Origin of the sequence: Leekyejoonella antrihumi (assembly GCF_007845645.1) — a bacterium.
Taxonomy (GTDB): domain Bacteria; phylum Actinomycetota; class Actinomycetes; order Actinomycetales; family Dermatophilaceae; genus Leekyejoonella; species Leekyejoonella antrihumi.
On the sequence record NZ_VCQV01000039.1, the window covers coordinates 1 to 45161 of the forward strand.

Sequence of the window (45161 nt, forward strand, 5' to 3'; positions counted from 1 at the left end):
ACCGTCGAGGTCCTTGGTGATCAGTGAGCTTGGTCGCTTCTGATCCTGAGGACCTCGACCCTCACCTCACCGCATCACCAACCCCCGGCGTGTCGCCGTGCCCCACCTCAGGTACGGAGAGCCCGTTATGGCTCCATGTACCGACGTACCGGCCTGGCGGCGTCTGGTCAGTACTTTGCGGCCGCCTCGGCGACCAGCTGCGAGACCGGGAGCAGCTTGCTGTCGACCCGGCCGCAGGCCCGGTCGTGGTCTCCGCCGCCTGCGCACGAGGTGAAGGCCTGGAGCCGCGAACTGGATTGCTTGGAATGAGCGGAACTACACCGAGCACGGCTTCGGACTGTGGGTCATCGAGCTCGCCGACGGTACGTTCGTCGGGGGCTGCGGTCTGATGATGCAAGACGTCGAAGGTGAGGGTTTGGTCGAGGTCGGCTACCACGTGGGCACGGCCTGGCAGGGCCGTGGCCTCGCGACGGAGGCAGCCGGCGCCGGACGCGACGCCGCCAGGGATGCCGGGATACCTCACCTGGTGGCGATCATCCGACCAAGCAACCGGCCGTCCCAGCGAGTCGCTGAAAAGATCGGCCTCCGGCTGGAACGTCGCATCGTCAAAAGCGGCGATGCCCTCGTGTTCAGCGCCGACCTCCAGACGGTTCCATAACCCGATCGCGCTACCCGACGCGAAGAGGCGACCGGGTGGCCATCGCCAGCGGTAACGACGAAACGTAACGACCCTCTCAATCGAGCGGATGACGTACCGGAAACTCCCAGCTCGACGCCGAACTTCGCTGCATCTCGACAGCGCACGACGGTGCGACAATTGAGTATCGACGAATCGAGGTGCCATGATCGTTCATCCCCTGACGTCACTGCTCGGTTCGCGAGGCGTGCCACGAACGGTCGCGGTTATCGTCGTGGTCGTCGTGGTGGTGGGCCTTCGCGTGCTCAGGATCGTCCTCGGGCACAGGAGAGGTCGGGGCGGTCGCGGCCGTCGGCCGTAGGAGGTCGAGCCCGATCCGTCAGTCCGGACGAACGGCGCTGAGACAGAACGGGTGGCCAACGGGATCGAGCATCACCCGCCACTGGGCCGGTGCGGGCTGGTGCTCCGCCTGCGTCGCACCCAGTGCGACGCTGGCTGCCACGTCGGCGTCCAGGTCGGCGGCCGCAAGGTCGAGATGCAGCTGTTGGCGTTGCGGTCCGTTCGGCCACCCGGGCGGGGTGTAGTCATCAACCCGCATGAGGGTCACCAGCGGCCCGGCTCCCGACAGCGCGATCACTCCTCGGTCCGGGGTCGCGAAGGCCTCTTCGAGACCCAGCAGGCGTTGGTAGAACGGCGCGAGCACGTCAGGGTCGGGACAGTCGATGGAGATGGAGGCAAGTGGGGCCACGCGTTCGGTCATAGTGCGGACTGTAGACGGCCCGACCGACACCGAAGCGGTCCCAGGTCTCGAACGACTCCACAACACCGATCTCGGTCAGGGCAGCACTACTCAGTGGGCGGCGTCGTGCCAGGAATGTCCCACGCCGACACTGACGTCGAGGGGCACATCGAGCTCGGCGGCGGCGCCCATCTCCCGGCGAACCACTGCCTCCACGTCCGCACGCTCCCCCGGCGCAACTTCCAGCACCAGCTCGTCGTGCACCTGCAGCAGCATCCGGGACTTCGCGCCGTCGGCGGCCAGCGCCGCGGCACATCGCAGCATCGCCACCTTCATCAGGTCAGCGGCCGAGCCCTGGATGGGTGCGTTCAGCGCCATCCGCTCGGCCATCTCCCGACGCTGCCGGTTGTCCGAGGTCAGATCCGGCAGATAGCGCCGCCGCCCCAGCATGGTCTCGGTGTAGCCGGTCTTGCGCGCGTCATCCACCACATCGCGCAGATAGTCACGCACACCACCGAACCTGGCGAAATACTCGTCCATCAGGGCCCGTGCCTCCTCGGTGCTGATCGTCAGCTGCTTGGACAGCCCGAAAGCCGACAGACCGTAGGCCAGTCCGTAGGACATGGCCTTGACCTTGGCGCGCATCTCGGGGCTCACCTGTGCCGGTTCTACCGCGAACACCTTCGATCCGACGAATCGGTGCAGATCCTCCCCCGTGCGATAGGCCTCGATCAGCCCCGCATCCCCGGACAGGTGCGCCATGATGCGCATCTCGATCTGGCTGTAGTCCGCGGACATCAGCGACTCGTAGCCGTCCCCGACGATGAAGACCTCCCGAATCCGCCGGCCTGCGTCGGTGCGGATCGGGATGTTCTGCAGGTTCGGCTCGGTCGACGACAACCGCCCGGTGGCGGCGATGGTCTGCTGGTAGGTCGTGTGGATCCGTGCATCGTCGGCCACCGACTTCATCAGGCCCTCGACGGTGACGCGCAGCCTTGCGCTGTCCCGGTGGCGCAACAGGGCCTCCAGGAACGGGTGCTCGGTCTTCGCATAGAGCGTGCTGAGTGCGTCGGCGTCGGTCGTGTAGCCCGTCTTGGTCCGCTTCGTCTTGGGCATCTTCAGCTTGTCGAAGAGCACGGTTTGCAGCTGTTTCGGCGAACCGAGGTTGATCTGCTCACCGTCGATGGCTTCGTATGCGTCGGCGGCGGCCTGGTTCATGCCGTCGGCGTAGTCGCTCTCCAGGCCGGTCATCGCATCCGCATCCACGAAGATCCCGACGCTCTCCATCTCCACCAGAACGTCGACCAGCGGCAGCTCGATGTCGCGCAGCAGTGCCGTCCCGCCGGTCTGCTCCAGGTCCGCCTCGAGCGCACCCGCGAGCTCCGCGACGGCGGCGGCGTGCAGCATCGTCTCCTGGCCACGGCCGTCACCGTCGCCGAGATCGAGCACCCCCTGCGCCGGGTTGTCCTGCCCGGTCCGCAGCTCACGCTGCAGGTGGCGCAGGACCAGGTCCGCCAGGTCGTAGGACCGCTGGTCCGGGCGGACCAGGTATGCCGCCAGGGCCGTGTCGCAGGTGATGCCCGCCATGGGCAGCCCCGCCGAGACAAGTTGGTGCAGCTGGGGTTTCGCCTCGTGCAACACCTTTGGCCGCGACGGGTCCGCCAACCAGGCGCGCAACGCCTTCTCCCCCTCGGGGTCGAGCTCGGTGAGGTCGATGTAGGCCGCCCGGTCCACCGTGGCTGCGGGGCCCGCGTGCGAGCTGGAGGGGTCTTCGCCCACCACGGCGACCGCGAGCGCCTGCGCGTCGCCACTTCCCCGCGCCCACGAACCGACCACCTGCACACCGGCCCGCACTCCCGCCGTCAGGTGCTCCCGCACCCACCCGGCCACCTGGTCGGCCGCGAGCACCGCACCGTCGATCTCGACCTCGCCGGTGGCCTCGGGCTCCGTGGCGTCCAAGGTGGCGAACAACCGGTCCCGCAGGACCCGGAACTCGAGCCCGTCGAAGACCGTGTGGACCTCATCGCGGGCCCAGGAGGTCCGCTCGAGGTCGTCGATGCCGATCGGGAGGTCGACGTCGAGCAGCAGCTGGTTGAGCCGGCGGTTGCGCAGGACACCGTCCAGGTGGTCGCGCAGCGACTGGCCCGCCTTGCCCTTGATCTCGCCGACGTGATCCACGATGCCGGACAGGTCGCCGTAGGCGCCGATCCACTTGGCGGCGGTCTTCGGGCCGACGCCGGGCACCCCCGGCAGGTTGTCCGCGTGCTCGCCGACGAGCGCGGCCAGGTCGCTATAGCGCTCTGGCGGCACGGCATACTTCTCCTCGACCGCGGCCGGCGTCATGCGTGCCAGGTCCGACACGCCCTTGCGTGGATAGAGGACCGTCGTGCGAGCGGACACCAGCTGCAGCGCGTCACGGTCTCCCGAACACACCAGCACCTCGTCGAACCCGGCCGTCTCGGCCTGGCTGGTGAGTGTGGCGAGGATGTCGTCCGCCTCATAGCCCGGCAGCTCGACATAGCGAATCCGTAGGGCGTCGAGCACCTCCTTGACCAGCGAGACCTGGCCCTTGAACTCCGAAGGCGTCGCCGAGCGCCCGGCCTTGTACTCGGCGTACTCCTTCGTGCGAAAGGTCTCGCGGGAGACGTCGAACGCCACACCGATGTGCGTCGGGTCCTCGTCTCGCAGCACATTGATGAGCATCGAGGTGAAGCCGTACACGGCGTTGGTCGGCTGTCCGGTGCTTGTCGAGAAGTTCTCGACGGGCAGCGCGAAGAACGCCCGGTAGGCGAGAGAATGTCCATCCAGCAGCAGCAGTCGCTTCACGCGTGGCAGCCTATGCCGTATGACCGACAACATCACAGCCAGGACTTCGGGCATGACGCCCGATTCCCCCGACCTCAACGATCCCGCCGTCCTCGAGCAGTTCAACCAGATGAACAAGGGCTCACTGCCAGAACGCATGGGGATCGAGTACCTCGAGATCTCACCCCAACGCGTCGTTGCGCGGATGCCGGTCGAGGGCAACACGCAGCCCTACGGTCTGCTGCACGGTGGGGCGAGCGTCGTGCTCGCCGAGACGGTGGGCTCTGTCGGTGCGGCGCTGCACGCCGGCCCGGACCGGGCCGCAGTCGGGCTGGACATCAACGCCACTCATCACCGCGGAGTGCGCAGCGGCTACGTGACGGCCACCGCTGACGCGCTGTCCCTCGGACGGACGCTGGCGTCGTATGACGTGACCATCACCGACGACGAGGGCCGGCGGGTCTGCACCAGCCGCATCACGTGCCTGCTGCGCGACGCACCCACAAAGGCGAGCTGAGCGCAGCATCGACGGACGCCGGACCTGGCCGGTTCAGGTTCCGGTGTGAGCGACCTCGACGCGGGCGCGCGCCCTGGCACGCAACGACCGTCTCCGGCGGACGATGGCCATGGCCTGCGGCTCCGCCTCCTCACCCGAGGCAAGATGTCGCAGGAGCTGGGCCGGGCTGATCGTGCGCTCGGTGATCGCCGGTGCAAAGCCCAGGCGCGCGAAGTATCGGTTGAGCTCCTTCGCCTGCGTCGGCACGCAGGAGACGATCTGGCCGGCCCCCATGGCCTCGCCGTCGTGGGCGATCCTCGCCAGCAGCGACTTCGAGACGCCGCCGCGGCGGCACTCGGTGCGCACATACACCTGGTCGATCCACACCACCGGCTCATCGGCGAGCCCGGACAGCGGGCCGTCCATGACGACCGCGTATCCCACCGGCCGGCCACCACTGGCAGCGAGATAGACCCGTACGTCGTCACGAGCCAGTGCGCCGCGGATCAGGCCTTCGCGAACGGCCCGTTCGGCCCATTCCACACTCTGCCCGGTGTCAACCCTCGACTGCGTCCACAGCGCGGCGAACTGCTCCGATGCGTCGGCGTCCTCCGCCGTCACCCGACTGACTCGAACGGCCGACTTCGCCACGTCAGTGCCACCTGCCTGTTGATGAGATAACCCCGAAAGGATAGCCCCCGGGCCGCTACCTGCGCAGCGCCCTCCACCAACCAGTGGTGACACCTGCTCCTGAGGTCACTTGCCCATCTGGTCGATCACAGCGTCCGCCACTTCACGCATGCCGAGTCGTCGATCCATCGCGGCCTTCTGGATCCACCGGAAGGCCGCGGCTTCATCCAGCTCCAACTGCTTCATGAGGATGCCCTTGGCCTGGTCCAGCCGCTTGCGTGTCTCCAGCCGCTCCCCGAGATCGGCGATGTCCCGCTCCAGGGCACGCCGTTCGGCCCACCGCGAGCGCGCCACGCTGATCGCGGGGCGAAGGTCCTGGATCGTGAACGGTTTCAAGACGTAGGCCATCACACCGGCGTCGGAGGCACGCTCGACCAGGTCCTTGTCGGAGAACGCCGTCAGCATGATGACCGGCGCAATGGTCTCCCGGCCGATCTCTTCGGCCGCACTGATGCCATCGAGCACCGGCATCTTGACGTCCATCACCACCAGGTCCGGTTTCAGCGCCTTCACCAGCTCGACGGCCTCACGCCCGTCGCCGACCTCGGCAACCACGTCGTAGCCGTCCTCGCGGAGCATCTCGGCGAGGTCGAGTCGGATGAGCGCCTCATCCTCGGCGACGATCACCCTGATGGCGGCGGTTTCGTTCTCCACCTGGTCAGAGTAGACGAGTGGCTTCAATCATCGAGCCCATCGTGGCCTCGGCCCGGCATGACGTACTTCACAACCGCGCCGCCCGAATCAACCCCGCAGGTGCTGCACCTGCGCCCAGCCGGGGTCGTTCTCGGCACGCACGCGCACTCGACCTTCGTCCCAGGCCTGCACCGCAGCCTTCACCTGCTCCGCCGCGGGGGTGCCCCTGCTGACGTAGAGGTGCAGCAGCCGGACTCCCCTGGTCGTCTCGTGGGCGACCAGACGCCCCTGCCCCTCCAACCGGGCGACCACGTGGTCCTCCAGAGCGCGCAGGTTGCCCAGAGATTTCGGGCCGGGCTGACCACTCGCGTCCTGGTCCGCATACGGGATGCTCACTCCGATGTGCGTGTCCAGCTCGGGCGCCCAGGCAGCGGCCAACGGCACCTGCGTCGAGGCCACCAGCGGCCCGTATGGCGTGTCGCCCTGCAGCACCAGCCAGGTCGGCTCGCCCGCCTCGTCGATGAACTCCTCCCGCAGCTCGCGAACCGTCGCCCGCAGTCCGGACAGGCCGAACCCGTCAAGTGGCGCGTCCTGCGCCGGGGCCAGCTCTCCGATCCAGGTCTCGGTGGCCTCCTCCCCAAGTGCCGCATCCAGCGCGAGGAACGCCAGCCGCATCTGCTCGTGGTCGTTCAGGTCGGCCATCAGCGGGTGGTACACCGACACGTCGAGGCGCGAGGCACGCCGCCGGACTCCGACCACGACGTCTCGAACGGCGACGTCCCGACCCGCGATCTGCAGCCCATACCCGGCGAGGTCGGACACCGGCTGGCGCGAGTCGGCATACGACCACACGAGGTTCGCCTCCGGAGCGGCCTTCAGCCAGCGTCGGGCGATCGACCGCAGCTCTGGGTCGCCGTCCGGCGAGACGACCAGGACGTGGGCCGAGCTGCTGCCTCCGGCGATCTCCCAGGCCAGCCCGTCGCTGATGGCGTCGACCCGGATTGCAAGGGCCTCCGCCATCGCCGCCGTGTCATCGGTGCCGACCGCCGCGCACTGGGCCGCGCCCGTGTTGTTCCACCACGCCCAGAACTCGCGAAGGGCGGTGGCCGAGCGCAGTGAGTCCTCCCGCTTGCCGAAGATTCCCATGGCCGTATCGAAACATAGCCGGCTGCATGACACAGCAATATCGCGCGACCTGGAACGGGCCACAGCCGTGCGCCGTGCCGCCTCGAACGCAGCACGCTGACTTCGCGCCGAGCGCCCTTGACTCCCATACGCCTCATAATTTAGGTTACTCATTATTCAAGCAATCGAGAAAATGAGATACATGCCATGAGCAAGGCTCCGTCCACGACCATTCCCGCGCCTACCCGATCGAAGGCCCCGTGGGCCGCCCTGTTCGTCATGGTTGCCGGTGCCTTCGTGGATCTGCTGGACGGCACGATTGTCCAGGTCGCACTCCCCTCGATTCAGCACAACCTGGACGCCTCGGACGCCGACCTGCAATGGATCTCTGCCTCCTACCTGCTCGCGTTCGCCCTCATGCTGATCACCAGCGCTCGACTCGGTGACATGTTCGGGCGCAAACGAGCGTTCCTGACCGGCCTGGCGGCCTTCATGCTCGCGTCGTTCGCGGTCGCCCTGTCGGCGAGCACGGGGATGCTGATCGGCTTCCGCGCTCTGCAGGGCGCTGCGTCGGCGCTGATGCTGCCCCAGGTGCTGACCTTCATCCAGGTCCAGTTCGACGAGCGGGACAAACCGAAGGCCTTCGCCACCTACGGAATGATGCTGGCGGTGGCCAGCGCCGGCGGACCACTGGTCGGTGGGTTGCTGATCGAAGCCAACATCGCCGGATGGGACTGGCGCACAATATTCCTCGTCAATGTCCCGATCGGGCTGGTCGCACTCACGGTCGGCGCACGCATCATCCCGGAATCGAGACCGGCCATCCGCCCTCGTGTCGACCCGGTCGGACTTGCTCTCGTCGGGCTGGCGCTCGTGGCGGTCTTCTACCCCCTGATCCAGGGACGGTATCTCGGCTGGCCAGCCTGGTCGTTCTGCATGCTCGCCTGCGCCGTCCCGCTGCTTGCCGCGTTCCTCGTGGTCCAGGTCCGGGAGACGCACAGACACGGCGCTCCGCTGATCGACCTGCCTCTCTTCACGACTCGCGCCAGCGGCGTAGGGCTCCTGATCGCCCTGCTGTTCTTCGGCACCACGTCCTACTTCTTTGTTTTGACCCTGCATCTGCAAGAAGGACTCGGATACACCCCGCTGCACGCAGGGATCACGTTCCTACCCTTCTCGATCGGCACCATTGTGGGATCGATGGTCGCCTCCCCGATCGGGGCCAGACTCGGGCGCGGCGCCGTGATGATCGCCGCGGCGGTCATGGCGCTCTCCCTGGCAGGCATGCTCCTGGTCATCGACCGGGCAGGCGCCGACCTGAGCGGCTGGGCACTCGCCCTACCCCAGGGCGGGGCCGGCGTCGGCTTCGGAATCACGTCGGGAACGCTCGCCACCATCATCCTCATCCGCGTTGCGCCCGAGCGTGCCGCCGCGGCCTCCGGCGTGGTCAACACGGTGATCCAGCTCGGATCCGTCACCGCGATCGCGATCGTCGGCGCCATCTTCTTCGATACCTTGACCGGCCGACCGACGACGGCCCAATTCGTGGCGGCGACGTCCCACAGCATCTGGTACCTGGTCGCGGCCAGCACCGCCTGCGTCCTGCTCGCAGCCGCCCTGCCGCATGACCCCGTTGCTCCGGACTAGGTTGGGGCGTATGACGTCCGCCAAGACCCGGGGGAAGGGCACCGACTCGCCCACGACCATCCCCTCCAGTGCGCCATCGGGCACCACGCGACATGAGCTCGTCGACGCCCTCAGCTGGGAGAGCCGCCGTGCCGCAGCGCTCCTCGGGATGCTCAACCGGGCCGTCGCCAGCAAGGCAAAGCTCAACGCAACCGACGTCGAAACCCTCGGTGTTCTTGCCGTGCTCGGCGTCGCGACTCCCACGCGCCTTGCCTCGTTGCTGGCGATGGGGACCGGCAGTATGACGCTGGTGCTCGACCGGCTGGAACGGGGCGGCTTCGTGCGGCGAGTTCGCGATGCCAAGGATCGTCGCAGCGTCACGATCGAGGTCATCGAACAGCGAAGGGCAGAGGTCGGTGCGTTCTTCGCACCGCTCGAGGGGCAGGCATCCGAGACCACCGAACGCTACAGCGAGAAGGAGCTCGCCGTGATCGTCGACTACCTCACCCGTTCCAATGACATGCTCAACGAGCTGACCACGACCCTGACCCAGGGGCCGACGACAGCTGACACAGGAAGGTAGGCGAGCCGCTCGCGAAGGGTGGTGGCCGAGCGCACGGCCCTGCAGCGAAATTCCGCTGCCGATCGGTCCACAACCTGGCCTGGTTCCAGGCCGGTGCGCCCGGGGTGGTACGAATCAGGGATGGCTACTACATCGCTCAGAGGAACCCCCGTCAACACCGTCGGCGAGCTGCCGGCCGTCGGCAGCAAGGCCCCCGCATACGAACTGGTCGGAGGCGGGCTTGCTCCGCTGGCATCGTCCGACCTGACCGGCCGCACCATCCTCAACATCTTCCCGAGTCTCGACACACCAACCTGCGCCGCGAGCGTACGCAAGTTCAACGAGGTTGCAGCGAGCCTTGCGGGCACGACCGTCCTGAACGTGTCCCAGGATCTGCCGTTTGCACAGGCGCGCTTCTGTGGTGCCGAGGGCATCGAGAATGTCAAGGTCGGCTCGGCGTTCCGATCCTCGTTCGGTCAGGACTTCGGGGTGCAGCTGGCAGACAGCCCGATGGCGGGCCTTCTGGCGCGCGCTATCGTGATCGTCGACGCCGATGGCACAGTGACCTACACCGAACTGGTGCCCGAGATCGCCCAGGAGCCGGACTACGACGCCGCGCTGAAGTCGCTCAACTGACAACACGGCTTGGTGCCGAGGGCGGGATTCGAACCCGCACGCCCTTTCGAGCAAAGCATTTTGAGTGCTCCGTGTCTGCCATTCCACCACCCCGGCGAGGGTGCCGGGCAAGCATAGACGATCAGCCCTCCGGCACCAGATCCTGGTAGGCCGGTGCGACCCGGTTCTTGGCATCGCCGACCCGGTGCACCCGAAGCGCATTGGTCGAGCCGGGGATCCCGGGCGGCGAGCCGGCCACGATGATCACCAGGTCGCCCTCCTTGCACCGGCCGTTGCCGAGCAGGGTCTGGTCGACCTGCAGAGCCATCTGGTCGGTGTGTTTCACCGGCGGGCTGAGGAACGTCTCCTGACCCCAGCACAGTGCGAGCTGCGACCGGGTCCACTGGTGCGGGGTGAACGACAGCATGGGGCGTTGCGTGCGCAGCCGAGCCAGCCGCCGCGCCGAGTCCCCGGACTCGGTGAAGGTGATGAGAAACTTCACGCCCAGCAGGTCACCGATCTCGGCGGCCGCCATCGTGACGGCGCCACCTTGAGTGTGCGGGCGCGAACCCAGCGGTGGGATGCGTTCGATCCCGTGCTCCTCGGTGCTCTCGATGATGCGCGCCATCGTCCGGACCGCCTCGACCGGGTACGCGCCCACGCTCGTCTCCCCCGACAGCATGATCGCGTCGGCGCCGTCGAGCACCGCATTCGCGCAGTCACTCGCCTCGGCCCGGGTCGGGCGTGCGTTCTCGATCATCGACTCGAGCACCTGGGTGGCCACGATGACCGGCTTGGCGTCCCGGCGGGCAATCTCGACCGCCCGCTTCTGCACGATCGGCACCTCTTCGAGCGGCAGCTCGACGCCGAGGTCGCCGCGCGCCACCATCACCGCGTCGAACGCCTCGATGATCTCGTGCAGGTTGTCGACGGCCTGGGGCTTCTCCACCTTCGCGATGACCGGCAGCCGGTGGCCCGCCTCGTCCATGATCTCGTGCACCCGGCGGATGTCGTCCGCGCTACGCACGAAGGACAGCGCAATCATGTCCGCACCCAGCTGCAGCGCCCACCGCAGGTCGTCCTCGTCCTTCTCCGACAGGGCCGGCACGCTCACCGCGACGCCGGGCAGATTAATGCCCTTGTTGTTGGACAGCTGCCCGCCGCGGATCACCTCGGTCACCACGTCCGTGTCCGTGACCTCGACCGCCCGCAGCTCGAGCTTGCCGTCATCGAGGAGCAGCCGGTCACCGGGGTTCACGTCGCCGGCCAGGCCCTTGAAGGTGGTCGACACCCGGTCCTGATTGCCCTGCACGTCCTCGGTGGTGATCGTGAACCTCGCACCGTCGGGCAGGGTGATCGGTCCGTCGGAGAACCGGCCGACCCGGATCTTGGGTCCTTGCAGGTCGCAGAGCACTCCAACTGCGTGACCGGAGGCGTCACCGGCGGCGCGGACGTGCCGGTAGACCTCCTCATGGTCCGCGTGGGAGCCGTGCGACAGGTTCAGGCGGGCGACGTCCATACCGGCGTCCACCAGCTCGCGGAGGCGCTCCGGTGAGGACGTCGCAGGACCAAGGGTGGCAACAATCTTTGCTCGACGCATAAATCAACACTATCGATCAAAGCCCGACAAAACTGCATCCTCGCCGAGGAATGTCCACGCTACGGTCCGGTAGCGCATCAGGGGGGCGCCGAGAGTCGAGACGCAGGGCGGACGTGGTGATCCGGATCCTGCCGAAGGAGGAAAACACGGCGCACTTTTTTCACCTGCAGCAGTACCTGAGCATCACGGTCTCATGGCAGGCAACCAGCACGGTGCTGTCAATCCTCGCGTTTGCGCTGACCGTGACCAGGCCCAAGCGGTCGACCAGGGTCGCGGCAGCCTATTCGTGTTTCAGGTCGCGCTGCTGATGGTGGTCGCGATCGCGCTGCTGGTCGAGCACTCCAGCCACATCAACCTGGCACCGTTCGATCCAGACCACCTGGATCGCGGCTTGTCGGGCCTGTCGCTGGGCTTCCCTCTCGCGGTCTATTTGTTTGTGGGCTGGGAGAACTCGGCGGCCCGCCGCCTCGGTTCCGTTCATCACGGCTGCCGGTGGGGTCGCCGGCGCGCTGATGTTCGTCGCGTTGCTGGCGGGCTTTACCTCGATCTGCTCCTGCCTGATCGCCGCGGGCAACTCGCAGGCGAGAATCATCTTCCACTCCGGCCGCGAAGGGCTGCTCCCGCCGATCTTCGCGCGGCTGACACCCACGACGACCGCGACCGAACGATCGGGGAACGCGTCGGCTCGATCGTCGCCGACGCCGACTAACCGCATCTCGACACCGGACCTCAGGCGGTCAGTGGCCGATCCGTCGGCCGGACCGGAGCCGGCAGCTCGGACCCACCCATCAGGTAGGCGTCGACGCCGCGGGCGGCCGAGCGCCCCTCGGCGATGGCCCACACGATCAGGGACTGACCCCGACCGGCGTCACCGGCGACAAAGACTCCCGGGACGCTCGTCATGAAGTGCTCGTCCCGCGCCACGTTGGACCGCTCGTCCCGGTCGACCTCCAGCTGCTCGAGCAGGCCCTCCTGCTGCGGCCCGACAAAGCCCATCGCCAGCAGCACGAGGTCGGCGGGAATCTCGCGTTCGGTGCCGGGCACCTCGTCGAACCCCTCCTCGCCTCGAGACACCTCGACCAGTCGAAGCGCCTTGACATTGCCGTCCGCATCGCCGACCAGTTCCTTCGTACTGACGGAGTAGATGCGGTCGCCGCCCTCTTCGTGCGCGCTCGCGATCCGGAAGATCATCGGGTAGGTCGGCCACGGGTGCTCCGGTGCGCGATCCTCACCGGGCTGCGGCAGGATCTCGAGCGAGGTGACGGACCTCGCGCCCTGCCGATGCGACGTGCCGATGCAGTCGGCACCGGTGTCACCGCCACCAATGACGACGACGTGCTTGTCCGTCGCCGTCACCTGGCCCGGCACCTCCTCGCCGAGTGCGACGCGGTTTGCCGGTGGCAGGAAGTCCATGGCCTGCACGATGCCGTTCAGCTCGCGCCCGGTCACCGGCAGGTCGCGTGGGACCGTCGACCCGATGGCAAGCACCACCGCGTCATACCGCTGCCGCAGCTGTTCGCCGGTGATGTCCTCGCCGACGGCGGTCGAGCACCGGAAGCGAGTGCCCTCCTGGGTCATCTGCTCCAGGCGCCGGTCGACCATCGCCTTCTCCATCTTGAACTCCGGTATGCCGTACCGCAGCAGACCGCCCGGCTTGTCGGCCCGCTCGTACACGGCGACGGTGTGTCCGGCACGCGTCAGCTGCTGCGCGGCAGCCAGGCCCGCCGGCCCCGAGCCGACGACCGCAACGGTCTTGCCGGTCAGGCGAGTCGGCACCTGGGGGTGCACGTCGTGTCGGCCGAATGCCTCCTCGACAATGGTCAGCTCAATCTGCTTGATCGTCACCGGATCCTGATTGATCCCCAGGACGCAGGCGGTCTCGCAGGGTGCGGGGCAGAGTCGACCGGTGAACTCCGGGAAGTTGTTCGTGGCGTGCAGCCGATCGATCGCATCCTTCCAGTCACCGGTCCGGGTGAGATCGTTCCACTCGGGAATCAGATTGCCGAGTGGACAACCGTTGTGGCAGAAGGGGATCCCGCAGTCCATACAGCGCGTGGCCTGCTGCTGCAGCTCAGAGAGCTGCTGCTCCTCATAGACCTCTTTCCAGTCCTTGATGCGGACCGGCACAGGGCGACGCACCGGCAGCTGCCGGTCGGGGTGCTTCAAGAATCCGCGCGGGTCAGCCACGGCTCACCTCCATGATCCGCTCCCACACCTGGAAGCTGTCGGGGTCCAGTCCTTCCTCCGCGGCCTTCGCACGCACGTCCAGGACGCGCTGGTAGGCACGCGGCAGGACCAGCGAGATTCGTGCTGCGGCCGCCGGCCAGTCGTCCAGCAGCCTTGCTGCGACGGCCGACTCAGACCACTCATGGTGCTTGCGGAGGAGCTCGTGAACGACCTCCTGGTCCTCCGGCCGCAGCGGCATCACATCGACGAGCTCCGTGTTGACCTGGCCCTCCTCGAGGTCCAGCACGTAGGCCACCCCGCCCGACATACCGGCACCGAAGTTGCGCCCGGTCCGGCCGAGCACCATGACGATGCCACCGGTCATGTACTCGCACCCGTGATCACCAATGCCCTCGACCACGGCCGTTGCACCGGAGTTGCGGACGCAGAAGCGCTCACCGACGATGCCGCGCAGATAGACCTCACCACTCGTGGCGCCATACCCGATGACGTTGCCCGCCACGGCGTTCTTCTCTGCGATCAGCGACGCGTCACGTAGTGGTCGGACGACAACTCGCCCGCCCGACAGGCCCTTGGCCACATAGTCGTTCGCCTCGCCATACAGGCGCAGGGTGATTCCTGATGGCACGAACGCCCCGAAGGACTGTCCTGCCGATCCGGTGAAAGACACATCGATCGTGTCGTCCGGGAGCCCGTCCGGATAGCGCTTGGTGACCTCGTGGCCGAGCATCGTGCCAACCGTGCGGTTGACGTTCGTCACCGGCAGCTCGACCCGCACCGGCGACTTGTGCTCGAGGGCATCGCGACACATGGTGATCAGCTGCTGGTCCAGCGCCTTCTCCAAGCCGTGGTCCTGGTGGATGATCTGCCGACGCGGCGCGTCCCCGGGCACCTCGACGTCCGCGAGAATCGGGCTGAGGTCGAGGCCACTGGCCTTCCAGTGGCGCACCGCCCGGTCAGTTGCGAGCACGCCGACCTGGCCGATCGCCTCGTCCAGGGTCCGGAACCCGAGCTCGGCCAGCAGCTCTCGGACCTCTTCGGCGATGTACTCGAAGAAGGTCTCGACGAACTCCGGCTTGCCCGTGAAGCGCTTGCGCAGCTCCGGGTTCTGCGTGGCGACACCTACCGGGCAGGTGTCGAGGTGACAGACCCGCATCATGATGCATCCGCTGACCACCAGTGGCGCAGTGGCGAACCCATACTCCTCGGCGCCCAGGAGAGCAGCGATGATCACGTCGCGGCCGGTCTTGAGCTGCCCGTCGGCCTGCACAACGATGCGGTCGCGCAGGCCGTTGAGCCGCAGAGTCTGCTGAGTCTCGGCGAGGCCGAGCTCCCACGGGCCGCCCGCGTGCTTCAACGAGGTGAGCGGCGCGGCGCCCGTGCCTCCGTCGTGACCGGAGATCAGCACCACGTCGGCGTGCGCCTTGCTCACGCCGGCTGCGACGGTGCCGACGCCCAGCTCGGCCACGAGCTTCACGTGGATCCGTGCGCTCGGGTTGGCGTTCTTCAGGTCGTGGATCAGCTGTGCCAGGTCCTCGATCGAGTAGATGTCGTGGTGCGGCGGCGGGGAGATCAGACCGACTCCGGGCGTGGAGTGCCGGGTCATTGCCACCCACGGGTAGACCTTGCTGCCAGGCAGTTGCCCACCTTCGCCGGGCTTGGCACCCTGCGCCATCTTGATCTGGATGTCCTTGGCCTGCGTCAGATAGACCGAGGTCACTCCGAACCGGCCGGACGCGACCTGCTTGATGGCGGAGCACCGCTCTGGGTCGAGCAGACGATCCAGGTCCTCGCCGCCCTCACCGGTGTTGGACCGGGCGCCGAGGCGGTTCATCGCGATCGCGAGCGTCTCGTGCGCCTCCTTGCTGATCGAGCCGTAGCTCATCGCGCCGGTGGAGAAGCGCTTGATGATCTCGTCGGCCGACTCGACCTCCTCGATCGGCACCGCCGGTCGAATCTGCTTGAACGAGAAGAGTCCTCGCAGAGTCATCAGACGCTCGGCCTGGTCATTGACGCGTGAGGTGTACTTCTTGAAGATATCGTAGCGACGCTCACGAGTGGAGTGCTGCAGCCGGAACACCGTGTCCGGGTCGAACAGGTGGGGCGGGCCCTCCCGACGCCACTGATACTCGCCACCCACCTCGAGGGTGCGGTGGGCGGCGCGCTGACCGCTCTTGGGGTAGGCCGTGGTGTGTCGTGCCGCAACCTCCGCGGCGATGACATCCAGGCCGGCGCCGCCGAGGCGAGACGCGGTGCCGGTGAAGTACTCGTCGATCAGCTCGTGCGACAGACCGATCGCCTCGAAGACCTGGGCGCCACGGTAGGAAGCAACGGTCGAGATGCCCATCTTGGACATGACCTTCAACAGGCCCTTCCCCAGCGCCTTAATGAGGTTGTGAACGGCCTGGTCGGCGGTGACGTCCGGCAACGCGCCGCTGCGCACCAGCTCCTCGACCGACTCCATGGCGAGATACGGGTTGATCGCCGCGGCGCCATAGCCGACCAGCAGCGCGATGTGGTGGACCTCGCGGACATCACCGGCCTCGATGATCAGCCCGACCTGGGTGCGCGTCTTCTCCCGGGTGAGGTGATGGTGCACGGCCGAGGTCAGCAGCAGGGACGGGATCGGCGCGAACTCGGCGTTGCTGTCCCGGTCGGACAGCACGATGAAGCGGTAGCCGTCGGCGATGGCCTGACTCACCTCGGCGAAGATTCCCTGCAGCCGGGCGCGCAGGGCGGTCGCGCCGCCCTCGACGTTGTAGGTGCCACGGATGACGTAGGTGGCCCAGCCCGGGAAGTTGCCGTCGGCGTTGATGTGGACGATCTTGGCCAGTTCGTCGTTGTCGAGCACCGGGAATGGCAGCTCGAGCTGGCGCCCATGCTGCGGTCCGACGGCAAGCGCATTGCTCTCGGGGCCGATCAGGGTGCCGAGCGAGGTGACCAGCTCCTCCCGGATCGAGTCCAGCGGCGGATTGGTCACCTGGGCGAACTGCTGGGTGAAGTAGTCGAAGATCAGCCTCGGTCGATCCGAGATCGCGGCGATCGGACTGTCCGTGCCCATCGCGCCCAGCGCCTCTCCCCCACCGCTCGCCATCGGGGCGAGCAGGATGCGCAGTTCCTCGTGGGTGTAGCCGAAGGTCTGCTGGCGCCTGATGACCGATGCCTTGGTGTGCCAGACGTGCTCCCGCTCGGGCAAGTCGCCGACCTTCACGATTCCGGCGTGCAGCCACTCCCGGTAGGGCTGCTCCTCGGCGAGCTGCGCCTTGATCTCGGCGTCGCTGATCATGCGACCCTCGCCGACGTCGATCAGGAACATCCGTCCTGGCTGCAGGCGACCCTTGCGCACCACGTGCTCGGGGTCGAGGTCCAGGACCCCGGCCTCCGAGGCGAGCACGACCAGACCGTCGTCGGTGACCGCATACCGACCCGGTCGCAGGCCGTTGCGGTCGAGCACGGCTCCGACCAGTCGGCCGTCCGTGAAGGCGACGCACGCGGGGCCGTCCCACGGCTCCATGATCGCCGCCTGGTACTCGTAGAACGCGCGACGTGCGGGACTCATCGTGGCGTGGTTCTCCCACGCCTCAGGGATCATCATCAGCACGGCATGCGGCAGACTCCGGCCGCCGAGGTGCAGGATCTCCAGTGCCTCGTCGAAGGTTGCCGAGTCGGACGCGCCCGGCGTGCACACCGGGAAGAGCCGGTCCAGGTCGCCGCGGAACAGGTCACTGGCGAGGGTGGACTCCCTTGCCCGCATCCAGTTGCGGTTGCCACGCACCGTGTTGATCTCACCGTTGTGCGCGATGAAGCGGTAGGGGTGCGCCAGCGGCCACGACGGGAACGTGTTGGTGGAGAAGCGCGAGTGCACCAGGGCGAGCTCACTGCTGAACCGCCGGTCCGACAGGTCCGGGAAGAACGGCTCGAGCTGGCCGGTGGTCAGCATGCCCTTGTAGGTGATCGTCCGGCAGGACAGCGACGGGAAGTAGACCTCGAGGTCGTGCTCGAGACGCTTGCGCAGGCAGTAGGCCTTCCGGTCCAGCTCGATCCCGCAGGCCTGCCCTTCGCCGTCCGCGACGAAGATCTGCCGGAATACGGGCATGACCTCGCGAGCCGCCGAACCGAGCAGGGCGGGGTCGATCGGCAGGTCGCGCCAGCCGAGGACGCGCAGTCCCTCGTCGTAGGCGTAGTGGTCGACCTTCTGCCCGATCTGCCATTGGGCGTCCTGGTCCACCGGCAGGAAGACGATGCCGACGGCATACTGCCCCTTGCCCGGGAGCTCGAAGTCGCACACGGCACGGAAGAACTCGTCCGGGATCTGGGTCATAATGCCCGCACCGTCACCGACGGCCGGGTCGGCGCCGGTGGCGCCTCGGTGCTCCAGGTTGCGCAGGGCGGTCAGCGCATGGTCGATGATGTCGTGACCGGGCCAGCCGCGCATGGTGGCGACCATCGCCACCCCACAGGCATCGTGCTCGTTCTGCGGGTCATACAGACCCTGCGGAGCGGGCAGTGCCGAGAAGCGTGCCGAAACCATGATCCACTCACCGTCCTCGTCGTCGTTCGGGACGTCCAGTGGATGTCCCATGCGTCTACGTGCCAGCGGGACGACATTGGCCTGCATGGGTGCTGCACAGATTAGCGAGCCCACCTGATGTTCACAAGGTGGACTCAGATCTCGAGATCTGAGATCAGGTCGTGGCGTCCACCGTGGCGGTCTCGCGCTGCGGTAGGCCCTCACGGATGCCGTCCGGGTGCCGGCGCCCGGTCAGGACAAAGATGGTCACCCCGAACAGGAAGACGATCATGCACACCCACACGTTGACCCGCAGCCCGAGGATGTGATTGGCGAAGTCGCTGCGCATCAGCTCGACGACGATCCGGCCGACCGGGTAGAGGATCACATACAACGCGAAGGAGCGCCCACGGCCCAGCATCCGGTGCCGGTCCACGGCGAGCACGATGATGGCGACGATCAGGCACCAGAGCGATGCATACAAGAAGGTGGGCTGAAACAGGCCCTGCACGACCGGCTGGCCGGCGGCATTGTGGACGGCATGGCCGGCGGGCTCATCCCACTGGTAGATCTTCAGCGCCCACGGCACGTTCGTTGGGCGACCGTACAACTCGTTGTTGAAGTAGTTGCCCCAGCGCCCCATGGCCTGCGCGAGCACGACACCGGGCGCGGCCGCGTCGGCGAAGTCGAGGAAGGCGATGTTGTTGCGGCGACACCCGATCCAGGCGCCGAGTGCGCCCAGTGCAACCGCGCCCCAGATCCCCAGCCCGCCATGCCAGATCGCGAACGCATCCCAGGGGTCGCCGCCCTTGCCGAAGTAGGGCTGCGGGGTCGTGATGACGTTGTAGATGCGCCCACCGACGATGCCGAACGGCACCGCCCACCAGGCAACGGTCAGGGCATCCTCGGTCCGAGCACCACGATCGGCCAGGCGGCGGCCACAGACCCAGATGGCCACGCAGATGCCGGCCAGGATGCACAGCGCGTAGCCGCGGATCGGGATCGGGCCGAGCCACAGCACGCCCGCGGTGGGGCTCGGAATGTAACCGGCGAGTGCCGCCGTCACCGGTTCATGCCTCGCCGCAATGCGCCCGCCAGCTCGCGGATCCGGCTCAGACCGTCCTGCGGGTCGGTGCGGTCGAGCAGCTGCCGCACCAGGACCGAGCCGACAATCACGCCGTCGGCGAACGAGGCGACCTGCTCGGCCTGCTCGGGGGTCGACACCCCGAGGCCGACACAGATCGGTAGGCCGGTCACGGCTCGGGTGCGCTCGACAAGGATCGCTGCCTGCTCGCCCACGGACTCTCGCGCGCCGGTCACGCCCATCAACGACGCGGCATACACGAAGCCACGGGTTGCGGCGGTCGTGCTCACCAGCCGGTCCGGGGTGCTGCTCGGGGCCACCAGGAAGATGCGGTCGAGGTCATGCTTGTCGCTCGCCGCGATCCAGTCCTGCGCCTCGTCCGGAACGAGGTCCGGCGTGATCAGCCCGGATGCACCACTGTCGACGAGGTCGGCGGCGAATCGGTCGACGCCGTAGCGCAGCACCGGGTTCCAGTAGGTCATGATCACGGCGGCGGCGCCGGCCTTTGTGACCGCGCGAGCCGCCGTGAAGACGTCGCGAATGTGGACCCCGGCTGCCAACGCACGGGTGGCGGCCGTCTGGATGACGGGGCCGTCCATGAGGGGGTCGGAGTACGGCATGCCGATCTCGACGATGTCGACACCGGCTTCCACCATCGCCGTCATCGCGTCGATCGACTCGCCGACGCTGGGAAACCCGACGGGCAGATAGCCGATGAGCGCGGCTCGCCCCTCGGCCTTCGTCGCCCTCAGGACCTCACTGACACGGGTCATGCGGGGTCACCCCCGTCCTCATCGAGTAGGCCGAACCAGCGGGCCGCCGCGTCGACATCCTTGTCGCCCCGACCCGACAGGCTCACCAGCACCACACCGCCGGGCCCGAGCTCGCGGCCAATCCTCATGGCGCCGGCCAGCGCGTGGGCGCTCTCGATCGCCGGCAGAATTCCTTCGGTCTGCGACAGCAGCCGCAGGGCCTCCATGGCCTCGTCATCCTTGATCGGGTAGTACTCCGCGCGGCCGCTGTCATGCAGCTGGGCGTGCTCTGGTCCGACACTGGGGTAGTCCAGTCCGGCCGACACCGAGTGCGACTCGATCGTCTGCCCCTCGTCGTCCTGCAGCACATAGGTGTAGGCGCCGTGCAGCACCCCGGGAGTGGCCTGCCCGCTGAACCGTGAGGCGTGACGGCCGGACTCGACACCCTCGCCGCCGCCCTCGAGCCCGATCAGGCGCACGTCGGCGTCGTCGATGAACCGGTGGAAGATCCCCATCGCATTGGAGCCGCCACCGACACAGGCGCAGATGGCGTCCGGCAGGCGGCCGATCTCATCGAGCATCTGCTGACGTGCCTCGACGCCGATGATCCGATGGAAGTTGCGGACCATCTCCGGGAAGGGATAGGGCCCCGTGACCGTGCCGAGCACGTAGTGCGTCGTGGCGACGTTGGCGACCCAGTCACGGAATGCCTCGTTCACTGCATCCTTGAGGGTGCGTGAACCGTGGTCGACGGGCACCACCTTCGCCCCGAGCAGCCGCATCCGCGCCACGTTGAGGGACTGGCGCTCGGTGTCGACGCGGCCCATGTAGATCACGCAGTCCAGCCCCATCAGGGCGGCCGCCGTCGCGGTGGCCACCCCGTGCTGACCGGCGCCGGTTTCGGCGATCACCCGGGTCTTGCCCATGCGCTTGGTCAGCAGGGCCTGCCCGAGCACGTTGTTGATCTTGTGCGAGCCGGTGTGGTTGAGGTCCTCCCGCTTGAGGATGACCCGCGCGCCACCGCAGTACTCGGCGAAGCGGGGGACCTCGGTGATGATGCTCGGGCGGCCGGTGTAGGTGCGGTGCAGTCGCTGCAGTTCCCCCATGAAGCCGGGATCCTGCTGCGCCTTCAACCGGTGCTCGTCCAGCTCTTCCAGGGCGGCTACCAGCGCCTCGGGGACATACCGTCCGCCGAAGGCACCGAAGCGTCCGATCCGGGTGTTCGACTGCTCGGTCACTTCACCTCACCTGTCCTTTGGGCCGCGCCGGCAGCATTGATCAGCTCGCCGACCGCCTGCGCGGGGGTGCCACCGGTCACCAGCGCCTCGCCGACCAGCACGGCGTCCGCTCCGCACGCGGCATACTCCGCGACATCGGCGGGGCCACGCACCCCGGACTCGGCGACGCGCACGCACCCCGGCGGCACACGGGGCGCGAGGCGAGCGAAGGTCCCGCGGTCCACCTCAAGGGTCTTCAGGTTGCGCGCGTTGACGCCCATCACCTGGGCGTCGATCGCTGCGGCACGGTCGATCTCGGCCTCGTTGTGCACCTCGATCAGGGCGGTCATCCCGAGCTGGCTCGCCTGCTGGTAAAGGTCCTTGAGGAGCACGTCGTCCAGTGCGGCGACGATCAGCAGGATGATGTCGGCGCCGTGCGCACGTGCCTCGGTGATCTGGTACTCGCCGATCATGAAGTCCTTGCGCAGCACCGGTATGCGGACCCGCTCGCGTACCGCGTCGAGGTCGGCCAGGCTGCCACCGAATCGTCGTGCCTCGGTCAGCACGGAGATCGCCGTCGCCCCGCCGGCCGCATAGTCGGCCGCCAGTGCGGCGGGGTCGGCGATGGCGGCCAGGTCGCCCTTACTGGGGCTTCGCCGCTTGACCTCGGCGATGACCCGGATCGGGCCGTCAGCGGCCAGGGCGGCCCGCGCGTCGAGGGCCGGTGGCTGCGCGGCGGCGCGCTGCGTCAGCGTTGCCAGACTGGTGGTCTGCTGCCGTGCTGCGAGGTCCTCACGGACACCGGCAACGATTTCTTCGAGGACAGTTGACACCTACGCAGGCTACCTGTCGACCGTGACCTAGTTGCTCGCCGTCTGCGGAGTGGAACGTGGCCCATCATCGTCGGATGGGCCGTGCTGGGGGGCCGGCGGAGCAGCGATCGGCTCGGAACCGAATCCGGCCATGGCCAGGATCTTGCCGGCAGCCATACCAAGGACGACCAGGACGATCCCCGGAATCCAGAACGCGGGCAGGCCCCATGCCACACCGATCGCGATCAGCACAGCGGCCACAATGATCGTCGCGACGGCCGTCCAGGCAGCAACGCTGTGACCGTGATCATCGTGCGATTCAGCCATGGAATGGAGCTCCTTCGTGAGCCAGTGGGTTCGTTACAGGCGACATTGTGTCAGGCTTCGTCATCGTCGTCAGCCGTCGGGTCATCACCGACGCTGAGACGGTCCCAGTCCGACACCCTTGCCACCTTGGCGGTAGCCGGCGCGTCATACGCGCTGGACAGTCCGCTCCACTGCCGGACGCCCGCGATGCACAGGGCGCCGGCCATGGTGAGCAGCACGCCCCCGAACACCCCGATCCAGACCCAGAAGGTCAGGCTGGTGTGCACCGCAACGTGCCCGGTGCGGCCGGTCACGCTCGCGGCCCGGCTCCGCACCGCAGCTGACGGGTTCTGCACCAGCCAGATGGCACCGCCGAGCGCGAGCAAACCGGACAGTAGGGCAAGGACCGCCGCGACCCAGCGGGCGACCCGGCCGGTGGTCACCGCGACGACGATCGCCGCCGCTCCGACGAGGGCCGCGGCAACGCCCGCCGGCGACGCCTTCGAGCCGCTGACACTCAGCTGGGCGTTCTGCAGGACGGCGTCGCCGACGGTCCCGTTCACCCAGGTGCGGGAGCTCGCCACCAGGATCAGCAGCACTCCGAGGGCTCCGAGCAGCAGCACATTGCGCTTGGACGTCATCCGATCTGCCTCATTCCGGTCGCCACGCAGACGGCGCGCAGCACCGCGGCCGCCTTCGCGATCGTCTCCTGATACTCGCTCTCCGGGACGGAGTCGGCAACGATCCCGGCCCCCGCCTGCACGTAGGCCTGGCCGTCCTTGATCACGGCCGTGCGGATGGCGATGGCCATGTCGAGGTCGCCGGCGAAGTCGAGATAGCCGACCACACCGCCATAAATCCCGCGGCGGGTGCCCTCCAGCGTGTCGATGATCGACATGGCGCGCGTCTTCGGTGCGCCCGACAGGGTGCCGGCCGGGAAGGTCGCGACCAGGACGTCGTAGGCCGTGAGACCCGGCTGCAGCTGCCCGGTCACCGTCGACTCGAGGTGCATGATGTGGCTGTAGGGGCGCACCTTCATGAACTCCACGGTGTCCACGGTGCCCGGACGGCAGACCCGTTGCAGGTCGTTGCGTGACAGGTCGACGAGCATCAGATGCTCCGCCCGCTCCTTCGGATCCGCGGCCAGCTCGTCGGCCAGTCGCTGGTCCTCCTCGGGGGACTTGCCACGTGGCCGGGAACCGGCGATCGGGTGGGTGATGACTCCCCGCCCGGTCACCTTGACCAGCGCCTCCGGACTCGATCCGACCACGTCGTAGGTGGATCCATCCGGGTGCGGGAACCTCAGCAGATACATGTAGGGGCTCGGGTTCGATGCGCGCAGCGCGCGATAGACATCCAGTGCGTCCGCGTCGCACGGCACACGGAACCGTTGGGACACCACAATCTGGAAGGCCTCACCGGCCCGGATCGCGTCCTTACAGGCCTCCACCATGTCGTGGTACTCGCCGCGAGTGTGGGTGCTGTCCGGGGTGAGCTCGACCGGCTCGGGGACGGCGACCGTGCTCGGCGCCGGCTCGGCCAGTTGCGCCTGCATTCGGTCGAGGCGTTGCACCGCGTCGGCCCACGCCTGTTCCACCCGGTGGTCGGTGTCGTCGTAGTTGACAGCGTTGGCGATCAGGAACAGCGAGCCGTCGGTGTGGTCGAGCACGGCGAGATCGGTGGCCAGCATCATCGCGACCTCCGGCAGGTGCAGCTCATCACGGCTGGTCGCGGGAAGCCGCTCCCAGCGCCGCACCGCGTCATACGTCACGGCCCCGACCATGCCACCGGTCAGCGGCGGCAGGCCCGGGATGCGGGCGGTCGCCAGCGCGGACACCGTGTCCCGCAGTGCCTGGGTCGGGTCCCCTCCGGTCGGCACACCGACGGGGGGTTCTCCGATCCAGTAGGCCGCACCGTCCTTCTCGGTCAGCGTCGCGTGGCTTGCCGCGCCGACGATCGAGTAGCGGGACCAGACCCCACCGTGCTCGGCCGACTCGAGCAGAAACGTGCCGGGCCGGTCGGCCGCCAGCTTGCGGTAGACGCCCAGGGGAGTCTCCGCGTCGGCCAGCAGTCGGCGCACGACGGGGATCACCCGCCGTTCCCGGGCCAGCTCGGCAAACACCGGCAGCGAGGGCCAGGTCCGCCCCCAGGTCAGATCGGCATACGCGCCGCCGGTGGTGCTGGACGCTGCCGCCGTCATGAGTCGGCCCCCTCGGGCACGGTGACGTCGAACGGGGTGAAGAAGCAGGTGCGCTCACCGGTGTGGCAGGCGGCACCCACCTGGTCGACCCGCACCAGCAGGGCATCGCCGTCGCAGTCGACCGCCACACTCTTGACGTGCTGCACGTGGCCCGAGGTGTCGCCCTTGCGCCAGTACTCCTGACGACTGCGGGACCAGAAGGTCACCCGACCCGTGGTCAGGGTCCGTTGCAGCGCTTCGTCGTCCATCCACCCGAGCATCAGCACCTCATCGGTGTCGAACTGCTGCACTATCGCCGCGACCAGTCCGGCGGAGTCACGGCGCAGGCGGCTCGCGACGTCGGCTGGCAGAGGGCTCGTTACGTCGTTCACGAAGACCATTGTGCCGGTGCTGTCGGAGCGGATCCTGCACGGCCACCCCTGCCGGCGACACCACAGGCTGTCATGCGCGAGGATGAGGTATGCCTCGTCATGCCCAGCAAGAGCGATCTGCATTGTGCGACACCCTGAGCGAGGTCGGCCCGGACGCGCCGACTCTGTGCGAAGGCTGGACCACCAAGGATCTCGCCGCGCACGTGATCATCCGGGAACGGCGACCGGATGCGGCCGCCGGGATGCTGCTGCCACCGCTGCGTGGCCACGCCGCGCGCGTCTCCGCGCGGCTCGCCGCTCAGGACTGGGCCGAGACGGTGAGCACCATCCGCAGCGGGCCGCCGCACTGGACACCGTTTGCGCTGCCCATGGTCGACGAGAAGGCCAACCTGACCGAGTTCTTCGTGCACCACGAGGATGTGCGACGGGCTGGTGACGCCCAACAGCCTCGCGAGCTCGGACAGGACCTCGAAAGTGCGCTCTGGGCCACCCTCCCCCGGATCGGGCTGCTGGCGATGCGTCAGGTGCGCACCGGTGTCGTTGCCGACTCCCCCGGCTTCGGGCGGCGCTCCATCCGGTCGGCCAAGGACGACCACGGCAGCGTGGTGATCGGTGGGGCGCCCGGCGAGATCCTGCTGTATGTCTTTGGGCGCGGCCAGGTCGCCGACGTCACCATCGACGGGGCGGACCGGGACGTGCAGGCCTTCCGCGCAACCACGCTCGGCTTCTGACTCAGCGGACGGGGTGACCGGCGGCCCTCAGCGCCGCCTTCACCTCGGCGATCGTCACCTGGCCGAAGTGAAAGACCGACGCGGCGAGCACCGCATTCGCGCCGGCGTCCACAGCATCAACAAAGTGCTGTGCGGTGCCTGCTCCGCCGCTCGCGATCAGCGGGATGCCGATCTCCCTGCGCACTGCGCGGATCAGCTCGAGGTCGAACCCGGACTTCGTGCCGTCGGCGTCCATCGAGTTGAGCAGGATCTCGCCGGCGCCCAGATGTGCGGCGTGTGCGCACCACTCGATGGCCTCGATCCCCGCAGACCTCTTCCCACCGTGCGTGGTCACCTCGAAATGGCCGTCCGTCGCGCGCCGCACGTCGGCGGACAGCACCAGCACCTGTGACCCGAACCGGTCGGCGATCTCCGCGATCACGTCGGGGCGGGCAATGGCACCGGTGTTGATGCCGACCTTGTCGGCGCCGGCCCGCAGCAGCCGGTCGACGTCGTCGACGCTGCGCACACCCCCACCGACGGTCAGCGGGATGAACACCTCCTCGGCGGTCCGGCTCACCACGTCATACATCGTGTCCCGCTCCGCAGAGCTGGCGGTGATGTCGAGGAAGGTGATCTCGTCGGCCGACTGCCCTCCGTAGCGGCGCGCCAGCTCGACCGGGTCACCCGCATCCCGCAGGTTTTCGAAGTTCACGCCCTTCACGACGCGTCCGGCATCGACATCCAGGCACGGGATAACTCGCACGGCAACACTCACCGCCACAGCGTATCTAGCCTTTTTTTGCCCGGCTGGGCTGGACCCGTGGCGGCTCGCCCGGCATCTTGGGGTAGTCCGGCGGGAACGGCATCTCGCCCAAGCCGCGCTCGTCGACATCCTTGTCCCACAACGCGATCGCGGCACTCACCGCGCCGCGCACCGACCCCGCCTCCGCCCAGGCGTCACCCTCGGAGTCAAGCAGGTCAGGCACTGTCGCAATCGTGAAGTCCCGCATCGTGATGTCCGGCAGCACACTCCAGGTCACCGGCATCGACACGGGCGCCCCGGGCAGCGGCCTCGCGCTGTAGGCCCCGGCGATGGTGCGATCCCGGCACGCCTGGTTGAAGTCGACGAAGATCTTGTCTCCCCGTTCCTCCTTCCACCAGGCCGTCGTCACCAGGTCCGGCAGTCGGCGCTCCAGCTCACGCGCAATGCCGATCACGCCGTGCCGCACGTCGAGGAACTCGTGAGTCGGCTCGACCGACGCGTAGACGTGCAGGCCGCGGCTGCCGGAGGTCTTCACCCGCGGCTCGAAGCCGAGACCGTCCAGCAGCTCCTTCAGGGCCTGCGCCGCCTCGACGATGTCGACGAACGTCCGCCCCGGCTGCGGGTCGAGGTCGATCCGCAGCTCGTCGGGGTTGTCGTTGCTCGCGGTCCGCACCGGCCACGGGTGGAAGGTGACGGTGTTCATCTGCGCCGCCCAGACCGCCGTCGCGGGCTCGTCGATCACCAGCTGCGGATGCGAGCGCCCCGAGGGGTAGGTGCACATGGTCGATCGGGCGTAGTCCGGCACACCGCGTGGGGGGTTCTTGGAGAAGAACTGCTCCCCGTCGATGCCCTCCGGAAAGCGTTGCAGCGCAACGGGCCTGTCCCCGCTCGCTCGGACGAACGCCTCGCCTACCCGCACCAGGTAGGTCGCGAGGTCCAGCTTGGTGTAGCCGTCGTCCGGCCACATCATTCGATCCGGGCTGGAGATGCGCACCGTGCGCACGCCATCGGGCCCGGGCACCTCCAGGAGGTGCGGCTTCGATGCACTCATTGACGAACTGTAGCCGCGTCCGGCCGCTCGCCGGCCGTTCGCCCGGGTGACACCTCTCCGCCACGCCGCAAACCCCCACGGGCCGCGCGGCGCCCCTAGAGTCCGAAGACTGTCAATCCCGTCACAGGAAGGTCACCAATGATTCCCCGCCGTCACCGCCGACTCACCTCGGTGCTCGCAATCTCCAGTCTGGCCGTCGCCACCGCGATGGCCGCTGCCCCGTCCGCCCATGCCGTGTCCGCCAACCTCGTCGTCTCCGAGGTGTATGGCGGCGGTGGCAATTCGGGGACCACCCTCGCCAGCGACTTCATCGAGCTCTACAACACCAGCGACCAGCCGGTCGACCTCACCGGGTGGACGGTGAAGTACTGGTCGGCGCAGGGCACCACCGCCCAGACGACCTCGCTCACCGGCAGCATCCCTGCCGGCGGCCACTTCCTGGTCAAGGAGGCCGACGGCTCCAATGCCGGCGCAGGCGCGTTGCCGGCGCCGGATGCCACCGGCACGATCGCCCTGTCGGCCACCGCAGGCCGAGTTGCCGTGGTCGACCCGAACGGGACCGTCGTGGACCTCGTCGGCTGGGGCAATGCGTCCCAGTCCGAGGGCACCGCAGCCGAATACACCTCCAACACCACCTCGATCGCCCGGGTGAGCGCTTGCACGGACACCGACAACAACGCGGCCGACTTCGTCGCCGGCTCGCCCACCCCACAGAACACCGGCACCCCCGCAGGTGACTGCACCACCGGACCGACCCCGCCGCCTACGGGCCAGGCGGCAACCATCCCGCAGATTCAAGGCGCTGCTCACCGGTCTCCGTTGACCGGGCAGAAGGTCACCGACGTCCCGGGCGTGGTGACCGCCACGGACGGCACCGGCTTCTGGATGCAGTCGGTCACTCCGGACGACAATCCGGCGACCAGTGAGGGGATCTTCGTCTTCACCCATTCCGCCCCGACGGTGCAGGTCGGCGACCTGCTGCAGGTCGCCGGGACCGTTGACGAGTACCGCCCGGGCGGCGCGTCGGGGACCGGCAACCTCAGCACGACCGAGCTGACCAGTCCCACCATCGACGTCCAGGGCACGGGCCACGCCCTCCCCGCGCCGGTGATCATCGGCGTAGACCGCATTGCGCCGCAACAGACGATCGAGTCGGGCAACCCCGGCTCGGTCGAGAAGGCCGGTGTCCCCTTCGACCCGAAGGTGAACGCCCTGGACTTCGACGAGTCGCTCGAAGGGATGCGCGTCGGCCTGAAGGACGCGCAGGCCGTCGGCCCGACCAACACGTCATACGGTGAGACGGCGGTCGTCCCCGGCCAGAACGTGACCGCGCTGCGGACCGTCGACGGTGGCGTCGAGTACAACAGCTACGACAGTCCGAACGCCATGCGCCTCATCCTGTCCGACCGTCTCCTGCCCAAGGGGTCGGTGGGTGCCGCGAACGTCGGTGACACGTATGCCGGTACGACCGTCGGTGTGATGGACTACGACTACGGAGACTTCTACCTGGATGTCACGAAGGCCGCGTCACTGAAGTCGGCCGGTCTCAAGAAGACCGTGGCCACGAAGCCGTCCGCGACGCAGCTCGCCTTCGGCACCTTCAACGTCGAGAATCTCGCCCCCAGCGACCCCCAGACCAAGTTCGATCGGCTGGCCGGCCAGCTCGTGCACAACATGCAGTCCCCGGACATCGTGGCCCTCGAGGAGATCCAGGACGACAACGGTGCAACCAGTGACGGCACCGTCGATTCGACGGCAACCACGGACAAGCTGATCGCGGCGGTCAGGGCCGCCGGCGGGCCCGCCTACCGAGCACAGTGGATCAACCCGCAGGACGGCAAGGACGGCGGGCAACCCGGTGGCAACATCCGCCAGGTGCTGATCTATCGCATCGACCGCGGTCTGCGCTTCGTCGACAAGCCCGGCGGCACAGCCAGCAACGCGACCGCGGTGACCGGGAGCGGCCGCAAGACCTCGATCAGCTTCTCCCCCGGACGGATCGATCCGACCAACAGCGCGTGGGACAACTCGCGCAAGCCGCTGATCGCCGAGTTCACCTGGCGCGGCTCACCGGTCTTCGTGATCGCGAACCACTTTGCCGCCAAGCTCGGTGACGACCCGCTGATGGGTCGCTGGCAGCAGCCGCAGCGGTCGTCGGAGGTGCAGCGCGACAGTCAGGCCACGGTGGTCCGGTCCTTCACCGACAAGCTGCTCGCCGCCGATCCGCGGGCCAATATCGTCACGCTCGGTGACCTGAACGACTTCGAGTTCAGCCCGACGACGAACATCATGGTCGGATCCGGGGCCACGAAGATGACCGACCTGCCACGGACGCTACCGGCGAATCAGCGCTACACCTACGACTACGAGGGCAACAGCCAGGTGCTCGACCACATTCTGGTGAGCCCGTCGCTGGCGACGCTGCCCTGGCCGCTGAGCCGGGTCGCCAAGCCGTATGACTACCAGGTCGTGCACACCAACGCGGAATTCTCGGACCAGGACTCCGACCACGATCCGCAGGTGGTGCGGATCAACCTGCTGGCGCTGCATCGCTGAACCGGTCGCAGGGCACCATGGGCCGGGGCGGAACGAATGCCCGGCCCATGGTGTTGTGGGTAGTGACAGGAGCGCCGGTGCCGCGAAGTGCCGGGCCAGGTAAGGAGTGGACGATGACGCAGAAGACCTATCCGGTCACCAAGAGCGACGAGCAGTGGCGTGAGCAGCTGTCACCGGCGGAGTACCAGGTGCTCCGGGAGGCTGCGACGGAACGTCCCTTCGTCGGGGAATACACCGATACCGAGACCGAGGGTGTCTACACGTGCCGCGCCTGCGACGCGGAGCTCTTCCGCAGCACCACGAAGTTCCACAGCCACTGCGGCTGGCCCTCCTTCTACGAGCCGTCGACCGACGACAACGTCGAGCTGATCACCGACACGACGCTCGGGATGAAGCGCGTCGAGGTGCGCTGCGCCAGTTGCGGCTCGCACCTGGGCCACGTCTTCGAGGGCGAGGGCTACGACACCCCCACCGACCAGCGCTACTGCATCAACTCGGTGTCCCTGCGCCTCAACCCCTAAGTCCGGACCCATGAGCGCGTTGTACTACCTGGTGGGTCCGCCGGCATCCGGGAAGCGGACGGTCGGGAAGGCTCTGGCTGACGCATCTGGGGCCGTGCTGATCGACAATCACTTGATCAACGACCCGGTATTCACCGCGATCGGCGCCAACGGGCGGGATCCGCTGCCCGGATTGGCGTTCAAGCTCGCCGGTCGAATAGGCGAGATCGTCCGGGAGGCTGTGCTCTGCGCGCCGAACGACCTCGATCACATCTTCACCAACTGGCTCTCGGACACCGAACGGGATGCCGAGTTGTACCGGCAGATCCGAGATCTCGCGCAGGCTCGGGATGCCCGCTTCGTACCAGTCTGGCTGACCTGCCAGCGCATCGAACTGACCCGTCGGGTGGCCCTGTCTGATCGACAAGAGCGCAACAAGCTGCGTGATCCGGCCACCTTGATCGAGGCACTGGACCGGAACGCGACGCTGCCCCCTCCCACGGACGCGCTGCTGCTGGATACCACCGACACGTCCCCGACAGAATCGGCGCGGCGGATTCTCACGTTTGCCGGCCAGAACTCGCGGCTCGGGCAGCCGTAACTCGCGGTTCGAGGGGAACAACTCGCCTTCGGGGAGAACGAGTGACTTCTCGGGGGTTATTCGTGACCTCTCGGGTGCAATTCGTGACCTCTCGGGGGGGTGGGGGGTCAGCGCAGCCGGGCGACCAGGTCCTCGATGGTGATCTTCGGGCCCGTGTAGAACGGGATCTCCTCGCGCACGTGCAGTCGCGCGTCGACCGCGCGAAGCTCCCGCATCAGATCCACGATACGGTGCAGCTCCTCGGCCTCGAAGGCGAGCAGCCACTCGTAGTCACCCAGCGCAAACGCAGCAATCGTGTTGGCGCCCACGTCCTTGTAGTCGCGCGCGGCCAGCCCGTGCTCCTTCAGCATCCGGCGGCGGTCCTCCTCGGGCAGGACGTACCAGTCGTAGGACCGCACGAACGGGTAGACGCACAGGTACTTCGGCGACGGATTGCCGGACAGGAAGTTGGGGATGTGGCCGCGGTTGAACTCCGCCTGACGGTGGATGCCGACATTGCTCCAGACACCGTCGAAATGCCGACCCAGCTTCGTCAGGAGGAATCCGCTGTAGACCTCCTGCAGCTGCTCGACCGTCGTCGCGTGGGACCACACCATCAGGTCCGCATCGGCACGCAGACCGGCCACGTCATAGATCCCACGGATGTGCGTGTCCTTGGCCTCGAACGAGTCGAAGAACGACTGCGCCTCGGCGACCATCTCGCCGCGGTCACCGCTCAGCTCTCGGTTCGCCTTGAACACCGAGTACATCGCGTAGTGCGTCGAGGCGTTCGCCTCCTTCGCGATGCGGGCGCTCTCGTTCTCGGGTCGGGTGCTCTGGTCGCTCATGCAGCCATTGTCGGACGGCTCTTCACGGCTCCCGCAACCGGGTCACGACAAGATCGGCGGCAGCACGTCCGGACGCAATACAGGCAGGGATCCCCACTCCGTCGTATGCCGCACCCGCCAGCCCCAGCGCGGCGTCACCGGGGATGCCGGCTCGGGCGTGGTCGATGCGTGCGCGATGTCCGACGGCATACTGTGGCAGCCCGCCACCCCAGCGCTGCACGTGCACATCACGCGGCTCGGGCAGGCTGCCGTCGATCGCCCGCCTCAGGTCGGCGAGTCCGGCGCCGGCCAGCTCGTGGTCGGGCCGTTGGAGCGAGGCCACGTCACCGAACCGGCCGAATGACACCCGCGCGACCGTGAGGTCCTCGCGCACCCGAGACAGCCACGGCCACTTCGCGCTGCTGAAGGTGGCGGCCTTGATGTCGTGCCCGTCGACAGGTGGCACGAGAAACCCGGACGATCCTCGAAGTGACCGGCTCGCAGCAGCATCGAACGCATAGGTGACGATCGCCATCGAGGCGTAGTCGACCTCTCCGATGGCGGCGGCAGCCCCCGGTGCCCACCCCTCGAGCAGGCGACTCGTGGCGCGCGCCGGCGAAGCGATCACCACACCGTCCACGTCGAGGTGCTGCTCGTCCCGGGTCGGGCCCGTCGTGAGACGCCAACCGCCCACGATCCGAGTCAGGTCACGCACCACGACCCCGGTGCGCACCCGCGCACCACGCTGTTCCAGCGCTGCGACCAGCAGCTCCGGCAGCTGTCCGATCCCACCCGGCAGGCCGCCGAAGACGGGTGACCCGCCGTTCTGTGAGGCCGCGGCTGAGGCTCGCTGAGCCGTCGCGACCAACGACTCCCCCTGCGCCGCAGCCTGATACAGGGCGGGCACACAGGCCTGCGCTGACAGGCTGCGGGCGTGCCCCGCATACACTCCGCCGAGCAGAGGCTCCACCAGTCGGTCGACGACGGCCGGGCCGAGCGCACGCTCGACCAGGTCACCGATCGCGATGTCTCCCTTTAGCTCGACCGGCTGCTCTGCGCCGGCCCGAGCCACCTCGTCCGCGCTGAGCAGACCCTGCAGAGTCGATGGGTTCGAGGGCACCCCCATCAGCGTCCCGGCCGGCATCGGCTGCTGCGACCCGCGGCTCCAGATGGTCGCCCCGACCTTCGCCGGATGCACTGGTGTCAGGCCGAGCTCGGCCAGCAGCTGCAGCCCTTCAGGACGACGGACGAGCATCGACTCGGCGCCGACATCCACGGTCTGGCCGGCGACCTGCCCGCTGCACAGCCGGCCGCCGACCCGCGGCGAGCCCTCCAGCACGACGATCTCGTTCCCCAGGTGCTGCGTGACCACCTGCCACGCGGCCGAGAGCCCGGCAATGCCTCCACCAATCACTGCGATCACGCAGTCACCTTCTCACTCGTGGACGAGCCGCGCGTCACTCCCCCGCCACCTCGCGCCAGGCCTCGGCGATCAACGGCACCGTGGGGCGCAACCGGTCCGCATACAACGCGTAGGGCGTGCGCACGTAGGTCTCCAGCCCGCGTCCCTCGACGGCGAACGACGACCCGGACGCGAGCAGCACGCCACGACGCTGGGCGGCCGCGACCAGCGCCGACGACCGCGGCCGTGGGAGCCGCCACCACAGACCCAACCCACCACGGGGACAGACGACCTGCCAGTCAGGCAGCTCCGCTTGCAACCCGAGCATCACCTGACGCGACTCACGAAGGGTCGATCGCGAGTTTTCACAGAGGGATCCGTTCACCCGCATGAGCTCGACGAGCACCAGCTGCTCGAGCACCGCCGCACCCAGGTCGAGGCAGAGCCGGGCATGGCGCACTGCCTGGACCATCGGCACCGGCACGCGGGCCCAGCCGACCCGCAGGCCACCCCAGTAGGTTTTCGCCGCGCTTCCCACGGTGATGCATCTCGGGCTGTGTGCGGCCATGGGCAGGGCGGGAGCCGGAACGTCCAGCCACATCTCGGCATTCGTCTCGTCGACGATGCCGAGCACATCATATTGCTGCCACAGGTGCGCCAGCCGTGCTCGCTCTTCGTCGTCCAGGTAGACGCCGGTCGGGTTGTGGAAGTCCGGCAGCGCGAGCATCGCGCGCGGTCCGTGCCGCAGCGCCTGCTCGACGCCCTCCAGGTCGGCACCGTCGCTCGAGATCGGTGCAGGGATCATGCGCATTCGCGAGTCCCGCATCATCTCAAGAGAGTTGGGGTAGGACGGAGTCTCGATCGCCACACGGTCGCCGATGCGCAGCAGACCGTGCAGCACGGCGACCAACGCCGACAGGGCACCGGTCGTCACGACGATCTGATCCGGCGTGGTCGGTGCACCACGCTCGGTGTACCGATCGGCGATGACCTCCTGCAGCTCCGGCAGCCCGAACGGGAAGTAGCCCATGCCGCCGGTGAGCGACGGCAACCGGGCCAACCCTTCGGCATACGCAGCGGTCAGCCCGGTCGGAGCCGGCGGGGACGCACTGCGCAGATCCGCGACCGTGTCCTCGGGGGCGAGGTCCAGGTTGTGCGGCAACGGCTCGCCGCCACCGCGCACCACTCCGCCCGGCACCTGCACGAGCGTCCCGGACCCGTGCCGAGCCTCTGCGAACCCTCGCTCGCGGATCTGCCCGTAGGCACGGGTCACCGTGGTGCGACTCAGCCCCAGGGCGCTGACCAGGTCGCGCTCGCTCGGCAGCCGTGCCCCGTGCAGCAACCGGCCGTCGCCGACCAGGCCGATGACCTCGTCGGCCAGCCACTGGTAGGCCGGTCGCCCGTCATCGCGTGAGCCCAGCAGTCCGGTGAGCCGTGCGGCGGAGACTCGAGTGACCATGTGGCCACTCTCCTGCAAGTGGCTCTTTATTTCAAGTCCAGTTGTCCGTCATGCTGGTGGCATGACCCGTCGCACCGAACCCACCCGCCGCCTTGCCGTGCTCACCTCCCGTGAGCAGCTGCGCGCCGGACGGATGCCGCGCCGCCTCATGCAGCTGTTCATCGGCCTCACGCTCTACGGGGTCTCGATGGCGATGTTCGTGCGCGCGCACCTCGGCCTGGACCCATGGGACGTCTTCCACTACGGGATCGCCGAGCACATCGGAGTGGGCCTCGGCACTGCGGTCATCCTGGTCAGCATCCCGGTGCTGCTGCTGTGGATTCCGCTGCGCCAGTGGCCGGGCCTGGGCACCATCGCCAACGCGTTCTGGATCGGCATCGCGACCAATATCGCGCTCTGGCTGATGCCAACACCCTCCCACCTGCTGATCCGCATACCGCTGATGGTCGGCGCCGTCCTGCTCAACGGCATCGCCGGCGCGCTCTACATCGGCAGCCAGCTGGGCCCGGGACCGCGCGATGGCCTGATGACCGGGCTGCACCACCGCACCGGCATCAGCCTGCGCGTCGTGCGCACCTCGCTCGAGCTGACGGTCTTCGTCGTCGGCTGGTTGATGGGCGGCATCGTCGGAGTCGGCACGGTCCTGTATGCCGTGTGCATCGGTCCGCTCGTCCAGCACTTCCTGCCGCTGTTCATCGTGGACCTGCCGAACGCTCCCCAGATCGAGCCGAAGCCGGCCGGCGACCTCAGTGAGTCGTGCGCTGATGCACCCTCTCCACGATGCGCGTGAGCACCCCGGGGTCCGTCGTCGGCAGCACCCCATGGCCGAGGTTGAAGATGTGTCCCGGTGCAGCCTTACCCTCGGTGAGGACCCGGTCCACCTCGGGTTCGATCGCCTCCCACGGCGCAAAGCAGAGCGCCGGATCGAGGTTGCCCTGCACGGCATACCGCCCGCCCAGACGCTCGCTCGCCACATCCAGCGGCGTGCGGAAGTCGACGCCGACGACCTCCGCCCCCGCTTCACCCATCGCGGCAAGCAGTTCACCGGAGCCGACGCCGAAGTGAATACGCGGGATGTCTAGATCGGCCACAGCAGCCAGCGCCGCCGCCGAGTGCGGCAGCACATAGCGCTGATAGTCCCGCAGGGACAGCGCACCGACCCAGGAGTCGAAGAGCTGCACCACGCTCGCGCCGGCCTGCGACTGCACTCGCAGGAATGCACCGGCGATCCGGGCAAGCTTGGCACACAGGGCGTTCCAGGTGTCTGGGTCGCCGTGCATCATGGCCTTGGTGCGCTCGTGATTGCGTGACGGGCCACCCTCGATGAGGTAGCTCGCCAGCGTGAACGGGGCGCCGGCAAACCCGATCAGCGGTGTCGCTCCGAGCTCTCCCACGAGGATGCGAACGGCCTCGTCGATGTCAGAGACCAGATCAGGGGTCAGTTCGGGTAGACGGTCCACATCCGCACGCGAACGCACCGGATGCTCCACGACGGGCCCCACCCCCGGCACGATGTCGACCTCGACTCCGGCCGCGGCCAGGGGCACGACGATGTCGCTGAAGAGGACCGCTCCGTCGACACCATGTCGACGGACGGGCTGCAGCGTGATCTCTGCGACCAGGTCCGGCGTGCGACAGGCCTGCAGCATCGGGATGTCCTTGCGGGCCTCGTGGTACTCAGGCAAGGATCGCCCGGCCTGACGCATGAACCACACCGGCGTCCGCGAGGTCGGTAGGCACCGCGCCGCACGCACGAGGTCGCTGTCTCGCGGGTCGTGCGACAACGCGGCGTCCGATGCTGACGCCACGCGAGGTTCCGGGGTGCGGGATTCAGGGCTCACACGGCAGATCCTCGCATGCGCGCCTGCGGCGGGCATCTACCCGCACGCTCCGCGGCTCAGAACGCCGCGGTCAGCACGACGCCAAGCATCGCGAGCGCCACACCGGCCGACTGGATCGGGCGCATCCGCTCGTGCAGCACGAACCGCGCCAGCAGCAGTGTCATCACCGGATAGAGCGACCCGAGCACGCTGGCGACACTGACCTGGCCGTATGCCGTGGAGACGGCGAACAGCACATTGGCGCCGAGGTCTCCGGCGCCCACGATCAGCAGCGGCAGCAGGTCACGGTGATCCGCTCCCTTACCGGGCAGCCCGCCGGGCCACAGAGCCCAGGTGAGTGCGAGCACGCCGACGCTCGCGACGCGCATCGCCCAGAGCGATCCGACGACGCTGTCGGCGGCGCCGCGGTCGAGGAAGAAGAGGGACAGGCCGAAACCGAATGCGGCCACGACGGCGAGCAGCACCGGCCGCCGACTGACCTCACCGGACAGCTCCGGGCCGGACGCCAGCGCAGCACCAAGCAGGGCCAGAGTCAGACCAGCAGCCACGACCGGTCCGATGCTGTCGCCGGTGAGCAGCCCGAGCGTCACCGGGACGACGGCGCCAAGGGCCGCGATCGGTGAGACGACGCCCATCGTGCCGCTGGACAGCGCGGCATAGAAGCAGGTCAGCCCCGCGGCGCCGGTGACTCCGGACAGCACCCCATACACAGCCCACCCGGCCGGCCAATGCGGCGCACTGATCGCGCCCTCACCCAGGGCGACGGCGATCACCACGGACATGACCAACAGCCCGCCGAGCTGCGACAGCGTGACGACCCGCAGTGCGGCGATTCGTTTGGAGAACCACCCGCCGGCGAAGTCGGACGTGCCCCACACGGCGCTGGAGGCCAGTGCCAACAGCGCGAGCACCGGTCAGTCGTCCCGGAACGTCTGCCGCTGCTGCGAGGTCAAGGAGCCCTCGAGGTATCCCGTGGTTCCCTCCGCGGCCAGCTCCGTGGCGGCGCGGACGAACGCACCGTAGGCAGCCCACGTCAGGGACCCGCCGGTCGAGACTCGCCGCACGCCGAGCTCGCGCAGCCGAGGCACGGGCGGCGTCACGCCCATCGCGAGCACGTTGACCGGAAGCCCGAGCGCAACAACCTGCGCAATGTGCGAATCCGTGGTGATGCCAGGGGCATAGAGCACGTCGGCGCCGGCGTCACGGTAGGCCGACAGTCGCGCGACGGTGTCGTCGATGTCGGCCCGGCCGTGCAGGAAGTTCTCGGCCCGAGCGGTCAGCAGTATCCCGTGCCGGTGGGCCGCGGCGACGGCCTCGGCGACGCGGTCGGTCGCCTCTGCACGGTCGAGCACCTGCCCCGCGACCGGGTCGAAGTCCTCGATCGAGAGGCCGGCGGCACCGGCATCCGCCAGCAGCTCCACGGTCCGAGCAATCCCGCCGTCCGCACCGGGGAAGCACCCCTCGGAGTCCACGTTGACCGGCACGTCGATGGCGTCACAGATCGCGCGGACGTGCTCGACGAGCTCCTCGCGGGTCACGTGCTGGTCCTGCCGTCCACGCGTCGCCGCGTAGCCGGAACTGGTCGTCGCAACGGCCGAAAAACCCTGGGCCTCCAGCAGCCGAGCGGAACCCTGGTCGAACGGGTTCGGGATGAGGAAGAATCCCGCGGCGTGCAGCTCGGTGAATCGCTGACGGCGCTGGTCCACGGAGACATGTGACATACAGGCATCGTGTCACGCACCGCACACCGTCGGCGCGCCGTTCCCTGATTCGCGAGCGTGGACGACCTAGGCTGTTCTGGTGGGCACCCGAAACATCAGCGGCGATGCCGCCTCGGACTTCCAGCACGCGACTGCAGCGCTGGCGGACGTCCGCCTGCGCCCGGAGGTCCGGCTGACCGAGGTACCGGCTCCCGGCCGCATCGCGCCGTATTCTCTCGCACTCTCCGCCGACGTCTTGCAGGCAGGCGACCCGGACGACGAGCTCGCATCCGGCCGGTTCGTGCTGCTGCACGACCCGAACTGCCCAGAACCGTGGCAGGGAGCGTGGCGCGTAGTCACCTTCGCGCGCGCCGCACTGGAACCGGAGATGGCCACCGACCCGATGCTCGGCGACGTCGGCTGGAGCTGGCTGATGGACTCGCTGGAGGCCGTCGACGCCGAGTTCGTTGCACCGGCCGGCACCGTCACCAGGGTCGTCTCCGACGGCTACGGCGGGCTTTCCGAGAACGGCACCAGCGTCGAGATGGAGGTGCGTGCCTCCTGGACACCAGCCGGTCTGCAGCTGGCGTCGCACCTGGAGGCGTGGGGCGCGTTGCTGTGCACGATTGCCGGGCTGCCGCCGCTTCCCGAAGGAGTGGTGGCCCTGCCAGGGCAGCGTCGATGAGCCCAGCCTCGTCGTCCACGTCAGAACCCAGCAAGCCCGAGGCCGAGGCGGAGGCCGACGAGACCTACCCGGTGATGGAACGCCCCGCCGACGGCGTCCCGGACGTCATCGAGACCGAGCGGGCACTGATCGAGGCGGCGGACGCTCTGGCCGGCGGCGCCGGCCCGGTCGCGCTGGACGCCGAACGCGCATCGGGTTATCGCTACGGGTCCCGGGCCTACCTGGTCCAGATCCGCAGAAGCGGTGCGGGCAGCTTCCTGATCGACCCCATCGCCTGCCCCGATCTTGAGCCCATCCAGCGGGCGATCGGCGACGCAGAGTGGGTGCTGCACGCCGCGACCCAGGATCTGCCGTGCCTCAAGGAGCTGGGCCTGCATCCGACGACACTGTTCGACACCGAGCTCGGCTCGCGCCTAGCCGGGCTGCCACGGGTCGGCCTGGCAACGGTGGTCGAGCACTATCTGCAGGTCTCCCTGGCCAAGGAACACTCCGCGGCCGACTGGTCCACCCGGCCGCTGCCCGAATCCTGGCTGCTGTATGCCGCGCTCGACGTCGAGGTGCTGGTCGAGGTTCGCGACCTGTTGCGCGAGGACCTCGCCCGCCAGGGCAAGCTCGACTGGGCCATGCAAGAGTTCGAGGCGCTGACCCACTTCACCGGCCCGCCGGTGAAGACCGACCCGTGGCGACGCACATCGGGGATGCACCGGATGCGCGACCGCCGCGCGATCGCCCGGGTCCGCGAGTTGTGGCTTACCCGCGACGAGATCGCACAGCAGCGTGATGTGGCCCCGGGCCGAGTCCTGCCCGACGCGCTGATCGTGATGATGGCGAACCGGGCACCTCGCACGGCCGCGGACCTGCAGGCACTCGAACAGGACACCCCACAGGTCTCCAAGCGGGGACGTGCACGACCGCCGCACCGTGGCCTGGCCCGGCACCAACGAGAGTGGCTCGATGCCATCCGCCGGGTCGGCGCCCTGACCGACAAGCAGCTGCCCCCGACGACTGTGCGTAGTGACGCTCCGCCACCCGCCCGCGCCTGGGCGGACCGCGACCCGGTCGCCGCGGCCCGGCTGACCCAGGTACGCGACCGGCTCGCCGTGCTCTCCGAGAGCCACGACATACCGGTAGAGAATCTGGTGACCCCGAGCACGCTGCGGCGCGTCCTCTGGCAGCCACCGCAGGTCCTCGACTCGGCGCGCGTCAAGGAACATCTCCTCGAGCTCGGCGCCCGCCCCTGGCAGCTAGAGCTGGTCGCACCGCTGATCGTGCAGGCCGCCGCGGACCACCCATCGCCCTCAGAATCCACCGCCTCCTGACCCGTGGAATGACTGGCGGACAGCACCTGCATGTGATGTGTGACGAACAGCTCGCCAGAATTACGCCTCCCACGCGCCTTCGATCACCATGTTTATCTCATATGTGATCTACACTCGCTCACATGGCCGATGACTACCTCGTCCGAGTTGGCACGCTGATCCGCGATGCGCGTCGACACAAGAAACTAACCCAAAGTGAGCTCGCCGAAGCACTGCAGACCAGCCAGAGTGCCGTCGCGCGGATCGAGCAGGGCAAGCAGAACCTCAGTCTGGAGACGCTTGCGCGCATCAGCGAGGCTCTCGACACGGAGGTCGTGGCGGTTGCCTCGTCGACACCGCTGAATTTGCGGATCGAGGGCGGCCGGCAGCTGTCCGGCGCCATCGACGTGCGCACCAGCAAGAATGCCGCCGTCGCCTGCCTGTGCGCCGCCCTGCTCAACAAGGGACGCACCACGCTGCGCAACCTCGCCCGGATCGAAGAGGTCAACCGCATCACCGAGGTGCTGGGATCGATCGGCGTGCGCACCCGCTGGCTGCCCGACTCCAGTGACCTGGAGATCACTCCTCCCAAGACGCTGGACCTCGCGGCGATGGATGAGACCGCCGCACGACGCACCCGCACCATCTTGATGTTCCTGGGCCCGCTGCTGCACGAGTTCAGTGAGTTCAAGCTGCCGAACGCCGGCGGCTGCGACCTCGGGGAGCGCACGGTCGAGCCGCATCTGCACGCGTTGAAGGCCTTCGGCCTCGGGGTCGTTGCGACGCACGGCTACTACCACGCCTCGGTCGACCATGACGCCTACGCGGGAGGCAGCCGCCGGATCATCCTGACCGAACGTGGCGACACCGTGACCGAGAACGCGATCTTCGCAGCGGCGCGGATCGAGGATGAGACCACCATCCGCAACGCCAGCCCCAACTACATGGTGCAGGACCTGTGCTTCTTCCTGCAGAAGCTCGGAGTCGAGATCGAGGGCATCGGCACCACCACCCTCAAGGTGCGCGGCGTCAAGCACATCGACAAGGACGTGGAGTACCACCCGTCCGAGGACCCGATCGAGGCGATGTCACTGCTGGCGGCCGCCGTGGTCACCGACTCGGAGATAACCATCAAGCGGGTGCCGATCGAGTTCATGGAGATCGAGCTGACCCTGCTCGAGGGCATGGGGATGAAGTACGACACCGGCCCCGAATACCTCTCGGCGAACGGCAAGACCCGGCTGGTCGACCTGCGCACGATTCCTGGGCCGTTGAAGGCGCGCAAGGACAAGATCCACCCGATGCCGTTCCCCGGTCTCAACATCGACAACCTGCCGTTCTTCGCGGTGATCGCGGCGGTGGCCGAGGGCACGACCACCCTGCACGACTGGGTCTACGACAACCGGGCGATCTATCTGACGGATCTGACCCCGCTCGGCGCCAAGGTGCAGCTGATGGATCCGCACCGGGTCCTCATCGAGGGGCCGACCCGCTGGCGCGCCGCGGAGATCATGTGCCCGCCGGCCCTGCGACCGGGCATGGTCATCCTGCTGGCGATGCTTGCCGCGCCGGGTGTCTCGGTGCTGCGCAACACGTATGTCATCAACCGCGGTTACGAGGAGCTCTACTCCCGGCTGAACGCTCTCGGCGCGAACATCCAGACGTTCCGCGACATCTGACCGAGTGGCGTACACCGCGTTTCTTGACACCCCCGGTGTGGTCGCCATGGCCCACCGGGGGTTCTCCGGTCCCGATGGCAACCATCGCATCGAGAACTCCATGCGCGCCTTTCAGGCTGCCGTCGACCTCGGCCTGATGTATGTGGAGACGGATGTCCACGCGACCGCGGACGGGGTGCTGCTCGCCTTCCACGACGAGACGCTGGACCGGGTGACCGACTCACGGGGCGTGATCAGCGGCCTGCCGTGGTCGCAGGTGTCGCGTGCGAAAATCGGTGGTCAAGAACCCATTCCACGCCTCGAGGACCTGCTGGCCAGGTGGCCGGACCTGCGCATCAACATCGATGTGAAGTCCGCGCACGCCATTGCCCCCACTGTGGAACTCATCGATCGGATGCAGGCGCACGACCGGGTCTGCATCGCCTCCTTCTCCGACACCCGGCGCCGAGCAGTGGTGCGTAGGCTCGCTCGTCCGGTGGCCGTATCCGCGGGGCAGGGCACGATCGCACGCTTCGTCGTCGGCGGTCAGTGGCTGCCGCGCGCGCTCGACTCGGTGCTCGGTGCGACCGGTCGCGCAGGCACACCCCTGCACGGCATCGACTGCCTCCAGGTGCCCGAACGTGCCGGCCGGCTCACCGTCGTCACGCCACACTTCCTGCGGGCGGCTCACCGTCTCGGCGTCCAGGTGCACGTCTGGACGCCGAACGACGTGCCTTCGATGCACCGGTTGCTCGACCTCGGAGTCGACGGCATCATCACCGATCGTGCGGATCTGCTGAAGCAGGTGCTCCGACAGCGCGGCCAGTGGCCATCCCCACCAAACCCGCTGGTCTAGGTCCGAGCCCAACCCAGCTGGTCGAGTCGGCCGGAGCCGCCAGGACGAGAGTCGCGATCGGGACCCGGTGACCATCCGCACCCGAGCCAACCACAGGCGGTCGGCAGGGTTGTCGGTGGTGACACCTAAACTAGACACATGTTCGAAGCAAGGGATCAGTCGCAGCACCCGACAGCCTGGGACGACCTGCGCCGCCGCCGTGCGCTCACCGGCGCCACACCACCAGCCAAGGCATCGGCAACCTGCGAGGCGGCAACAGCGTCCAAACCACCTGCCGTGGCAACTGCGTCCAACCCGATGGGCGCGCTGACCCTGGCCGAGGTAGACGCCTTCTTGACGCAGGCCGCCCGGACCGCTGCGGACCTGGACAACGCGACCCGGATCGATCAGATCGCCGCCCTCGAACAAGTCAAGAGCGCCGCCGCAGCAGCCCAGGCCCGCCTGACCGTGGACCTCTACACCTCACAACGCGAGGCCGACCAAGGCCGCGGGCTCCCCGCGGGCAAGACCTCCCGATCGGTGGGCACCCAGATCGCGCTTGCCCGCCGCGACTCGCCCCACAAGGGCAATCGGCACCTCGGCCTGGCCAAGGCTCTGGTCGCCGAGATGCCGCACACCCTGGCCGCCCTGACCGCGGGGATCGTCAGTGAGTGGCAGGCCACCCTGCTCGTCCGCGCCACCGCGTGCCTCACCCAGCAGGACCGCACAGGCGTGGACACCCTGCTCGCGCCCCGCCTCGGTGACCTGTCCGACCGGCGCCTGGACGCCGCCGCCCGCGCCGCCGCCGACCGGCTCGACCCGGCCGCCGCCGTCAACCGACGCGCCAAGGCAGAGTCCGACCGGCGGGTTACCACCCGACCCGCACCCGACTGCATGACCCAGCTGTCCGCGCTGCTACCCGTCAAAGACGGCGTGGCCTGCCACGCCGCCCTCAAAGCGGCAGCCGACACCGCGCGCGCCGCCGGCGACCCCAGAACCCGCGGCCAGGTCATGGCCGACACCCTCGTGCAACGCCTCACCGGCCACACGCCCGCCGTCGGCGCCGACATCGAAGTACGCGTCGTGATGAGCACCGACACCTTCCTCGGCTACGGCACCCAGTCCGCCCGGGTCCCCGACTACGGCACCATCCCCGCAGACCTGGCCTACGCCTGGGCCCACGCCGGCACACCACCCCGCCACCCCAAAAATCCCCGTTCTACCGGGGACGCCCCCACCGACGGTGCAGCAGCCGACGTCACCAATATCGACCCCGACAGCCGGTCCGGGCGCGCCGAACGCGCACGCGTGTTCCTGCGGAGAATGTTCGCCACCCCCGACCAGTCCCGCCTGGTCGCCATGGAAACCGGACGCCGCGAATTCACCGGCCTACTCGCCGAATTCCTGAACACCCGCGACCAAACCTGCCGGACGCCCTACTGCGACGCCCCCATCCGCCACCACGACCACGTCACCCCCCACGCAACGGGCGGACCCACCACCGCCACCAACGGCCAAGGCCTTTGCGAAGCCTGCAACTACCTCAAACAGCATCCCGACTGGACCGCGAGACCCGGACCACACGCCGACCAGCCACACCAGGTCACCTGGACCACCCCCACCGGCCACACCTACCACTCCACCGCGCCACCGCCCCTGGGCGACTGAACAGTCCCCTGGCACGGGGCACTCCACCGTGCTCGGCGACATTGTCCCAGGTTTACGCCGAACAGGCTGAGAAATTTCCGTGCGAGACTGCACTGGGAACAAGTGGGTTCACACCTGGCGGGTCGACCTGCCGGTTCTACCGTTGACGCGAGGCGTGGCTTGACCACACCCCGGTGACCGCGTACGCGGAGCACGGTCACCTCGCGGTTCGGCCCAGCGAGAATCGGTGGCGGTCATGGGTGCGATGAGTGAGGTTCCAGGCAGCGGGAGCGGCTGGTCGTGGGCACGAGGGGCACGGCGATACCTGGTTGTCGTGGTGGGCGTGCTGGTCCTGCTCGGATTCGGTGTGCTGGGCAGCCCCGGCCCGGCGCAGGCGGCTGGGCGGGCGTCGGTGTCGGTGGGCTCGGCGCCGAAGGTCCCGGCCGGAGCGATACGCACCGGGGCACTGGCAGGAGCGACGGTCCTGCACGCGGAGGTGATACTCGCCCAACGGGACCCGGCCGGCCTCGAGCAGCTCGCGACCGCGGTGTCGACACCGACCTCACCGCGGTACCGGCAGTACCTGACGGCGGGTCAGGTGGGCGCGATGTTCGGCCCGACCCCGGCCACCATTCAGGCGGTCCGGACGGCGTTGGAGGCGGCCGGCCTGACGACCGGC

General features: G+C 68.3%; 41 protein-coding genes and 1 tRNA gene. 17 read left to right on the plus strand and 25 right to left on the minus strand.

What is annotated here, in order from left to right; all coding sequences use genetic code 11:
- Nucleotides 1-295 precede the first annotated feature (295 nt).
- Nucleotides 296-658, plus strand: a complete 363-nt coding sequence (locus FGL98_RS20660; RefSeq protein WP_146320058.1) for a GNAT family N-acetyltransferase — start codon at nucleotides 296-298, stop codon at nucleotides 656-658.
- Nucleotides 659-1016: 358 nt separating this feature from the next.
- On the opposite strand, the gene FGL98_RS20665 is transcribed toward FGL98_RS20660, so the two are convergent.
- Both FGL98_RS20665 and polA read right to left on the minus strand, forming a co-directional pair.
- A complete protein-coding gene (locus FGL98_RS20665) occupies nucleotides 1017-1397 on the minus strand; it encodes a VOC family protein (RefSeq protein WP_146320060.1) in 381 nt (126 codons plus the stop codon).
- A gap of 90 nt (nucleotides 1398-1487) precedes the next feature.
- A complete protein-coding gene (gene polA, locus FGL98_RS20670) occupies nucleotides 1488-4202 on the minus strand; it encodes a DNA polymerase I (protein WP_146320062.1) in 2715 nt (904 codons plus the stop codon).
- A gap of 19 nt (nucleotides 4203-4221) precedes the next feature.
- On the opposite strand from polA, the gene FGL98_RS20675 reads away from it, so the two are divergent.
- Nucleotides 4222-4698 carry a PaaI family thioesterase gene (locus FGL98_RS20675; RefSeq protein WP_425461015.1) on the plus strand — a complete coding sequence of 159 codons (477 nt, stop codon included), beginning with the start codon at nucleotides 4222-4224 and terminating at the stop codon, nucleotides 4696-4698.
- Between the two features lie 33 nt (nucleotides 4699-4731).
- Here FGL98_RS20675 and FGL98_RS20680 read toward each other — a convergent pair whose 3' ends face one another.
- The 3 genes from FGL98_RS20680 to FGL98_RS20690 all read right to left on the minus strand — a co-directional run bounded on the left by FGL98_RS20680 (nucleotide 4732) and on the right by FGL98_RS20690 (nucleotide 7146).
- Entirely contained in the window at nucleotides 4732-5328 is a 597-nt protein-coding gene (locus FGL98_RS20680; protein WP_186526288.1) for a GNAT family N-acetyltransferase, read from the minus strand.
- A gap of 105 nt (nucleotides 5329-5433) precedes the next feature.
- On the minus strand, nucleotides 5434-6021 hold the full coding sequence (locus FGL98_RS20685; protein WP_246136672.1) for an ANTAR domain-containing response regulator: 588 nt from the start codon (nucleotides 6019-6021) through the stop codon (nucleotides 5434-5436).
- 87 nt (nucleotides 6022-6108) lie between these two features.
- Nucleotides 6109-7146: a DUF695 domain-containing protein gene (locus FGL98_RS20690; RefSeq protein WP_186526289.1), complete on the minus strand. Its 1038-nt coding sequence runs from the start codon at nucleotides 7144-7146 to the stop codon at nucleotides 6109-6111.
- Nucleotides 7147-7332: 186 nt separating this feature from the next.
- Between FGL98_RS20690 and FGL98_RS20695 the strand changes: the two genes are divergently transcribed.
- The 3 genes from FGL98_RS20695 to tpx all read left to right on the plus strand — a co-directional run bounded on the left by FGL98_RS20695 (nucleotide 7333) and on the right by tpx (nucleotide 9949).
- Entirely contained in the window at nucleotides 7333-8772 is a 1440-nt protein-coding gene (locus FGL98_RS20695) for an MFS transporter (protein WP_146320068.1), read from the plus strand.
- Between the two features lie 10 nt (nucleotides 8773-8782).
- Nucleotides 8783-9334: a MarR family winged helix-turn-helix transcriptional regulator gene (locus FGL98_RS20700; RefSeq protein ID WP_186526290.1), complete on the plus strand. Its 552-nt coding sequence runs from the start codon at nucleotides 8783-8785 to the stop codon at nucleotides 9332-9334.
- 120 nt (nucleotides 9335-9454) lie between these two features.
- Nucleotides 9455-9949 carry a thiol peroxidase gene (gene tpx / locus FGL98_RS20705; RefSeq protein ID WP_146320072.1) on the plus strand — a complete coding sequence of 165 codons (495 nt, stop codon included), beginning with the start codon at nucleotides 9455-9457 and terminating at the stop codon, nucleotides 9947-9949.
- A 10-nt stretch (nucleotides 9950-9959) separates the two neighbouring features.
- Here the strand turns inward: tpx and FGL98_RS20710 are convergent.
- Together FGL98_RS20710 and pyk are read right to left on the minus strand one after the other, a co-directional pair.
- Nucleotides 9960-10045, minus strand: a tRNA-Leu gene (locus tag FGL98_RS20710).
- A gap of 25 nt (nucleotides 10046-10070) precedes the next feature.
- Nucleotides 10071-11528: a pyruvate kinase gene (gene pyk, locus FGL98_RS20715; protein ID WP_146320074.1), complete on the minus strand. Its 1458-nt coding sequence runs from the start codon at nucleotides 11526-11528 to the stop codon at nucleotides 10071-10073.
- 193 nt (nucleotides 11529-11721) lie between these two features.
- On the opposite strand from pyk, the gene FGL98_RS20720 reads away from it, so the two are divergent.
- Nucleotides 11722-12237, plus strand: coding sequence for a hypothetical protein (locus FGL98_RS20720; RefSeq protein ID WP_146320076.1), 516 nt, complete (start codon nucleotides 11722-11724; stop codon nucleotides 12235-12237).
- A 20-nt stretch (nucleotides 12238-12257) separates the two neighbouring features.
- Here the strand turns inward: FGL98_RS20720 and FGL98_RS20725 are convergent, their stop codons facing one another.
- The 10 genes from FGL98_RS20725 to hisI all read right to left on the minus strand — a co-directional run bounded on the left by FGL98_RS20725 (nucleotide 12258) and on the right by hisI (nucleotide 24967).
- Nucleotides 12258-13715, minus strand: coding sequence for a glutamate synthase subunit beta (locus FGL98_RS20725; protein WP_146320078.1), 1458 nt, complete (start codon nucleotides 13713-13715; stop codon nucleotides 12258-12260).
- Complete coding sequence (gltB, locus tag FGL98_RS20730) at nucleotides 13708-18246, minus strand: glutamate synthase large subunit (protein ID WP_146320127.1); 4539 nt, start codon at nucleotides 18244-18246, stop codon at nucleotides 13708-13710. Before gltB ends, FGL98_RS20725 begins: the two co-directional genes overlap by 8 nt.
- A 154-nt stretch (nucleotides 18247-18400) precedes the next feature.
- Nucleotides 18401-19291, minus strand: a complete 891-nt coding sequence (gene lgt / locus FGL98_RS20735) for a prolipoprotein diacylglyceryl transferase (protein WP_146320080.1) — start codon at nucleotides 19289-19291, stop codon at nucleotides 18401-18403.
- Nucleotides 19288-20082: a tryptophan synthase subunit alpha gene (trpA, locus tag FGL98_RS20740; RefSeq protein WP_146320082.1), complete on the minus strand. Its 795-nt coding sequence runs from the start codon at nucleotides 20080-20082 to the stop codon at nucleotides 19288-19290. The genes lgt and trpA overlap by 4 nt, the downstream gene beginning before the upstream one ends.
- Nucleotides 20079-21299 carry a tryptophan synthase subunit beta gene (gene trpB, locus FGL98_RS20745; RefSeq protein ID WP_146320085.1) on the minus strand — a complete coding sequence of 407 codons (1221 nt, stop codon included), beginning with the start codon at nucleotides 21297-21299 and terminating at the stop codon, nucleotides 20079-20081. The genes trpA and trpB overlap by 4 nt, the downstream gene beginning before the upstream one ends.
- Nucleotides 21296-22111, minus strand: coding sequence for an indole-3-glycerol phosphate synthase TrpC (gene trpC, locus FGL98_RS20750; RefSeq protein ID WP_146320087.1), 816 nt, complete (start codon nucleotides 22109-22111; stop codon nucleotides 21296-21298). Before trpC ends, trpB begins: the two co-directional genes overlap by 4 nt.
- 27 nt (nucleotides 22112-22138) lie before the next feature.
- Nucleotides 22139-22417 (minus strand): HGxxPAAW family protein, encoded by a 279-nt coding sequence (locus FGL98_RS20755; RefSeq protein WP_146320089.1) that lies wholly within the window; start codon nucleotides 22415-22417, stop codon nucleotides 22139-22141.
- Nucleotides 22418-22467: 50 nt separating this feature from the next.
- Nucleotides 22468-23037, minus strand: coding sequence for a Trp biosynthesis-associated membrane protein (locus tag FGL98_RS20760; RefSeq protein ID WP_146320091.1), 570 nt, complete (start codon nucleotides 23035-23037; stop codon nucleotides 22468-22470).
- The gene (locus FGL98_RS20765; protein WP_146320093.1) at nucleotides 23034-24596 is read right to left on the minus strand and encodes an anthranilate synthase component I; all 1563 of its coding nucleotides are present in this window, start codon (nucleotides 24594-24596) and stop codon (nucleotides 23034-23036) included. The genes FGL98_RS20760 and FGL98_RS20765 overlap by 4 nt, the downstream gene beginning before the upstream one ends.
- Complete coding sequence (gene hisI, locus FGL98_RS20770) at nucleotides 24593-24967, minus strand: phosphoribosyl-AMP cyclohydrolase (protein ID WP_246136673.1); 375 nt, start codon at nucleotides 24965-24967, stop codon at nucleotides 24593-24595. Before hisI ends, FGL98_RS20765 begins: the two co-directional genes overlap by 4 nt.
- Nucleotides 24968-25056: 89 nt before the next feature.
- Between hisI and FGL98_RS20775 the strand changes: the two genes are divergently transcribed.
- Nucleotides 25057-25698, plus strand: a complete 642-nt coding sequence (locus FGL98_RS20775) for a TIGR03085 family metal-binding protein (protein WP_146320095.1) — start codon at nucleotides 25057-25059, stop codon at nucleotides 25696-25698.
- 1 nt (nucleotide 25699) lies between these two features.
- Here FGL98_RS20775 and hisF read toward each other — a convergent pair whose 3' ends face one another.
- Complete coding sequence (hisF, locus tag FGL98_RS20780; RefSeq protein ID WP_146320097.1) at nucleotides 25700-26455, minus strand: imidazole glycerol phosphate synthase subunit HisF; 756 nt, start codon at nucleotides 26453-26455, stop codon at nucleotides 25700-25702.
- A gap of 13 nt (nucleotides 26456-26468) precedes the next feature.
- Complete coding sequence (gene ligD, locus FGL98_RS20785; RefSeq protein ID WP_146320099.1) at nucleotides 26469-27494, minus strand: non-homologous end-joining DNA ligase; 1026 nt, start codon at nucleotides 27492-27494, stop codon at nucleotides 26469-26471.
- Between the two features lie 138 nt (nucleotides 27495-27632).
- Here ligD and FGL98_RS20790 point away from each other — a divergent pair, with 138 nt between their 5' ends.
- The 3 genes from FGL98_RS20790 to FGL98_RS20800 all read left to right on the plus strand — a co-directional run bounded on the left by FGL98_RS20790 (nucleotide 27633) and on the right by FGL98_RS20800 (nucleotide 31151).
- On the plus strand, nucleotides 27633-30050 hold the full coding sequence (locus FGL98_RS20790; RefSeq protein ID WP_146320101.1) for a lamin tail domain-containing protein: 2418 nt from the start codon (nucleotides 27633-27635) through the stop codon (nucleotides 30048-30050).
- A gap of 113 nt (nucleotides 30051-30163) precedes the next feature.
- Complete coding sequence (gene msrB, locus FGL98_RS20795) at nucleotides 30164-30571, plus strand: peptide-methionine (R)-S-oxide reductase MsrB (protein ID WP_146320103.1); 408 nt, start codon at nucleotides 30164-30166, stop codon at nucleotides 30569-30571.
- 10 nt (nucleotides 30572-30581) lie between these two features.
- Nucleotides 30582-31151, plus strand: coding sequence for an ATP-binding protein (locus FGL98_RS20800; RefSeq protein ID WP_222432306.1), 570 nt, complete (start codon nucleotides 30582-30584; stop codon nucleotides 31149-31151).
- Nucleotides 31152-31258: 107 nt separating this feature from the next.
- On the opposite strand, the gene hemQ is transcribed toward FGL98_RS20800, so the two are convergent.
- From hemQ to yczR, 3 genes are read right to left on the minus strand one after another with little or no spacing between them, the layout of a single operon-like run.
- Nucleotides 31259-31978 carry a hydrogen peroxide-dependent heme synthase gene (gene hemQ / locus FGL98_RS20805; protein WP_146320105.1) on the minus strand — a complete coding sequence of 240 codons (720 nt, stop codon included), beginning with the start codon at nucleotides 31976-31978 and terminating at the stop codon, nucleotides 31259-31261.
- 22 nt (nucleotides 31979-32000) lie between these two features.
- A complete protein-coding gene (gene hemG / locus FGL98_RS20810; RefSeq protein WP_222432307.1) occupies nucleotides 32001-33380 on the minus strand; it encodes a protoporphyrinogen oxidase in 1380 nt (459 codons plus the stop codon).
- 34 nt (nucleotides 33381-33414) lie between these two features.
- Nucleotides 33415-34818, minus strand: a complete 1404-nt coding sequence (gene yczR / locus FGL98_RS20815; protein WP_146320107.1) for a MocR-like transcription factor YczR — start codon at nucleotides 34816-34818, stop codon at nucleotides 33415-33417.
- A 61-nt stretch (nucleotides 34819-34879) separates the two neighbouring features.
- Here yczR and yczE point away from each other — a divergent pair, with 61 nt between their 5' ends.
- On the plus strand, nucleotides 34880-35608 hold the full coding sequence (gene yczE / locus FGL98_RS20820; protein ID WP_146320109.1) for a membrane protein YczE: 729 nt from the start codon (nucleotides 34880-34882) through the stop codon (nucleotides 35606-35608).
- Here the strand turns inward: yczE and hemE are convergent.
- From hemE to FGL98_RS20835, 3 genes are read right to left on the minus strand one after another with little or no spacing between them, the layout of a single operon-like run.
- Nucleotides 35565-36659: a uroporphyrinogen decarboxylase gene (hemE, locus tag FGL98_RS20825; protein ID WP_425461016.1), complete on the minus strand. Its 1095-nt coding sequence runs from the start codon at nucleotides 36657-36659 to the stop codon at nucleotides 35565-35567. The two genes, yczE and hemE, sit on opposite strands and share 44 nt — an antisense overlap.
- A 56-nt stretch (nucleotides 36660-36715) precedes the next feature.
- On the minus strand, nucleotides 36716-37570 hold the full coding sequence (locus FGL98_RS20830; protein ID WP_146320113.1) for a DMT family transporter: 855 nt from the start codon (nucleotides 37568-37570) through the stop codon (nucleotides 36716-36718).
- A gap of 3 nt (nucleotides 37571-37573) precedes the next feature.
- Nucleotides 37574-38380, minus strand: coding sequence for an isocitrate lyase/PEP mutase family protein (locus FGL98_RS20835; protein WP_146320115.1), 807 nt, complete (start codon nucleotides 38378-38380; stop codon nucleotides 37574-37576).
- Between the two features lie 79 nt (nucleotides 38381-38459).
- Between FGL98_RS20835 and FGL98_RS20840 the strand changes: the two genes are divergently transcribed.
- The 6 genes from FGL98_RS20840 to FGL98_RS20865 all read left to right on the plus strand — a co-directional run.
- Nucleotides 38460-39044: a DUF3000 domain-containing protein gene (locus tag FGL98_RS20840; RefSeq protein WP_146320117.1), complete on the plus strand. Its 585-nt coding sequence runs from the start codon at nucleotides 38460-38462 to the stop codon at nucleotides 39042-39044.
- The gene (locus FGL98_RS20845) at nucleotides 39041-40363 is read left to right on the plus strand and encodes an HRDC domain-containing protein (RefSeq protein WP_146320119.1); all 1323 of its coding nucleotides are present in this window, start codon (nucleotides 39041-39043) and stop codon (nucleotides 40361-40363) included. The genes FGL98_RS20840 and FGL98_RS20845 overlap by 4 nt, the downstream gene beginning before the upstream one ends.
- Before the next feature lie 122 nt (nucleotides 40364-40485).
- On the plus strand, nucleotides 40486-42021 hold the full coding sequence (locus tag FGL98_RS20850; RefSeq protein ID WP_146320121.1) for a helix-turn-helix domain-containing protein: 1536 nt from the start codon (nucleotides 40486-40488) through the stop codon (nucleotides 42019-42021).
- Between the two features lie 4 nt (nucleotides 42022-42025).
- Nucleotides 42026-42856, plus strand: a complete 831-nt coding sequence (locus FGL98_RS20855; protein WP_246136674.1) for a glycerophosphodiester phosphodiesterase family protein — start codon at nucleotides 42026-42028, stop codon at nucleotides 42854-42856.
- A 138-nt stretch (nucleotides 42857-42994) separates the two neighbouring features.
- Nucleotides 42995-44503, plus strand: a complete 1509-nt coding sequence (locus FGL98_RS20860; RefSeq protein ID WP_146320123.1) for an HNH endonuclease — start codon at nucleotides 42995-42997, stop codon at nucleotides 44501-44503.
- 244 nt (nucleotides 44504-44747) lie between these two features.
- A partial coding sequence (locus FGL98_RS20865) for a protease pro-enzyme activation domain-containing protein (RefSeq protein ID WP_246136675.1) occupies nucleotides 44748-45161 on the plus strand: 414 nt, incomplete at its 3' end.

What these genes read in the sequence shown, in the direction of transcription:
- FGL98_RS20690 (WP_186526289.1), bottom strand. Translation starts at nt 7,146, where the DNA reads ATGGGAATCTTCGGCAAGCGGGAGGACTCACTGCGCTCGGCCACCGCC.
- FGL98_RS20700 (WP_186526290.1), top strand. Translation starts at nt 8,783, where the DNA reads ATGACGTCCGCCAAGACCCGGGGGAAGGGCACCGACTCGCCCACGACC.
- FGL98_RS20835 (WP_146320115.1), bottom strand. Translation starts at nt 38,380, where the DNA reads ATGTCACATGTCTCCGTGGACCAGCGCCGTCAGCGATTCACCGAGCTG.
- yczR (WP_146320107.1), bottom strand. Translation starts at nt 34,818, where the DNA reads ATGGTCACTCGAGTCTCCGCCGCACGGCTCACCGGACTGCTGGGCTCA.
- FGL98_RS20720 (WP_146320076.1), top strand. Translation starts at nt 11,722, where the DNA reads ATGGCAGGCAACCAGCACGGTGCTGTCAATCCTCGCGTTTGCGCTGAC.
- FGL98_RS20800 (WP_222432306.1), top strand. Translation starts at nt 30,582, where the DNA reads ATGAGCGCGTTGTACTACCTGGTGGGTCCGCCGGCATCCGGGAAGCGG.
- hemQ (WP_146320105.1), bottom strand. Translation starts at nt 31,978, where the DNA reads ATGAGCGACCAGAGCACCCGACCCGAGAACGAGAGCGCCCGCATCGCG.
- tpx (WP_146320072.1), top strand. Translation starts at nt 9,455, where the DNA reads ATGGCTACTACATCGCTCAGAGGAACCCCCGTCAACACCGTCGGCGAG.
- FGL98_RS20675 (WP_425461015.1), top strand. Translation starts at nt 4,222, where the DNA reads ATGACCGACAACATCACAGCCAGGACTTCGGGCATGACGCCCGATTCC.
- FGL98_RS20850 (WP_146320121.1), top strand. Translation starts at nt 40,486, where the DNA reads ATGGCCGATGACTACCTCGTCCGAGTTGGCACGCTGATCCGCGATGCG.
- FGL98_RS20860 (WP_146320123.1), top strand. Translation starts at nt 42,995, where the DNA reads ATGTTCGAAGCAAGGGATCAGTCGCAGCACCCGACAGCCTGGGACGAC.
- FGL98_RS20665 (WP_146320060.1), bottom strand. Translation starts at nt 1,397, where the DNA reads ATGACCGAACGCGTGGCCCCACTTGCCTCCATCTCCATCGACTGTCCC.
- FGL98_RS20765 (WP_146320093.1), bottom strand. Translation starts at nt 24,596, where the DNA reads ATGACGGCGGCAGCGTCCAGCACCACCGGCGGCGCGTATGCCGATCTG.
- gltB (WP_146320127.1), bottom strand. Translation starts at nt 18,246, where the DNA reads ATGGTTTCGGCACGCTTCTCGGCACTGCCCGCTCCGCAGGGTCTGTAT.
- FGL98_RS20755 (WP_146320089.1), bottom strand. Translation starts at nt 22,417, where the DNA reads ATGGCTGAATCGCACGATGATCACGGTCACAGCGTTGCTGCCTGGACG.
- FGL98_RS20790 (WP_146320101.1), top strand. Translation starts at nt 27,633, where the DNA reads ATGATTCCCCGCCGTCACCGCCGACTCACCTCGGTGCTCGCAATCTCC.
- trpA (WP_146320082.1), bottom strand. Translation starts at nt 20,082, where the DNA reads ATGACCCGTGTCAGTGAGGTCCTGAGGGCGACGAAGGCCGAGGGGCGA.
- FGL98_RS20695 (WP_146320068.1), top strand. Translation starts at nt 7,333, where the DNA reads ATGAGCAAGGCTCCGTCCACGACCATTCCCGCGCCTACCCGATCGAAG.
- yczE (WP_146320109.1), top strand. Translation starts at nt 34,880, where the DNA reads ATGACCCGTCGCACCGAACCCACCCGCCGCCTTGCCGTGCTCACCTCC.
- msrB (WP_146320103.1), top strand. Translation starts at nt 30,164, where the DNA reads ATGACGCAGAAGACCTATCCGGTCACCAAGAGCGACGAGCAGTGGCGT.
- FGL98_RS20775 (WP_146320095.1), top strand. Translation starts at nt 25,057, where the DNA reads ATGCCTCGTCATGCCCAGCAAGAGCGATCTGCATTGTGCGACACCCTG.
- FGL98_RS20760 (WP_146320091.1), bottom strand. Translation starts at nt 23,037, where the DNA reads ATGACGTCCAAGCGCAATGTGCTGCTGCTCGGAGCCCTCGGAGTGCTG.
- ligD (WP_146320099.1), bottom strand. Translation starts at nt 27,494, where the DNA reads ATGAGTGCATCGAAGCCGCACCTCCTGGAGGTGCCCGGGCCCGATGGC.
- FGL98_RS20845 (WP_146320119.1), top strand. Translation starts at nt 39,041, where the DNA reads ATGAGCCCAGCCTCGTCGTCCACGTCAGAACCCAGCAAGCCCGAGGCC.
- pyk (WP_146320074.1), bottom strand. Translation starts at nt 11,528, where the DNA reads ATGCGTCGAGCAAAGATTGTTGCCACCCTTGGTCCTGCGACGTCCTCA.